The organism is Methanomassiliicoccales archaeon (assembly GCA_013415865.1).
Classification (GTDB): domain Archaea; phylum Thermoplasmatota; class Thermoplasmata; order Methanomassiliicoccales; family UBA472; genus MVRC01.
In genome coordinates, this window is the sequence record CP058896.1 from 1,544,213 (window position 1) to 1,601,883 (window position 57,671).

Genomic DNA, 57,671 nt, shown 5'->3' on the forward strand with positions numbered 1-57,671 from the left:
CTCTGGTGTCACATCTTTCTTCATCTGAGTGGAAACAAACAGCGACGACTTGCTGAGCAGCTTGGTCTCCAGTCTTCCTAGGGCGCCAAAAGAGGACACAACGAGGTCCCCTTCGACCATGGCATTACCGAAGACCTCCTTGACGATGTTCATGAGCCCGTCGCCCTCCAATGAAGAGGAAAGTCCTTTTTTTATGTCGTAGTCCATTTTTTATCACCATAAACCGCTCAAAGCTCTGGCCCATCTTCTATATGTTTTGATATGTCCACAGATGTCCTCATCGCACCCTGGAGGTGTACCTCTGCAGACCACTTAGCCTTACACGGGCATTCCAGGCCGTTCAGGTCTTCCAGGTGCTGGGAGAAGGAGAATCTCTCGATGGCATCAAGAATCTTTCTATCACAGATGCCGCAATTGTGCACGCCTCTCGGGGTCCCCCCGCCGGAAGGGGCCGACATGATCCTCACGTCCGTCATGGAACGGCATCTCTTCAGCACCTCGACAAGGGACCAGAGCCATGGCGGTCTGAGGTCCCCCCGTCTCCAGACCTCCTCCACTGGTGTCCCTGCCTGGATGTTGAGAGGGTTGATCGAGATCGAATCAGAATATGGTGCCGCGAACTCCACAGAGCATATGACGTCGTTCATAGCCTGCTTTTCTGTCAGGAACGGAGGTTTCAGGATGAGATAGGTCCTCACAGGAACACAATTGATCTTCAACAGACCGGCCGCCCTTTGGTAATCTTCCTTCGTGAACCCCTTCTTTATGCACCTTGCCCGTACCTTGTCGTCACAGGTCTCCAGGCCCAATGCCACATAACACCTGTCCTTTGGTATGCTGGCCAATGTTTTCTCTGTGACGAACTCGGGCCTGGTCTCGAACAGGATGCGCTCAGTCCCGGCGAAGGTAATGAATAGAAGATCCCTCACCTCAGGAGGGAACTCGTTGTCATCTAGGAAGCTTCCAGAGGTATATACCTTGACCATCTCCTCTCCTTCGTACCTCTTTGAAGCTTTTTCGATCTGTGATATCAGGTCCTCCTTTGTTATATCATCGAGGCTCTCAACATTATATCCGCACATGGTGCAACCGCCCTTTCGGGCCCACCAGCACCCCCGGGTCCTGAAGATGATGACCATCGCCCTGACCTTCTTATCACCTATCATGTCATATTCTTTCCATATCGTGACAGGGCTGGTCCTGTCCAGGTCTTGTCGCTCCGCTCTCATCCTAGACCTCTCAAATTGTCAATGGTCATCAACGATGGTTCTATAAAAATACCTGTAGTAATGGTTCGGAGCATCTCCTATCCAAGGAACAGTTTATATTCAGGCTATAGAATCCGCTGGCGAGGTAGCCGAATTGGCCCGCAGGATCATTGTTGTCGGTTCAGGTGCCGCTGGGATGACCGCCGCATCGACGGCCCGCTCAGTCTCGAGAGATGCCATCATCGATGTTTTCACGGAGGACCGGTACATAGCCTATTCGCCTTGCGCCATCCCTTTCGTGATCGAGGGAAAAATAAAAGATTTCGGATCGATCGTGATGCACACACCAGAATGGTATGAGAAGGAACGTGCGATCAAGGTCCACACATCGACCAAGGTGACCTCCGTCGACGTTGATGCCAGGAAATTGACGACATCTAAGGGAGAGGCTTATCAGTTCGACTCTTTGGTCCTTGCCACTGGAGGTACTGTGCTTTTTCCGCCCGTGGAGGGTACGAAGCTTCCTGGCGTTTTCCCGGTAAGATGGATCAGCGATGGCCAGGCGATCCTTGATGCGCTCCCTGGGTCGAGCGACGTCGTCGTCGTTGGTGCTGGCGTCATCGGTCTAGAGATGGCAGTGGCCTTACGGCACAGGGGCAAGAACGTCACCGTGGTGGAGATGTTCGATCAGGTCGTCCCGAGGATCATCGATCAGGACATGGCCAAAGAGGTCCAGTCTCATTGCGAGTCGTTGGGAATAAGGTTCATGTTGGGCACACCTCTTGGATCGATCTCAGGAAATGGGAAGGTCGAGAAGGTCATTGTCAGTGGGAGGGAGATCCCATGTGACATGGTCATCATGGCCACAGGGGTCAGGGCCAATCTTGAACTACCGAACATGATCGGTCTGGACATAGGAGCTTTGGGTGCGGTCCGTGTCAGCCCGACATTGCAGCCCTACAGGAAGGGGAGGTTGTTGAAGGATGTCTATCTTGCAGGCGACGTCGTCATGTGCGAGTCCTCGGTGGCACCAGGCCCGACGATGAGCCAGTTAGGTTCCTCGGCGTTAAGGCAAGGTCGCGTTGCAGGGATCAACGCCGCAGGCGGGTATGCAACACATCCAGGTGTATCGAGCCCGTTCATAAGTCTCATAGGCGAAATCCAAATAGGAGGAGCAGGGCTATCAAAGGGACTGGCCGATTATTATGGCATAAGGACGGTCGAGGGAAAGGCCTCCGGCCTGACAAGGGCCAGATATTACCCAGGAGGGAAGCCTTTGACCGTCAAGGTCCTGGCCGACGTCTCTACCCACAGGTTGGTAGGGGCCCAGGTCATCGCGGGAGAAGAAGTCAATGGAAGGATCAATTGGCTCTCCGCGGTCATCAACAAGCGTACGACCGTCGAGGAGTTCCTCAACGAGATGGAGAACGCCTACTGCCCTCCGACCTCGATGGTCCGCGATACGGTGTTCGACGCCATCGAGGACGTGGCGCGCAAGCTAGTCCCCCAATAAGGTCCGTCGGCAGGATTCAATTATCATGATGCGATTCACGATGCCGTGACCGGTACAATGGATGATAGGAAGGAGAGGGTAAACGGTAAGATCAGGGTAACGAACCCTGCGACCCTTGAGAAGTTCGCCGAGGTCGAATGCACGCCGCCTGAGAGCGTGGCCGATATCGTCAAGGAGGCGAGAGAGGCACAAAAGGCCTGGATGGAGCTTACTGTCCACGAAAGAAGGAGGGTCCTCGTCCAGGTCCAGGAATCAGTCCTCGAAAGGAAGGAGGAGATTGTCCGTACCATCAACGGCGAGACAGGGAAGCCACGATTGGAGGCCATAGCAACCGATATAATGGCCGGGCTCAGCGTCGGGGATTATTGCGTCGACGTCATGGAATCCAAATTCAAGGAAAGTAAAGTGGACTATGGCCGACTAGGTACGACCTTCAGGCTCCTCGGGAGGCGTTCATACATCTCCCCTAGGCCACTGGGGGTCATAGGAATAATCGCTCCTTGGAACTATCCGTTCGGTATTCCCTATTCCCAGGCGATCATGGCGGTCGCGGCAGGTAACGCGGTGGTAATGAAACCCTCGAGCTACACACCCATGACAGCCCTCCTCGTAAAAGAGATCTTCGAGTCTGCTGGAGCCCCCAGAGGCCTTATTAATATAATATGCGGCCCTGGGTCGACCGTGGGGGAGGCATTGGTCACCTCTGGTGTTGATCGGATCATATTCACAGGCAGCACGGAAACGGGGAGGGAGGTCATGGCCACCGCCTCGATGACATTGACCCCGGTGACCCTGGAGCTTGGAGGAAAGGACCCTATGGTGGTCCTGCCTGATGCAGACCTCGAAAGAGCGGTCCGGGGTGCCGTATGGGGCTCCTTCGTTAACGCAGGGCAGACGTGTGCCTGCGTCAAGCGCATATATGTGCACGATAGCGTGGTCCAGAGGTTCACCTCCATGATGGTCGAGAGGGTCAGGAGGCTCAAGATAGGGGATGGCCTTGATGACCCTGATGTCTCGATAGGGCCGCTCATCTCAGCACAGGCGGTCGAGGAGATGGAGAGGGTCGTCGCGAGGGCGCTCGAGGAAGGTGCCGAGCTGTTGACCGGGGGAAAAAGGCCACATGGGCTGAAGGGGCATTTTTTCGAACCTACCATCTTTGGGAGCGTCTCTCAAGAGATGGAGATCTGCAGAAAGGAGATATTCGGGCCGATAGTTGTAATATTATCCTTTAAGGACGAAGAGGAAGCGATCAACAAGGCATGGGACAATCCCATGGCGCTCACGGCGTCGGTCTGGACCTCCGACCTTTCAAAGGGAAAGGACCTGGCCAAGAGGATGCCAGGAGGAACGGTCATGGTAAATAATTCTGTCTATACGTACGGTCTCGGGGCGACGCCCTGGGGAGGAAGTAAGGACAGCGGGTTCGGGAGAACGCACGGCGATCTTGGTTTCCAAGAGCTAATGGAACATCAGCACATCCACATCGACGATGGAAGGTATCCACAGGACCTCTGGTGGTCGCCATATGATAAAGAGCGCCTGGAAGGGATCGATAAAATGCTGGACGGGCTGTTCGAAGGAAGGTCCGCTCGACCGGTCATCAGATTGGCCGGCCTTCTGAAGCTCATGAAGAGACGGGACTGATCATATCGCCCTTTTGATCTTTATCGGCCTTCCAGACGATCCGATCCTCTCACGTGCCAAGGTCAACATCTCCTCCTCGTCCGGGACAGATGAGAGGAGGACCATATCATCCTCATTTACGAGCTCGTTCATAATAAGGCCCGAGATAAGAGATCTCTGTACCTCGGTAAGCTCGGGGAGAGACCAGATCACCACCAGGGCATCCCTGAGGTCCGTACCGAGCTCCATCTCCGCCTGGACCGCCCTACGCACCTCAATGTCATAATCAGCGAGATCATAGTTGGCATCCAAAATTTTTTTGGCCGCACATCTTCCGGCGACAGAGCCACAGATGTAGGATGGGATGATCCCCTCACCGACGAATGCCAATGTCTGGCCTGCTGCATCACCTGCATAAAGCACATTGCCCTTGAAGGGGCCTCCTTTGAATCCTGGGACCGGAGCATCCCCAGCCTTGACCTCGAGGACCTTGTCAGGGTCAAAATATTGCGAGACGATCGGATGATCATTGATCCAGTCAGAGAGAAAATCCCTTCGGGAGGCGGACCTTCCCACAAGGCCCAGCCCGACGTTGGCCCTGTAAGGTCCCTTGGGGATGATCCATCCATATCCAAGACCTATCTCTGGCTCGATGAATATCTGCATACAGGGAGGCAGTTTCCTCTTTGAGACCATCTCGAACTCGATACCTTTGGCCAGACCATCACCCTCGAACCCCTCGACACCTTGGACCTTGGCAACGGTCGAATGAACGCCATCAGCAGCTATGACCACCTTCGGTCTGATTGATACATCCTTCCCCCGATGTCTCACCAAAGCGCTGATCAGATCGTCACCATCGAGCTCTGCCGATATCAACCTGCAGTCCGCCTGTACAGAGGCCCCTGCGCGTGCCGCCTCCATTGCCAGGTACTTATCGAAGACCTTCCTCTCTACCGTCATGCTTTCCCAATATGGGGAGGCATTGTCGATGGTCCAGCTCCGAGATATCACGAACCTTGTGAAACCCTGCCTTGCACAGACCAGGGAACGAGGTATCTTTAGGTCGGACATCTTCAGCAGAGAAAGCCCTACGACCTCGCCGCACTGTACTGGTGTGCCTATCTCCTTCTTCCTGTCGATGACCAGGGTCCTTGCCCCCCTCTCTGCCGATGCTTTGCCTGCGGACGACCCTGCTGGTCCGGCCCCGACAACCAGCACATCGCAGCCCAATATGTCACCAGCCATATCTCATCGACCTCTCAAACGAACGGTACAATGGCAATAATCGAGGATCCTTAACGACCGCCGAGGCGGCCCTTATCTTGGAGAACCCCTCCCTGAAGGGGCGCACGGCCTTGGCCATTTCACGATTGTCCATCTTGCATATCAAGTCATACCCCTTCTTGAAGACAGGGTCTGCGTACGGGGATGAGCACCATCTGCTGTGATACGACATGATATCATCATTCGCTATCGCCTCGGCCGCCATCCATCCAGCTGTCAGTGCCATCCTTACCCCTCCGAACGTGATGGGATTGACCTGGCCTGCCGCATCCCCCACGAGGCATACATTGTTGCCCACGATGGTCCTCACCTGTCCGACCGGTATCGCCCTTCTATGGACCTCGACATGACCATCAGGCGCAGGCTCGGTCCCTTTGGGAAATCCTATCCTTGTCCGGTCTCCATTCGGGAACGACCAGCGATAACCCCCGCCGTATTTCGCATCATAGAAGAACTCGATCTTGTCATCCTCGGTCCTTTGGTCCAGGACATACTGTTCCGTCCAGATCAGATCGATGCCTTGACCGAACACTTTCTCCCTGACGATGGAACGAGCGCCGTCCGCTGCGATCACATGGTCCGAGGTCATGAATGTGTGGTCAGAGACCCTCATCCTGACCTTGGGGCCAGTGGCATCTATCTCCTCCAACGCACCGTGGACCACCTCGCCACCGAGGTCAAGGAACTCCTTCCTCATGCTCATCAGCAGTTTAGGCCGGTCGATGATGAAGCCGTCGATGGCCGTCTCAATATCGATCCCTTCAGGCCAATGCTCGACGGCCTTTGTTATCGTGTTCATGATGAACGGCTCGTAATCGATATCAATGAGGTCAAGCCCAGCACGGGATATCCCCTCACCGCACATCCTATGGTATCGAGGGAACTTATCATCGTCCAGCCTTTCGACGAGGACGACCCTCATGTCCCTTCTCTCCCTTCTCAAGGTCAGGGCCGCCATCATCCCGCCTGGCCCTCCGCCTATGACGACCACCTCAGGCCTTGGCATCTCCACACCCCTTCCAGACCGAATATCGATGGACGAATGAATAGCCCATATCGAAACCAAGGAACGCGAAGAAATAAAGGTAAGATGAAAGGACGGAGACAGCACATAAGGCCAGGATGACAACTTTTAAGACCACTCTTTCTCTCATGATGAGGCCGAGGACGTCTTTTCTCTCAGCCACATCTGCATGATCATTGACGAGCTCGTCCGCGAATGCGGCGATGAAGACCAATAGTATCCCCAGATAGCTGATATTCCCTGGGTTGACGATCAGGGATATGACCGATGCCCCGAAAGCAATTCCGAACCCAAGTTTGAACGCAGCATTGTCATACTTGGCCGCGACCAATAGGGCCAGAAGAAGCCCGATGAAGATAGTGGCCGAGTCCGGGTCGAAATAGATCAGACCCCCCATCCACATCCCACAAGGGACTGAAAGCACATTTGACAGCTTTCTGCTGAAGCATCCGGAATCGTACGACTCATCTCCGTATTTGATGAGCATTCCAAGGGAAATGAATGAGAATGGGATAAGGATCACATGGTGCAGGTGAACCTCATCTGCTATGATCGAATATGTCCATGCCATGATGCCACAGGAAAGTGTGGCCAGACCATATGCGACCATAGGGAAAAAACCGTCACCTTTCATCCTCAGTCCTTCGGCGCATTCGTTCAGAGCGCGTCCCTACAACGACCGACCCATTCTTAAAAGATAGGAAAAGGTTTGGGGGGGGGGGAAATGGTGTTTCTTCCCAATGCATCCTCAGCAATCGAAGTACAAGTAGAACTCCCATGGATGCGGTCTTAGCCTTATGGCATCGTTCTCTTTGTGCCTCTTATAGTCCACCCATGTCTCGATGAGGTCCTTTGTGAACACCCCGCCTTGCAGGAGGAAATCATGGTCAGACTCAAGGGCCTCGAGCGACTTTTCCAAGCTCCCTGGTACCTGTTTTATCTTTGCAGCTTCTTCACGTGAGAGTTCAAAAAGGTCCATGTCGTGGGGTTCTCCTGGATGGATCTTTCTTTTAATGCCGTCCAATCCTGCCATGAGCATAGCGGCGAAGGCCAGATATGGATTGCTGGTGCAGTCTGGTGGTCTATATTCAATCCTCTTCGCCTTCGGGTTTTTGCTATAGACCGGGATGCGTATCGCCGCGGAGCGGTTCCTCTGAGAGTAGACCAGATTGACAGGCGCCTCATATCCAGGAACAAGCCTTCTGTATGAGTTCGTGGATGGGGAGGTCAGCGCCAGCAATGCTGGGGAGTGCTCAAGGAGGCCACCGATGTAGTACATGGCGGTCTCGCTGAGGAGGGCGTATCCCTTCTCATCGTAGAACACATTCTTTCCATTTTTCGACAAAGATTGGTGCACATGCATGCCTGTGCCGTTATCTCCATAGAGGGGCTTTGGCATGAACGTAACCGTCTTCCCGAACTCATGCGCCGTGTTCTTAATGATGTATTTGTAAAGCATCGCTTTATCGGCCTGCCTGGTGAGCGGTCCGAACCTCATCCCGATCTCGCACTGTCCAGCTGTGGCGACCTCGTGGTGATGGACCTCGCACTCTATCCCACAGTTCTCCATCCTCATGACGCATTCCGACCTGAAGTCCTGCAAGGTATCGACAGGAGGGGCAGGAAAGTAACCTTCTTTGTTGCGTGGCCTATGGCCCAGGTTCACCGTTCCATTTCTTCCTGAGTTCCAGATCCCCTCCTCGGAATCGATGTAATAATAGCCAGAGTTCTGGTTCTGATCGAAACTTATCGAGTCGAACACGAAGAACTCCAATTCCGGTCCGAAGTATGATGTATCTGCTATTCCCGTGGCCTTTAGATATTCTTCCGCTTTTTGCGCCACATATCTGGGGTCCCTCTCAAAACGGCCCTTGGTGACCGGATCGGCAACATCGCACATCATTGAGAGCGTCGGGACCTTGCAGACAGGGTCGATTATCGCAGTGTCCGGATCTGGCATGAGCAGCATGTCACTTTCGTTGATATGGGCGAAACCACGGATGCTCGAGCCATCGAATCCATGACCATCCCCGAATTTTTCCCGGTCCAGCTTTTTCACTGGAATGGATACATGCTGTAACGTTCCGGGAAGATCGACGAACTTGAAGTCGACCATTTTAACATCTTTGGCCATCTTCATGACGCTCTCTATCTTATCTTCGAACTTCTCCATGCTCTTCACTTCTGCCATCTCGTTCCTCACTCTCATGCGGTCTATATCATCCAACGTGTGCTCATTGCGGTAACAGGGCGATTTCTGCGCTCTCCTTTTAGATCACTGACATTCAGTACCGCTCCGAGATTGACGTAGGATCCGCAAAATGCCATAGATAAATCTACAATATAACTTTTATTTATTAGTCATTTATCTCATTAAAAATTAAAAATATATACAAATGTATAGCAAATAGAAAGAATATGTCGATTCACCCTTGTATAACCTGGAGCCATGTCAGACCTTGAAGGAGAGGGGTTCAGTGATGAGCAAAATGTAATGTATAGACATTCTATCTGTGACCTCGTATGACCTCAAGGCACATTTCGTATAGTATTCTGTCACGTGAGCCGCTCCCGGACAACCGCTAAATAACACGGCGCTCATTCAGCCTCGATCGATATGGACCTGGAGGACAGATTCCAACTAGTCGCAAGGAACGCCGAGGAAATTGTGACGCCCGAGGACCTTCGCCATCTTTTGGCGACGAAGGAAAGGCCTGTTGGTTATATCGGATTCGAACCTTCCGGTCTGGTGCACATAGGTTGGATGGTATGCTCGCAAAAGGTCAAGAACATGATCGATGCGAACTTCGATATGATCATATTCCTTGCTGATTGGCATGCATACCTGAATGACAAATTAGGAGGGGACATCAACAACATCAGGACCTGCGCGGAGTACATGAAAGACTGTTTCGAGGCGCTAGGGGTACCTAGGGACAAAGTACGGTTCAAGTTAGCTTCTGAGATAATGGACATCACATATTGGGAGAAGGTAATGAAGATAGGCAAGGTCTCCAGCCTCACCAGGGTCAAGAGGGCCCTCACCATAATGGGAAGGAACGAGGACGAAGCGGAGATGGACTCCTCGAAAACTCTCTATCCCCTTATGCAGGCAGCGGACATTTTCCAGATGGATGTGGACGTCGCATATGCTGGCATGGACCAGAGGAAGGCCCACATGTTGGCGAGGGAGGCTGCCGACCGTCTTAGATGGAAAAAAGCGGTCGCATTGCATACGCCTCTTATAGCTGGTCTTAAGGGAGGGAATAGGATGGACCCTTTGGCAGCCAAGATGTCAAAGAGCGACCCGGACAGTGGTATCCTGATCCATGACACCCCTGAGGAGATTCGAAGAAAGATCTCAAAGGCATTTTGCCCTCCAGAGGTCGAAGGAAACCCGGTGCTGCAAATAGCAAAGTTCATTTTATTTGAAAGGGTCGATAAGATCGCCATCAGGCGTCCAGAGAAATTTGGAGGGGATGTTGAGTTCACCGAATATGCCGACCTTGAGGCAGCATACCTCTCGGGCAAGGTCCATCCGATGGACCTTAAGAACAATGTCGCTGAGGCATTGGCCGACACCCTGGCCCCCGTCAGAGATTATTTTGCGAGAAAGCCCGAGAACTATGAGAAGGTCAAAGAGATTGTTGCTGGGCTCAAGGCCCTACGATGATCATTTTTCTTTTTTGACCAGAGACCTGAGGAAATCCATCGATCTGGCCATACATATGTTGGAGATGGCCTCGGCGTCACCAATGCCCGTGAGGCCCGCCGCTCCAGGATGACCTCCGCCCTCTGCTATGACCTCTTTTCCAATATCTTCTAGCATCCTTCCAAGATGGAGCCCCGCCCTGACCATCTCCTGTCTTGCCCTCGCGCTCAGGCGGAAGGACTCATCCCTTTGCGAGACCACAAATGTGATGTCCGCACCAATGGAGAGGAGCCCTTTGCATACCGAGCTCTCGAACGAAGACCCCAGAGAGACGGCCACGATATAATCTCCAACGCGTTCGAACCTGAGCCTCTGTGCCCCTTTGAGCATGGCGATCCGTTCGGAAACATCGGATTCAAGGTCGGTCAGGTCATAGACCTGGTCCATCTGGATCCCCGTCTCTTCAAGAATCATCGCGAAATACGATAGAAGTCCTGGTGTCGCAAAGCGGAAGTGACCACTGTCGGTCATCATGCCGGCCAGCAGCCCGAGACCAGCATCCTTCCCCAACTTTGAGCCTGATTCACGTATCAGGTCATATACAAGTTCGGCACAGCTCCTCCTCGTCTCATCACAGAAATAGTGGCACGAACCCCACTTGTCCGATCTCGCATGATGGTCGATGACGATCCAATCTCCATCATGCGAGTTCATCGCCCCGAGCTGCTCAGGAGAGCTGGTGTCGACGACGATTATGGTATCGTAGTGATCGACATCCGCCTTTGAGAGCGGTTCATATCCAAAGTTCTTTGAAATGACCTTAGAAACCCTGTCCAGGCCATTTGGGGCACATATATCGACGTCAGGGAACGTCCTCATTATCGCATAGGCCGATCCAAAGGCATCCGGGTCCGCATTGCCATGAATAAGGATCAGCTTCCTTCCTGTCCGGAACCTTTCAAGAACGGATTCGAACATCTGGCCTCATGAAAACAAGGAAAAGGCGTTTGAGAGGTCTCGCCTTCAGTTCTCTTCCTCTCCCGCCGCGCCAGGTCCCTGGCCGAGGGCCTTGGAGATCTGGTCCTGCATGAGCTGGTATTTCTCACGGAACATCTTTTCCTGGCGGTCCAGGGTCTTGACCCTTACCTCAGTGGTCTCCCTGTCGTCCTCTATCTCCTTGAGAAGGGCGTCTTTGTCTTTCACAGCTATCATCAGGGACCCTATGCTCTTATAGACAGGCGTCTCACTGCCTATCTTTTTGAGCTCCTCGATGGTCATCTCCAGCTCCTTCAACTGTGCCTCCATCCTGAATTTCTGCTGGAGGACGCCTTGGAGCTGCTGTTGCAATTGCTGGAACTGTGCGATCTGATTCTGTAGTTTAGGGCTCATTTCATCCATGTGTCTCACCTATGGTCTTGCTCATGTTCTCCGCGATGACCATCCACCTAAGATAGGAGTTCAACGCTGCTCTCATGGCCGATACGTCGGTGGCCTCAACACGGAGCACCACTGCTCCACCCTCCCTCTCCGCATGTACCTTGGTCCTTGGTATCTCGCGGCCTGCTTCTGGGGTCAGGGATGCAAGTATGGTGTCTGCAAAGGGGGTCTCCACCTTGAGCACGGCCCTGAGCATCGCAGCTCATCTTCCCCTTATGACCTTCTTTACGTTCGGCCTCTCCTTATAGAAGATCTTGCTGCCGCAATTCTCGCATTGCATACCGACAGCATTGACATTATTGGAGCGGATGGGCTTGTTGCAACTTCCGCACTTATAGGTCGTCCTTCACCCCTCCCTTGGTGGTCTCCTTATCATTCACCTCAAGCTCCTTGGAGGTGATGCTCTTTATGGTCGGCGCATAGGAGCCCGCAGCGAACTTGGTATCGCAATGTCTACACTCCCAGATCCCAGAGGCCTTCCGTTTCACAGAGGAGTGGTGACAGGTCGGGCACTCGAATTTCGACCTTTCTATCTTCTCGATGTCCCTTGTGAGCTTGCGGACCACCACGCCGTATCTGGCGCCCATTCTTCCGGCGCTTCCCATTTTCTCTGTACCTTTTGCCATCGTAATCACCCTAGCAATTGTCTGATGTCCTTGCTCAATCTCTGCGCATTCTCAATGACGTTCTTGACCTGGTCGATCGTGAGAGCGCCCTTAAGGCCCTTCTGCATGGCCCTGAGGTCTCCGTTCTCGTCAGTGGTCACGGTCAGGCGAGCAGCGGCCACTTTTTCTTCGTCGAGAGTCGGATCGAATAATATAGAGTTTTCTATCTGCACGGCCGTGCACGAGACCGGGAGGGATCGCAAAGGCATCATGAAGTCCTCACCTTTGCCATTCGCCTTGGCGGGGACCTTTGCCGTCTTCAAGGCCGCGACCGCTCCCAAGAAGCATGCGTCGAAGAGGTTACCATCATAGTCTAATACATAGATATCGACGAAGTTCATCCAGACCTCTTTTCCTGGTTCGATGCATAGTTTCTCAAGGTCGATCATCTGGCTTTCTCTGATCCCCCTATCCACGACACGCGCCAGCTCGATCGAGTTCTCGTCCGGCGGCCCTGCCTCGAAGGAAGGCGAGGCCATGGGTATGAGCTCAGCATTCGTGGAGAGCACGCCTTTGTTAGGGGTGTCCTCGAACGGTGTTCCGATCAACATCTTCACACCGACAAGGACATCAGTGTTGCCCAGGTGGACCCTGGCACTGCCCTCTGCAGACTCAACGTAGTTCGTCTCGATCGTGATAGGCCTGAACTCGTCCCAGGCACGACCGTCCACACGTTTACCCTTCGAAAGGAGCTTGTGGATGTGGTCTCTTTTTATCTCTGATACTACTGCACGCGCCATGTTCCTCAGGCCTCCTGGTCAGGACCGGCGACGGCCTGTTCCTGCTGGTCAGGCTCTGACGCCTCTACAATATACCTGCGGCGCAGAGCGTCTTTCTGAAGTTCGTATATCTCCTTGCATGCTTTAGTGCCCAGTTCCAAGGCATAGTTGAACTCATCATAAGTCATGTGACCGTCCATCTGCATGAGCACGATCTCCCCTGTTCTGGGGATCATTGCTATCGGAAGGTCTGCCTGGCCAAAGTTGTCCTCCTCTTTGTTGAGGTCGAGCACTATCTGGTCGTTGACCTTGCCCACGGCTATAGCTGGTACCAGGTCCTTCATCGGTATACCCGCGTCCGCAAGTGCCACCGAAGCTGCCGTCAGACCTGCGCATCTCGTTCCAGCGTTCGCCTGCAAGACCTCGATGAAGACATCGATCGAGGTGCGGGGATAGTTCTCGGTGAAGACGACATGCTCCATCGCCTCGGATATTATCTTGGATATCTCAACAGACCTCCTGTCAGGCCCTGGGCGCTTCCTATCGTCCACTGAGAAGGATATCATGTTGTATTTCACCTGTACGATCGCCTTCGCCGGGTTCTGCATGTGCCTAGGGTGACACTCCCTCGGTCCGTAGACCGCAGCAAGAACTTTGTTCTTACCTATCTCTACATATGCAGAGCCATCCGCGTTCTTCAGGACACCTGCCTCTATCTTGATAGGCCTCAGTTCGTCGGCCCTTCTGCCGTCGATCCTGATCCCGTTCTCATCGATCAATTTGACATTGCTGTTTCCACCCATATCGATCACCGTTCAATCGGACCCTTCATCGACCGTCGTCTTCTTCGTGACGGATTCCAGATATTCCTTGACCTTCTCAGTGAGGTGGGCCATCTGTGCCCCCTCCTCGATCATCTTGATGGCCCTTATCGCGACCATCATGTTCTCGATATCACCGTCGAGCCAGATCCTGCCATTTTGCCCAATGAAGATCCTACAGGCAGTATAGTTCTTGATGATCTGGATCATCGAACCGCCCTTGCCGATGACCCTGGGCACCTTGCTGTGGGATATCTCTATGACCTGACCTCCCTGCAATTTCCGAAGGCCCTGCTCCTTCATGGTCACCTGGACCCTTTTTGTCTCATCGACCATCAGGACCTTTGCCATGATCGTGTCCCCTACCCCTAGGAACCTTGATGTGTCACCGAACTCGACCTTCCAAGGGACCTCAGTGACATGCAAGGGTGCGGGATAAGGTGAATTGATATCGATAAGCCAGTTCGAAGGTCCTATATCCTCTACCTTTCCGATGACCGTGTCACCAGGGCTGGGTATGTACCTCCCGCCTAGCGGTATGACATTGACGAAATTCGATTTGACGCTCTTGATGCCCAGCTGCGCGGCGAAGACCTTCCCCTCCTCCATATATGCGCCACTTCCAGGCTTCAACCTTCCGGTGTCCAATAGATCCCCTGGTAGAACTACCTCGCGCGACACCACGACGTTCTCTTTGCTCATAAAGTTGCTCAACTCCATTCTTATTGTTTAAGCTGTTTTGTCACATTCGTTTCTTACTTGCGACCTTTATCATTTCAATTGTTTGAACTCGGCATTACCATGTGTCTTACGGTTGATGTGATCGAAGAAATCATCTCTCATTCCGGCAGGCATCTCCACAATACCGATCCAACTTCCGTTCTTTTGCCACTCGTCCTTTATGATCTTACCGAAGTGCGTGATCTCCTCGTAGCACTTACCATAATCGTCCGCTGACAGCTTTACTGCTATCCTTATCTTCTCGAACCTGATCGGGATGATCGGGCGCAGCTTGTCGAGGACATGGTTCACCTGCATATCGACCGGCTTGAAGGGATCGATATGGACCTTGGCCTCTTCCATGGCCATCTCAATGCGTTGCGGCGTATGAGGTCCGCCCGTCTGAGGGTTGATAGCGTTCCTGGCGATCTCAGATATAACACGCCTTCTTTTTGCCTCCAGCATCTCTTTCCGCTGTTGTGCGGTTAATTGCACCTCTCCTTTGAGGATTATCTGCTTGGCGATCTCCACAGTATCAGTGGTCCCAAATACCTCCTTGAGCTTGTCCTCGGACGCCCTTGTACCTTTATGTGCGTTCTTGAAGATCTCATCTATGACCATGTAATCGAACAGGTCGGCCTCTTTGCCCTCTTTGAGCAAATTGACCACCTTTGGGTCTATCAGGACCTCGAAGGACTCACCATGAGACTCGAGGCGGGCCACGATCGCATCTTCAATATCGACCATCTGGACCCCATCAGGCGCTTGCCTGCTTGATGTAGGCCTCCACCTCTTGTTCTGAAAGGCGGCGGAAGCTCTCTCCCCTCTTCACGAGTCCGATCTCTACGGCCTTTGGGTTGAGGTTCTCCTCCTCGGTAGCCTTTTTGAGCGCCCTGAGACCAAGGACTATCGCGGCATCTTGGGACATCCCTTCCTCGTATGCCTCCTCGAAAACCTCCATCACGGCGTTCCTTCCTGCGCCGATGCTGCCGGCCTTATACGAGACAAGTGCACCACTGGGGTCGGTCTCGAAGAGATGCTCTCCAAGATCATCTACCCCTGCCACAAGGAGCGCCGTCCCGAATGGCCTCACTCCACCATACTGGGTATAGTTCTGCTTATAATCGCAGATCCTCTTCACAAGGTCTTCAACACCAACATTCTCATCGTACGTGATCTTGTTTATCTGCGCGATAACCCTTGCTTGGTCCACAAGGATCCTGGCATCCGCCACAAGCCCTGAGGTTGCGCATCCGATGTGGTGGTCGATCTGAAAGATCTTCTCGATGGACTTCGGTTCCATAAGCCTGCTGGCGATCCTTTTATCAACGATCAATACCACCCCATCCTTGAACTTCAGTCCAACGGTCGTGGTGCCTCTCTTGACCGCTTCGCGGGCATATTCAACCTGGAACAACCTTCCATCTGGCGAAAAAACGGTGATGGCCCTATCGTAGGCCATTTGTCCTGGCTGCATCTAATCACTCCTTGCTCTGATCGGACCACCTAAGAAACGAGGCAATATATATTTATTGGCCAACCTTATAGATCGCCTTGCATATGCTGGCCATCTCTAGCCTCGCTTTCCTTCTGCCCGGTGCTCTTGAAATATCGGTTCCTCAGAGCGCGCAAAGTCCCCGAGGTCCTTATCGACCTGAAATGTTCGGACCCTTGATGGTCGATGATCCTTTTTAATTCAGGGAGGTCAGTGAGGGAAGATCGGACGATGCCCGCCCTTCCATCAAATTGTATCAACCTTATTGACCTGAGGCCTGCCCTTTCACAGGGCGTGATCAGGGTGCGAAGGAGGTCCTCATAAGGCACATACTTTCCAGCGACGGTAACGAAGTAAACATATCTTCGTCTCCCTCTTTTGGCCTTTACGGTCATATGGGCGCTCTCATCTTGTTCTAGGCTGTTGCCTTGACGGCTCCGTCTTTGGTGCAAGAGCTCCTGAGCGGACCCCGGTTATGACCACGAGCACTCGGACCCGTCCTGTGGCCTCTGGCTCCACGCTGCAACCCCAAATGATCCTGGCACGGGGGTTCACCTTTTCGCTGACGAGCTCTGCCGCCCTCTCGGCCTCCGCCACTGTCATGTCGGGTCCGCCGACGACCCTTACCAATGCTCCCTTGGCCTCGTGAAGGTCGACCTCTCCCAGCAGTGGCGAGGACATGGCCTCTCCGACCGCCTTATCGATCCTCTCATCGTCTGAATCGCTCTCTCCTAGCCCGATCATCGCAAGGCCAGCGTTCTTGGTTATGGTCATGATATCATTGAAATCCACATTGACGAGACCAGGCTTTGTGAGGACCTCGGTGATGCCCTTGATAGATTGCATCAACACCTCGTCAGCTACTTTGAACGCGGCCTCGATGGGCAACTTTGGGACTATCTCGAGCAATCTCTCGTTCTGGATCACAATGACAGTGTCACAATGCTCTTGAAGCCGTGATAATCCTTTCATGGCGTTCTCCATCCGGAGCTTTCCTTCCGCCTTGAAAGGTAAGGTGACCACTCCGATGACCAATGCCCCATATCGCCTTGCCATTTCCGCAACGACCGGTGCTGACCCGGTCCCTGTGCCCCCGCCCATCCCGGCGGTGACGAATACGATATTGGCCCCTTCAATGAACCTTCTGAGCTCAGGTTCTGACTCCTCGGCCGCCCTCTGACCAACCTCTGGGATCGCACCTGCACCGAGCCCCTTGGTCGTCCCTTTTCCCAATAGTATCTTATTGGGCGCCTGTATCGATAAAAGATGCCTCGCGTCGCTGTTGCAGGCAACGATCGTCGCACCGGTCACTCCAGCCTGTGTAATTCTTCTTATTGTGTTCGAGCCACCTCCCCCACACCCGATGATCGATATCCTGATCCTGAGTGATTGGACAAGCTTCAATAGCTCCTCATCATCCTCGCTCAGCATCTGTGGCCCTGTACTAGCAGACTTGGCTAATTCGCTCTCGATGTCACGGTCTTCAAATTGGTTCAAGTGCACCCATCCCGAGTTCTATATTTATATACAAATATATATCGATTGTTATCTGGGGTCGATAAAAATCAATCATCTAGGTCCTCGTTCGACAACATTTATCTCAACCCCACACTTCGGGCACATCATATCATCCTGACCCAATTCCTCCCCGCAGTTCGGACAGATGTCACCGATGAAGGTGCCACATACACATGCCCCCTCCAGAGCATCGAACCTCCTTCCACATTCCGGGCAGGTGACGATCTCGCAATCACGGAACCTTTCTCCACATCCTAGACAGACCATGTCATTCAATCCCACCCTTCCCCCACAATCAGGGCAGAGAAATGAATCGTTGTCCTTGACAAATATCGCCCCGCATCTACATTCAAGGTCTAGATAGCTTACCGCCTCTCCGCAAGACGGGCACTCAAGGTTCCTAATATCTGGTGCCATTGAAGGATCGCCATTGACCTTTGTAATGGAGGAGACATCGGTCTCGCTCCATCTCCGGTCGCATATTGGACAGAATCCCGTGCGCACGAGACATGCCACATGATAGGTCTCTCCGCACTCGCATTTTGCATATTGCAGGCCGACCTTGATAAAGCCCATGCACATGGTGCACTTCAGGTTCCTTACCTTAGGACCTATGACCTTGACCTCCGGACGCGACCTTGTTGATATCCGGCGCCTTTTTCTCTTATCATCTCCAGGAAATGAACGTATCCTATCAAAGGCGCCCTTCAAGGCCCTCTTGAGAATATTGGAGACCCCTTCTGAGCCTCTACCTCTCCTGCCCACATTTCCAATCATTACCAACACATATCCTCATATGTTGTATGCAGAGCCGGGAGGTCTTACCACCCGATCACACAATTATAAATTACTATCAAATTATCGGTTGGTATACATCTCATCGTAGGGATACAGTAAGTTTTTCTTCAGGATTGACAAAGTAAAAAACCGAAACTGATTTAAATAGAATGTAATAACGAACATTCGTATGATTGATTCATCAATCGGCCTGATGAATTTCAAAACGTTGAAATACGCTCTGCGGCATGATGGGAAAAACACCCTGCTATATGGTAGCACATATAACGGAACGATGTTTCGTAATGAAAGATACAGGGTGGAAAATCAGGGGAGAAATTGCACGGACCGTGCAGACGCATCAATAGCAACCCAGTTCTCGGGGAAAGTTGTGCGTCCATAACATAAAGGTGAACAAAATATTTGATGAAAGGTAGGAGGAGCACGAATGTCGGAAAATACTGGTTCCGTTCTGGTGGTAGGAGGAGGCATTGGAGGGGTTCAGACAGCACTAGACCTGGCTGAATCCGGGTTCAAGGTCTACCTCGCCGAGAGAAAGCCAAGCATCGGTGGCGTGATGGCACAGCTGGATAAGACGTTCCCCACGAACGATTGTTCGATGTGCATTTTGTCCCCGAAGCTTGTAGAAGCTGCAAGGCATCCGATGATCACGATGATGACCCTCACCGAGGTCGTGGGTGTCGAGGGCGAAGCCCCGAACTTCACGGTCACCTTGAAGAAGCACCCAAGGTATGTCCGTGAGGACCGCTGTGTCGGCTGCGGGCTTTGTGCAGAGAAATGCCCTTCGAAGGCGCCGAGCGAGTATGAAGTGGGAATGGTCCAAAGGAAGGCGATATTTGTCCCATATGCTCAAGCCGTACCGATGAAGTACTCCATCGACGCTTCAAAGTGCCTCTGGCTCACGAAGCAGAGGTGCGGCAACTGTAAGAAGGTCTGCCCGGCCGACGCCGTAGATTACGAGCAGAAGGAGGTCATTGAGAAGATCAATGTGGGCTCGATCGTCCTGGCACCCGGGTTCGATGCCTTCGACCCGCGCGTCAAGCGCGAGTATGGATATGGAGATTTCAAGAATGTCGTGACCTCGCTCGAGTTCGAAAGGATATTGAGCGCTACCGGTCCATATGCGGGGCACGTCGTGAGGCCGACCGACCACAAGACGCCCAAGAAGGTCGCCTTCATCCAGTGTGTCGGGTCTCGTGACGAGAAGGTCGGAAACCCATATTGTTCCTCCGTCTGCTGCATGTATGCCATGAAGCAGGCCATCATCGCCAAGGAGCACACTGCGGGCTTTGAACCTCACATTTTCTTCATGGACATCAGAGCCTTCGGCAAGGAGTTCGAGGACTACCGGGCCAGGGCCGAGAAGGAATACGGTATCAAGATGTATCGTGGTACCCGGGTGGCATCGATCGATGAGGACCCTGAGACAAAGAACCTTTTCCTCAGGTACAGCGTAGGGGACGATGTGTCTGAGCAGGAGTTCGACATGGTCGTATTGTCAGTAGGACTTGAGCCGACAAAATCCGCGAAGGAGCTCGCCGACCGCCTTGGTATCAAGTTGAACCCGTATGGATTCTGCAACACCACAATATACAACCCGTTGGAGACCAACAGGCCTGGTATATACGTGACGGGCGCCTTCAGCTCCCCCAAGGACATCCCGACCACCGTCGCTGAAGCGTCTGGTGCAGCGGCAAAGGCCGGTAGGCACGTCTTTGACAACAGGATCAGCATTGACCAGGTCGTCAAGGAAACCCCAGAGACCGATGTTAGAGGTCAGGAGCCTAGGATCGGGGTGTTCGTCTGCGACTGTGGCATCAACATCCGCGCAACGGTAGATGTTCCTTCCGTCGTGGAGTATGTCAAGACCCTGCCGAACGTTGTTTACGCTGAGGAGAACAAGTACACATGTTCCGCAGACTCGCAGGAGCTCATAAAGAAGAAGATCAAGGAGCACAACCTCAACAGGGTGGTTGTCGCTTCCTGCACCCCGCGTACACATGAGGCGCTGTTCCAGAGCACTATAAAAGAGGCCGGTCTGAACCAGTTCCTCTTCGAGATGGCCAACATCCGTGACCAGTGCTCTTGGATCCACATGCATGAGCCCGAGAAGGCCACCGCCAAGGCCAAGGACCTGGTCCGGATGGCCGTTGCCAAGTCGAGGTTCCTCGAGCCTCTCACTAAGAGCAAGCTTGGGGTTACTCACTCGGCAGTCGTTGTCGGAGGTGGACTGGCAGGTATGACCGCCGCACTTGACATAGCGGCCCAGAACTTCCATGTCGACCTAATCGAGAGGTCCGACAAGCTCGGAGGAAAGCTCGCCAACCTCTACACCGCAGAGGGCGGGATGAGCCCGCACAAGTACATGGGCGAGCTGATCGAGAAGGTAAAGGCCAACGACAACATCAAGATATACATGAACTCGCACGTCGAGGATGTCTCAGGCTTTGTGGGCAACTATAAGGTCAAGGTCAAGACACCTGAGGGACAGAAGGAGCTGGATACCGGAGCGATAATCATCGCGACGGGCGGTCAGGAGTATGTGCCAAAGGAATACATGTACGGTCAGGACAAGCGTGTGTTGACCCAGAACGAGCTTGAGGACAAACTGTACCATGGCCACTTCAAAGGCAAGAAGGTCGCAATGATCCAGTGCGTCGGTTCAAGGAACAAGGAGGTCCCGTACTGCAGCCGCGTGTGCTGTTCCAAGGCGCTAAAGAACGCCATAGAGATCAAGAAGAAACATCCCGAGACCGAGGTGTACATCTTCCACAAGGACATCCGAAGCTATGGGTTCCGCGAGCTCCTTTACAAGGAGGCTGGAGAGCTTGGTGTCAAGTTCATCAGGTTCCCTGAGGACAAGGACCCTGTCCTGTCGAAGGATGGGGACGTCCTGAAGCTCGTCGCCCATGACCAGGTGCTCGGAGGAGAGGTAATGGTCAAGCCCGACCTCGTCGTGCTCAGCACCGGGACAAGGCCGAACCCTGACAACGAGGAGCTTGCCAAGATGGTAAAAGTACCTCTGTCGAAGGACGGATACTTCCTTGAGGCGCATATGAAGCTGCGCCCCGTCGATTTCGCCACCAACGGTGTCTATCTGGCAGGGATCGCTCACTGGCCGAAATTCATAGATGAGACGATAGCTCAGGCATCGGGCGCGGCCGCCAGGGCCATCACTGTGATATCCAAGGAGTTCTTGGAGACCCAGGGTATCATAGCGGCGGTCAACGACATGATCTGTGACGGGTGCGGCGTCTGCGAACCGGTATGCGAGTACCGCGCGATCACCATCGTGGGCTCGGACCCGAGAGACCCAGCGAAGCTAAAGGCCGTCATAAACGAAGGCCTTTGCATGGGCTGCGGGACCTGCGTGGCAGCATGTCCATCTGGAGCATTGGAGCAGAAAGGCTTCAAGACCGCCCAGATCCTTGCTCAGATCGACTCGGCCCTTGAAGGGGGTGCTAAGTGATGTCCACCCAACAGACCGCACATGCTGAACCGAAGGCCACCGGTACTGAAGAATGGGAGCCGAAGCTGATCGTCTTCTGCTGCAACTGGTGCTCTTATGCTGGCGCCGACCTTGCCGGGGTCAGCAGACTGCAGATGCCCACGAACTTCCGTGTCATAAGGACCATGTGCTCTGCGCGTGTCGACCCTGAGTTCGTCCTGCGCGCCTTCGCGAATGGAGCGGATGGCGTATTGGTTCTAGGATGCCACCCGGCGGACTGCCACTATATAGGGGGAAATTACCGTACCCGCAGGAGGATAGCGCTGCTACGTGTCCTCTTGGAACAGTATGGTTTCAACCCCGACAGGCTGAAGCTGGAATGGGTCTCTGCCTCTGAGGGGGCGAAGTTCCAGAAGACCATCAAAGAGTTCGACGAGACGATCAGGGAGCTCGGACCGAACCCGATCAACGAGGAGTAAGCAAGAGGTGGATACATGACAAACAAAATCACATTGGCCCACTACTGGGGAGCCGGTTGCGGGGGATGCGACGTCGCCCTCCTGGACATCGACGAGAAGATCCTTGGTGTCGCCGAGATCGCGGACATCGTGTTCTGGCCGATCGCGGTCGATGGCAAGGTCAAGGACATTGAGGCCATGCCCGACAAGTCCATCACCTGTACGCTTTTCAACGGGGCGGTCAGGAACAGCGAGAACGAGCATATGGCCAAGCTGCTCCGGCAGAAGTCCTTATTGATGGTCTCCTTCGGGTCCTGCGCCTGTTACGGCGGAGTTCCCGGTCTTGGCAACCTGACCAACAGGAAGGAGATATTGGAATATGTGTACACACAGCTCCCGACCTCTGATAACGTAGAGAAGGTGTTCCCACAGGTCGAGACGCACACCAAGGACGGAGAGCTCGAGCTGCCAGTGCTCTATGACACGGTCATGACCCTTGACCAGGTCGTGGACGTAGACTACTACATGCCCGGATGCCCACCTACCACCAACCTTATCAACGAGTTCCTGGGCATCGTGGAGAAGCACGTCAAGGAAGGTGCACCTCTTCCCCCGAAGGGAGCGGTCATCGCGTCACAGAAGACCCTATGCGACGAGTGCAAGAGGAAAAAGAGCGTCAAGAGGATCGAGCGCATCTACATGCCGCATGAGATACCGATCGATCCAGAGAAGTGCATGCTCGAACAAGGGATCATCTGCCTCGGCTCTTCCACCAGGGCAGGTTGCGGGGCAAAGTGCCTGGAAGGCAACCAGCCGTGCCGTGGATGCATGGGGCCGACCGCCGAGGTCCTGGACCAGGGCGGAAGCATGCTTTCTGCCTTGGCCTCAGTATATAAGGTAGATGAGAAGGAGGCCCTCCTCACTGAAGAGGACATCGCGGCGCTGATGTCGCAGGTAAAGGACCCCATGGGGACCTTCTACTGCTATACGATGCCGAAGTCGATCATAAAGAAGAGGGTCGTCGAGAAGAAGAAACCGGTCAAGAAGGAGGCATAAGAAATGGCCCCGATACTCAGCGACGAGAAGACCAAGAGCACATCCAAGCGTATCACGATCGACCCGATCACCCGCTTGGAAGGACATGGTAAGATAGAGATATTCCTGGATGACACTGGTAACGTGGCGAACGCCTATTGGCAGGTGCCTGAGCTTCGAGGTTTCGAACGCTTCTGCATCGGAAGGTCGGTCGAGGACCTGAACAAGATCACCTCACGCCTTTGTGGTGTCTGTCCTGGAGCGCACCATCTGTGCTCCACCAAGGCCTTGGATGGCGTATACAACGCAGAGCCGCCAGAGACGGCGAAGAAGCTCCGTGAGCTGTTCTACGCCGCACACTATGTGCACAGCCACATCGCGCACTTCTACGCCCTGGCTGCGGCCGACTTCGTGCTAGGACCGGCCGCGCCTGCCGCGCAGAGGAACATCCTGGGCGTTGTCGGAGCGGTCGGCGTTCCAGTTGGAGCAGAGGTCATCAAGCACCGCTCGTACGCACAGAAGGTCCAAGAGATCATCGGCGGCAAGGCGACACACCCCGTCTGCGGTCTGCCCGGTGGGATGGCCAAGGCGATCTCCGAGGATGAGCGGAAGAAGATCGAGGCCATGGCAAAGTCCTGCGTCGAGTTCGCAAAGTTCACACAGCAGATATTCGCTGATGTTGTCCTGAAGAACAAAGACTACATGGACATCGTGCTCAACAAGGACATCTTCTACCAGGAGACCTACAACCTAGGGACCGTCGACAAGAACGGGAAGGTCAACTTCTACGATGGCCAGCAGGTCATGATCGACCAGGACGGGAACGAGGTCGCAAGGTACACTGGGAAGCAATACCTTGACAACATCTCCGAGCATGTGCTCCCGTGGTCGTATGAGAAGTTCTGTTACTTCAAGAAGGTCGGTTGGAAGGGGCTCAAGGACGGAAAGGACTCGGGCATCTACCGAGCGACCCCATTGTCCAGGCTGAATGTTGCGAAGGGATTCACCACCCCGCTCGCGCAGGCCGAGTACGAGAAGTACAAGGGAACGTTCCGCGACCTGGGCGTAAAAGGACCGATACACTATACAATGGCGATGCACTGGGCCCGTGTGATCGAGCTATTGTATGCGGCAGAGCATATGCTTGAGCTTGCCCAGGACAAGGAGATCACCGACACCAACATCCGAGCAAAGCTTGACACCCCCGGAGAGGGTGTGGGCATACTCGAGGCCCCCCGTGGGACCTTGACGCACCACTATAAGGCGGATGAGAACGGCATCACGACCTTCGTCAACCTGGTGGTCGGTACAACGAACAACAACGCCCCGATCAACCTGGACGTCGCGAAGGCGGCGAAGGCTCTGATCAAGAACTGGGAAGTGTCCCCCGGCCTGTTGAACATGGTCGAAATGGCATACCGTGCCTACGACCCGTGCAACTCCTGTGCGACGCATACCCTGCCCGGTCAGATGCCGATGAGGGCCGTCATCAGGCGCGAGGATGGATCAGTGTATAAGGTGCTCCAGAACTACTGAAACCCCTTCCCTTAAATTTCTTATTTTTCTTCATAGTTATTTCTGTTAATTCTTGAAATGCCTTCTGCGCTCGACCCGCATCTGGCCCACCAGACCGAGATATACGCCGTCCAAAAGGTAAACCTTGGCATTGTCCATATCGATCAGGTCGTTGGAGAACAAGGGGCCCAGCATCTTCGGTCTCTCAAAGTTCACCGGTGACCCCCTCAAGCTGAGGTTCATCGAGGGTAACATTATGACCTCCTCAGGCACCCTTGGGTATCTTTCCGTCCTCGCAACTTTGAAAGGTGCACGCACCCAGCACCTTTCGATGGTGTTGGTTTTCAGCCCATCCTCGAACATGACCGCGGGATGGTTGTGGGCCATTATCAGGACCTTGCTGTACATCACCTCTACTGATGGCCACGTATGTCCATGGACAAAACCGACACCCTCTAATACGCAACCAGAGGGAGGATGAACGATGACGCCATCTGGTAGCATATCCTCGATGTCGGTGTCATGATTTCCCTTTACTATCTCAACGCTGTTGTAGCTCCGGAGCAATGAACGGAAGAATCTAGGGATCTCCCTGTGCTCCTGCCTGGAGGAACCTGGTACCATGTGCTTCACATCGCCGATGAGCATCAATGTGTCATGTCCCGGGGCATTAAGGAGCAGCTCTTTTTCCATCTTTGCGGTCTGGCTGGGGACATGTACCCCGTTGGTGCTCATCTCATGTTCCAGACCGATGTGAAGGTCTCCCGCACACAATACCTTCCTTTCTCCAAGCACCTCTAAGAGAGGCCTCTCAGCTATCGGGACTATATCCATCAGAGGCCCCTCCACAGTCTTCTTGCCAACTCTATTGGGAGCCCTTCTGAGGTAACAGCCCTTTCCACCTCGGAGATATCATAATCAACACGACGGATGTCGAACGACTGTGTGATGGTGTCATATACCATGAAACTGGCCCTCGGGTCTCCATCCCGGGGCTGACCGACCGAACCTGGGTTCACGACAAATCCTCTTCCAACCTTCACGATATAAGGCACATGGGTATGCCCTAGGACGAGCAAGCTTGAACCGGGGCAAGCTTCTAAAAGTTCGTCAGAGACGTCATTCTCGTAGACGTATTCATCTTCATCAAATGGGGAACCATGATGAATGCTGGCCCTTACCGTGCCCAGAGGAACATCGAGACCGTTCTTCAGGCAATGAAGATAACGTACAGAGCCTATGTCCAGATGCTCTGAGGTCCATCTGACCCCGATCGATGCCATGAAGTTCATCCTGCCAACGCTTGCGTTCAGGACCGAGCGGTCGTGGTTTCCTTTGATGCTGATGACCTTCCTCTCACTGAGGAGCTCTATCGTTTCGTTCGGAAAGGGATAGTAACCGACCACATCACCCGCGTTCACTATCGTTCCTATTCCTAATCGGTCGATCTCCTCGATAACAGCCCTCAATGCCACGACATTGGCGTGTACATCCGATATGAACGCAATGCGCACGTCAACAAATCTGGGGCGCCCCTAGATGAAATTATCTAAGGAGCGCCTTAGGACCTTTGGTACGGCGTCGAAAAGGTCGGTGGCGACCAGCCCATAGCTCCTCTCCTCAAAGACCATGTCACCCGCGGCCCCGCATATGAAAGCCGCCATCCTTGCAGCATGGTAGGGCGACGTCCCTTTTGCGAGAAGCCCTGCGCATATACCTGCCAGCACATCCCCAGTCCCACCAACGCTCATGCCTGGATTCCCCGTCCTGTTAAACTTTATATCAACGCCATCTGAGACGATGTCCACAGGCCCCTTCAGCAGAACGGTCATGCCGGTCCTCTTTGCCAAGTCCTTTGCCTGTCCGCTTCTTCCATCCAGATCCTGCTTGACCACCTCTCCGGTGAGCTTCTGCAGTTCCCCCCCATGAGGGGTTAGGATACCTTTCTTACCATTCAATGCCTCTAAATGACCTGACAGGGCGGCGAAGGCGTCAGCATCAATGACCATGGGCACGTCACACGTCCTGATATATTCTCTAATGGCCTCGAACGTTTGAGGCTCTCTGCCCAGTCCTGAACCGATAAGCACAGCATCGACATCCCTGCTGTACGACCTCAACCTCGACAGGTCGCCGGTGTCCACTATAGATCCAAGGAGCGGCCTTACAATTATGTTCGGAGAATACGAGGATATGATATGGCTCACGCTCGAGGGAGCCGCAACGTAAACAAGGTCCACCCCTATTCTCAGCGCGCCCATCGCAGCTAAAAATGGAGCACCAGTATAGGGCCCACCTCCTATGACCAATACCCTTCCATTCTCCCCCTTGTGCGAACCTGGGGATGGTATGGGATAATATGCGAAATCACCTGGCCCGCAATGAGTGAGAGCCTCCTCTGGGATACCGATATCGCTTATTATCACTTTACCGGAATTCTTCTCGGTCATACCCTCCTTTATATCATGGAAGGTGACCGTGATCTTCGGTCTGACCGCAGTGGGGGTGCCCAATCCAGAAGGGACATCCACTGAGACAACAGGCACCTTTGAGACATTGACCGCTTTGATGATCTCCAAAAAAGGCTCCTTCAGGTCACCTTTTTTCCCCGTGCCGAGCAGGGCATCGACGATCAGATTGTACGAACGTAGGTCTTGACGTTTCCAGATCTTCGAGATCTCTTGCACCTTCTCATAGTTGGCCCATGCCGCCGGTCCCTTGATCGAATCAGGGGACTTCGCCAATATCACATCAACGTCATTCTTTTCACGAAGGTATCTTGCCGCAACGAAACCATCTCCACCGTTGTTCCCACATCCACATAGGACGGCGATCCTTTTTCCATTGCCAAACTCTTTCTCGATCACATTAGCGACCGAATATCCAGCATTCTCCATGAGGTTCTCGACAGGTACCCCCAGGTGTTCAGAATTTGCATCCAGGACAGCAACCTCTCTCCAGGTCAGCATATATGACCTAACTGCTCTCCAGGGAATAATATTTACCTGTGCCAACATTTTTAATAATTGGACCAGCATTTAAAGCCGGGTCGAAATGACTGAAATCAAGAGATTGGTCTTGGACGTTTTGAAACCTCACCATCCTTCCATAATCGAACTGGCGAAGAACCTCAGCGTTGTCGAAGGGGTCTCTGGCGTCAATTGCAGCCTCCAGGAGGTCGACCAGGAGACCGAGAGCATCAAGATCACCATCGAGGGCAATAATGTCAATTGTGATATTGTTGAAGAGGTGATCACAGAATCAGGTGCGGTGATCCACTCGGTCGACAGCGTCTCTGCTGGAAAGAAGCTGGTAGAAGAGGTAGAGACCCCTCAGGACCGCTGAGACCTTTTCATCAGCTCGGCGACCTTGACCAACAGTAGGGCCTTCTTCATCTTTTTCTCCACCAGGACACGTCCTCCATGAGCATACCAATTCCCGGGATATGCCTTGTCCGATTCGACCTTATGCTCCAGCCCTAGCTTTTTTACGGCGAGCGCAACCATATCGAGCGTGGGCTGATCGATGGCGAGCGACCTAGAGACCTTACGGCCTTCCGCCCTGGTCCTTGCAGAATCAAAATACTCGGGCCAAAGCACCCAGGCCTTCTCCTCGTCCAGGGGCATGGCTCATACAACCTGATGACAGGTTAAAATGGTTTCACTCCTTGACGAGGACGGCGCTGATGGAACCATCCTGTCCAGGCCTTGACGTCACCTTCGCGAGCCCGACCTCGGTCTGGATGATGGCGCCCTTGTTTATGATATTGCGCTGAACGTAGTTGGGGTTCGCGGAGTTCTTCTTGACGGTCACGATCTTGACGCGCGTGGTCTTGTTGGTGGCGGGGTCTACAACGTTTGCGTACATCGCCCTGAGCATCCTGACCTTGGTGTTGCCTCCGCGGGTCCTCAGGACCTGCTTTCGTTCCTCTCCGATAAGAGTGAATGACGGCTCGCTGCCGATCTCGAACCTTCTCTTCTTCCTTCCCAGGCGCAGCCTTCCGCCAGATGGCTTCCTGTGGGACTTACCCTGCCATAGTGCCATGTCTATCCTTCGCCTCCTAATTAAAATGGTGTATAAATATTATTGTCTCAGTCCACCGCCCTATCAAGCAGTCTGACCATCACCTTATCGGTAATTTCCAAGATCCCAGCATGACCGTCCTTTGCGGCCCCAGGGTTCATGAACGTCGTCCCATCCTTCATTACTATCCCTCTGGCCTCATGTATATGCCCTGACAGCACAAGCTCAGGTTTGAACCTTTCCACGATCTTTCTGATGGCCTCGCTCCCGCCCTTGTGACCAGATATCGTCTGGTCGTTGATCCCCAGCGGGGGACAATGAGTGAAGAGAAGACATCCAGGTATCATCACGGAGGACAGTACCTCAAAGATATGTTCTTCGGTCATCTCGTTCGGCGTGTTGAACATTGTGAGGTTGGAACCACCGAACCCCACCACATCCTTTTCTCCTATCTTGACACGTCGGGCATGTATGCATTCCGCACCTCTTGCTATGTTCTCGAACGTCAGTGGCGGGTCGCAATTACCAGGGACCGCATAGACCTTTCCTGGTAATGACCTTAGGAAATCCTCCGCCCATCCCCCTGGCCCAAAATGTGTGATGTCACCGAGGACGATGACGCCATCAGCATTATGCTCTTTAAATAATCTATTCACCCATATCGACACATTGTCGCGTCTGTGAACGTCCGAGATCACGATGAATTTCATCTGAATCGTGATACGCGATGACATCGCAAAAGATTAATTTTTCATCTTGTCAAAAAGGGAGATCTCCTAAGATGAACAGGTGGGAGATGAGGAAACCTATGAGCGCGCCACCATTAAGGAAGGGGAGCCCGGCCTGAGGTCGCCCTTTGGACACCAGCACCATCAACAGAACGAACCCGATCACGCTGCCGAGCATCGTTCCAAAGGCAACACTGAGAGATGATGTTGTGTAATCATTGCCGTCGGCCAAAAAGACCGCAGCGGACACGACCAAGATCCCAGGGATGACAGCGTCCCCCACCCCCATCATGATCGTCGTGCGTCCTTCTTGTTCATCTTTCCGCAGGTCCAGGTCATCAAATTCGCTCATATCATATTTAAGATCTCGAGGCACGATGAAAAGAATGGGCAACCTGAGTTTCGTGACCCCCTCCGCAAGGGTCAACATATGCTTTGTGCGATAGACCGCGACAGCATCATATACGGCCAATGCCACGAGCAGGACCATCGCCGGCACCACCCCGAGGGAGACCCCTAGTATCGCCGCCGAACCGAAACCAACTATGAACCCGATAGCATTGATGACCATCCATGTCGGTCTGTTCCAGAGCAGGAAAGTAAACGCTAGCGCGATGGCCGTCGACACCGTCTCAGCGACCGCCCAGCTCCCTGAAAGTGTAATTGTCATCGGCAGGAACACGATGAAAAGCGTCCCGAAGATGGCCAACATGAACAGTGCCCGCACCATCGATGCTCTCGCATATTTCATGAGCACTAAAAGGCCGGCAGTAGCAATGATCAGATAGGCCACATAGATCAGCGGATTCACTGGGTCCCCGGGGTCTTCAAATGCCTGTATCCCCATCTCATTGAGCAATGGAACATAGGCGAGCGCTGCAAGTTGTACAGTTATGAACAGCATGAAGACGCCCAGGTATTGGGACCGCGACCTCATTGCAGCGCCCAGAACAGTTGGGAATCATAATGCTTTCGAGAATATTACGCCAAAGCTGATTACATGACCGTCAAAAGAGCGGCTCAGTATTATGTTTTAAACTCTTCTTTACTGGGACGAAGAGCAGGATGAAGAATAATAAACTTGTCGAGAGGCTTGAAAGAGCGAAGGACGTTATAGAAATATTCGAGGTCGTAAAAGAGGCGGCCAGGGACAGCAGGTTCGGTTCAAGGGCAGGTCTCATGTTAGGCCTTGCTGACCTTGGCGGTGGTGATGGCCACTGGATCGGGGGCCTATACCCGATTGCTTCAAATGTGATCGTGCTGAACAGAAAGCCGTTGAGCATTATCAAGGTGAGCAGACCAGAGATCTACAGGTCATATGTCTTTCATGTCCTATTGCATGAGTACATCCACGCCCTTGGCGTGACCGATGAGGATGAAACAAGGAGCATCGCATACAGGATCACCAAGGAACAATTCGGCGACGGTCACTTGGCGACGGCGATGGCCAAGGATATAACCAGCATCCTTCCTTACATCACTTATCCTGGGCAGAGGGATATGATAGATGATCCCTCTTTCGAGCTGGTCAAGGGATTCGACCGGTCCAGCACGGACCGATACATATATTGAAAGGTCAGTCCCTGGACACCGTGGCGAATGCCACATTGCCTGAGACCTTTGATATCTTGACCTTGACCTTGGCGCCTTTCACGGTCCCAGGGACATAGATGATGTAGTCCCCGACCCTCGCCACCCCATCTCCCTTCTTCCCAACATCGTCGATCAAGACCTCGACCACGACACCCTCTTTCAGCACATTCTTCTCGACGGTCTTGGCTGTCTTTTTGACCTTGACCGGCCTGTGGGCGCCGCATGCCTCGCATTCGAGTATGAGCACGCGCCCTTCTTTGTTGATGTGAGTATCTGGCCTGCCGCACTCCGAACAAAGGACGAAGGTCTCTGTGTAATTCTGGATCTTCTCTGATATCTGCTGTCCTGTGAGCCTTGCCTTGAATATGACCCTCTGGCCCTCGAGGGTGCCAGGTGTCCCGAGCTCTTTCAGCAGATACTGCAGAAGGTGGTCAGGCTCTCTTCTGAGCGCGTCCACTATGTTCCCGAAGTTCCTGACAACGGTGGTCTTCCCTTCCTGGAAGACGTCCGGTTCCGGAACGGTAAAACGCTCATGCTTTTCGATGGTCTCTGGAAGCTGGGCCTTTGCCCTGTCAAGCAATGAAAGGTAATCATCCTCTGTCATTCTGATCGAGGCTCCCAAGACCCACATCAAATATAAATGTTCCTAAAAGGGCCATGATTGCTGGCCCATCATTCAGCCATATCTCCTTTTCACCGCGGCCTTTACAAGGCCCAGGTGCAATGGCGATGGCCTGTTAGGTCTTGACTTGAACTCTGGATGGAACTGCGAGGCCACGTAGAATGGATGGGATTCCAGCTCCCCGATCTCCATCTTCACACCATCGGCCGATCGGCCTGTGAAATGCCACCCCTCCCTCTCGAAATCTTCGATGTATTTCGGATTCACCTCATACCTGTGCCGATGTCTCTCCATGATCAATGCCGAACCATACAGCTTGAATGCCCTCGAGCCCTCCCTTACCACAACGGGCTGTGCACCGAGCCTCATCGTCGCCCCCATCTTCGTAACGTTCTTCTGCTCAGGTAGGAGGTCTACGACTGGATGAGAGGTCCTAGGGTCGAATTCGGTGCTGTTCGCGTCAGCCATCCCCAGAACGTTCCTCGCAAACTCGATCGTGGCTATTTGGAACCCAAGGCAGACCCCTAGGAATGGAACCTTCTCGGTCCTCGCATAATTGGCGGTCATTATCTTGCCCTCTATGCCTCTAGAGCCGAACCCTCCGGGGATCAAGACCGCATCTGCTTTCTTAAGGTCGTCCGTCGGACCAAATTGTTGGACGACCTCTGAGTCCACGAAGACGACCTCGACCTTGGTCCCCGCTTCCGCACCAGCATGGTGGAAGGCCTCCATGTGGCTGATGTAGGAATCGCCCAGGTGGGTGTATTTGCCGACCAATGCGATCCTGACGGTCTTGTTCGGGTTAACTATCCTGTGAGCGAAATCACGCCATTCCGTCAGGTCGGGCCCTTTTGCCGTCAGCTTTAATCTGTTTATTATATAGTCAGTGATCCCCTGATCGTTGAGTATCATTGGGACCTCATAGATGGACCTTGCATCAGGGCAGGACACCACCGCCTCGACCGGTACATCGCAGAACAGCGATATCTTCTTCTTGATGGATTCCTCAAGGGGTTCCTTTGCCCTTGCGACGATGATGTCTGGCTGAATACCGATGGCCCTAAGTTCCTTAACCGAGTGCTGGGTCGGCTTGGTCTTCTGTTCGCCCACAACGCCCATGATGGGCACCAGGGTCGTATGGACGAAAAGGCAGTTCTCGCCTTTGCCCATCTCTGTGTTCATCTGCCTCACGGCCTCTAGGAATGGCATCGACTCGATGTCTCCAACTGTCCCTCCCAGTTCTACGATGCACACCTCGGCCCCCGTGGCCTCGGCAACATTGATGATTTGATTTTTGATCTCGTTGGTGATATGGGGTATGATCTGGACGGTCTTCCCAAGATAATCTCCCATCCTCTCTTTCTCGATGACTGCCTTATAGACCTTGCCAGTGGTGATGTTATGATTGCTCGTCAGGTTGACATCCAGGAACCTTTCATAGTTTCCTAGGTCCAGGTCTACCTCGCCCCCATCATCCAGGACGAACACCTCACCATGCTCGAACGGGTTCATCGTCCCTGCATCAATGTTGAGATAGGGGTCGATCTTGATGGCAGTGACCTTGATCCCCCTCGACTTCAACAGGCGCCCGATAGAAGAGCTCGTTATCCCTTTTCCGAGGCCTGATATGACACCGCCCGTGACAAAAATATATTTCATGCACTCACGGGAATGGTCCATATTCCAGCACGATATTTAGAACTTCTCATTGCCAGTCGTTAGAAGTCTAAACACCGCTCATACTATGCCAGAAATGAATAAAAATTGTGAACGAAGGACGATCGATGTTTCTTTGGTGCTTGGTAACCCTACCGGAATTGGTGGGGGAAACACACGAAATGCCATCGGTGTTTCCCCTTGCGTAGGAGGTGATCCATCTGCAGGTTCCCCTACAGATACCTTGTTACGACTTAACCCTCCTTGCTGAATCTCAGTTCGAATACCCCAAATTGAGATACCCTTACTGAAACCCAACTCGGGTGGTTTGACGGGCGGTGTGTGCAAGGAGCAGGGGCATATTCACCGCGGATTGTTGATCCGCGATTACTACGGAATCCAGCTTCATGAGGGCGAGTTACAGCCCTCAATCCGAACTACGATTGGGTTTCGGGATTGCCGTCACCTTTCGATGTAGGAACCCATTGTCCCAACCTTTGTAGCGCGCGTGTAGCCCAGGAGATTCGGGGCATACGGACCTACCGTTGACCTCTCCTTCCTCTTTCTTAGCGAAAGCGGTCCCATTAATGTGCACTCCCTCCGGAGAGAAAGTTAGCAATTAACGGTGAGGGTCTCGTTCGTTATCTCACTTAAGAGAACGCCTTACGGTACGAACTGACGACGGCCATGCACCACCTCTCTAAAAATCAGGCAAGGTCATCAGCCTGGCCTTCATGTAATAGTCGCTCCTGGTGAGTTGTCCGGCGTTGAATCCAATTGAACCGCACGCTCCTCCCGTTGCGGTGCTCCCCCGCCAATTCCTTTAAGTTTCATCCTTGCGGACATACTCCCCAAGCAGCAGGCTTAACAACTTCTCTCCGGCACTGGGCGCCCACTAAGGACCCCCAACACCAAGCCCGCAGCGTTTACACCCTGGACTACCGGGGTATCTAATCCCGTTTGCGCCCCAGGGCTTCGTTCCTCACCGTCGAATTCGTTCTAGTCAGACGCCTTCGCCACCGGTGGTCCTTCTAGGATTACAGGATTTTACCCCTACCCCAGAAGTACCTCTGACCTCTCCCGATCCCAAGTCTTGCAGTCTCCCCGGACTTCGGACAGTTAAGCTGGCCGATTTACCCAAGGATTTACAAGACCGGCTACGAACGTTTTAGGCTCAATAATATCGACCACCACTCGGGCCGCGGGTATTACCGCGGCGGCTGGCACCCGTCTTACCCGGCCCTTACTTCTCCTGTTTTTTAGACAGGGGAACAGCCAACACAATGTGCTGGCACTTGGAATTCCCTCATCGGGGTTTCCCCCATTGTGAAGTTTTCGCGACTGCTGCGCCCCGTAGGGCCTGGACTCATGTCTCAGAGTCCATCTCAGGGCTCCCTCTCTCAAGGCCCTTACGCGTCATTGGCTAGTGGGTCCGTTACACCCACTACGACCTGATACGCCGCAGACCAATCCTTAGGCACCGGAGTTTTGGACCTACAAGCATTCCAGCATAGTAGATCTATGGAGTATTATCCTCAGTTTCCCGAGATTATCCTCCACCTAAGGGCATGTTATCCGCGTGTTACTGAGCGGTCCGCCGAGTCCTTGCGACTCTCGACTCGCATGTCTTAATCGAATTCCAATAGCGGTGGCCGCCGGCAGGATCAACCGGAATCGATCCTTTGTCGATAATTCCTGATTATCTTTTAGGATTACACACTTTTTAGGATTTGGCAGGATTACCAAGTTTCACCGGCGATACCACTTCTCGATATCGCCATCGATCGTCAGAGCAAAGAGGTCACGTCCGAAAGACGGGGATCTTAGCTCTCCACTTTTCGTTCAATCGCGCAGACCAATTTTACGCGCCTGTTTCTTTCGACCAGTTGTCGCGTTTTGCATTATGTTCCGCGCAGGATGCCCTTAACCTCGGACTAGTATATAACCGTTTCGAGTCATACACTTTTTACGGGTTTTCGACATCATTCTGAATTAATTTAATACATCCGAGTATAAATCCCTTTCTTTTAGCAATCCAGCAGCGTATATTTTTGTACTTCGATCCTCATAGATATTTATGAATTGATCATAGAAAATAAATCACATTTTTTTGCAAATAAGACGTTTATGCATCTTGATCATTTTATAAAGGCCATACATAGTATAAAAGATGATCACACCGTCTAAATAATGGCAAACATTTAAGAATGACATGGCATTACTCAGAGCCCTAGGCGGAGATGGCCCAGCTCGGTAAGGCGCTGGATTGCTAATCCAGTGTCCGAAAGGACTCGGGGGTTCAAATCCCCCTCTTCGCGCCATTTTTAATCTAGCATCCAAATAATATGTCTTGATCAAAAGGTTATTTGTACTTGGGAGGATGGTGCAGAAACGTAGAAAAATTCTTTTTTATAATCGGCAACGATTACTTCGAAGAGGGAATGATGTAAGATAGCAGCTCTCCGACGAGGTCAAACAATGGGGCTAATGCTGGGTATAGCACGCTCCAGACAACGTCGATTAATATAGCATACGGTAGGATTGATGCCATATCGGTCACCGATCCGAACTCGAAGACCCCACCAAAGAATATCATATAGAATCCAATGAGTGGGTTGCATTCATTACTAACTTGAGCGTAGATAGTAATCAATCCAATTATCAACATAGCTATTTGAATGATAGATGCCACTCGTTCGCCACTTGGGTCGCCATCTGAATTGAACTGTGACAGTATAGCGAGCACTGCTCCTGTTATTACTGTTAAGATAATGGCGTTGACGCCCCACTCAGTAAGTTCGAATTCATCCTTCAATGACATGGGATATCATAGATAATTAATAAGAAATTTTAATTAATAATATTTATAAAAATCTCAGCTCAGATTTTATAATAAATATCGTTCAAGTTAGTTGATAGAGAATCGTGAGAAAATCGTTAAAATGCACATATCCGATGCCTAGCTGAGTGCTATGGCCAGGGGAAAATCGAAGAAAAAAGGCAACGGCGTCGAGCTTGATTTCAGACAAAAGCTCTGGGAGGCGGCCGATAAATTGCGGAACAACATGGACGCCGCCGAGTACAAGCATGTCGTTCTGGGATTGCTCTTCCTCAAGTACATAAGCGATTCCTTTGAGGAAAGGCATAACCAATTGCTACTGGAGTTAGAGCAAGGTGCTGACCCTGAAGACCCGGATGAATATAGGTCCGTGAACGTCTTCTGGGTCCCGAAGGAGGCAAGATGGAGCTATCTTCAGGCTAACGCCAAACAGCCGACGATCGGCACGTTGATCGATGAAGCTATGATTGCCATTGAAAAGGACAACCCCTCGTTGAAGGGCGTCCTGAACAAGGACTATGGAAGGGCAACGCTCGACAAGCAGAAGTTGGGCGAGCTTGTCGACCTCATCGGGACAATCGGACTAGGCGACGCCGAGAACAGATCCAAAGACGTGCTTGGCCGAGTCTATGAATACTTCCTCTCGCAGTTTGCATCGGCTGAGGGCAAGAAGGGAGGTCAGTTCTACACGCCTCGTTGTGTTGTCCAATTGCTTGTCGAGATGCTCGCGCCGTACCATGGCCGCATCTATGACCCCTGCTGCGGCTCAGGCGGTATGTTCGTCCAGAGCGAGAAGTTCGTTGAAGTGCATGGTGGCAGGATCGGGGATGTGTCCATATATGGACAAGAATCGAACCCTACCACCTGGAAGCTGGCGAAGATGAACCTCGCTATACGTGGCATTGATAACAACCTAGGACCAGAACCTGCTGACACCTTCCGTCGGGACCTTCATCCGGACCTCAAGGCCGATTTCATCCTTGCAAACCCGCCGTTCAACATGAGAGACTGGGGACAGGAGGCGCTCAAGGACGACGTGAGATGGAAGTTCGGCGTCCCGCCAAAGGGCAATGCCAACTTCGCCTGGGTGCAGCATTTCATTCATCATCTCTCTCCTACAGGTATGGCGGGTTTCGTGCTGGCCAACGGCAGCATGTCGTCAAATCAATCCGGTGAGGGCGAGATCAGGAAGGCGATATTGGAGGCGGACCTGGTAGATTGTATAGTCGCGCTGCCTGGACAGTTGTTCTATTCGACCCAGATACCGGCGTGCCTTTGGTTCTTGGCCAGGGACCGACATAATAACAAGTTCCGCGACCGCCGGGGGCAGGTGCTGTTCATTGACGCTAGGAAGATGGGGACGATGACAGATCGGGTGCATCGTGAGTTGATGGATGCGGATATCCAAAAGATCGCCTCGACCTATCATGCCTGGCGGGGTGATAAGGAAACAACAGATGAATACAAAGATGTTCCTGGGTTCTGTAAATCGGCAACCCTCGAAGAAATTGCGAAGAGCGGTCATATATTGACGCCTGGTAGATATGTAGGGGCCGAAGATTTGGAGGACGACAGCGAGGACTTCGAGGAGAAGATGCGCTCATTGACAGCGCAGCTCAAGGAGCAGATAGAGAAAGCTAGTGAGCTTGACCGTATCATATTGGGGAACCTTAAGGAGCTGGGGTTTGATGAGTGACTGGGTAAGTCTACCTTTATCGGATGTGGCGGATTTAATAAGGAATCAAATCAAGCCAAGCGAAATGAGCGATGAACTTTACATCGGACTTGAGCATATAGGTCAAGGAACATTGAATCTTATCAACGTGGGTTCATCATTGGAAGTTGCTAGTAATAAGTTTCGATTTAGAGAAGGTGATGTACTTTATGGAAAGCTAAGACCATATTTTAGAAAAATCATTTATGCAAAATTTGGTGGGTTGTGTTCAACCGACATCTGGGTATTACGAGCAAAAGAGGGCATCGATTCCAGATTTCTTTTTTACATGACAGCCGACCCCTCATTTACAGAGATGGCCAATAGGTCATCTGAAGGAACTAAAATGCCAAGAGCAAATTGGGATTATGTCTCATCTCAATCATTTTTAATACCTCCCATAAATGAGCAACGCGCCATCGCTCACGTCCTCGGCACCCTTGACGACAAGATCGAACTCAACCGGCGCATGAACGAGACCCTCGAAGCCATCGCCCGCGCTATCTTCAAGTCCTGGTTCATCGACTTTGACCCCGTCCGAGCGAAGATGGAGGGGCGGAAGCCCTTTGGCATGGACGATGAGACGGCTGCATTATTCCCTGATTCGTTCGAGGAGTCGGAGATGGGGGAGATACCGAAGGGGTGGCTCACACTTCCGCTTGACCATATAGCCGATTTTAAAAATGGTCTGGCTCTTCAAAACTATCCTCCAGACGAAAGAGGATTTCTTCCAGTTATTAAAATCGCAGAATTATCAAGAGGGATTACTGATTCTTCTGATAAAGCCAGTATCGATTTACCTGGTGATTGTGTCATAAACGATGGAGATATCATTTTCTCGTGGTCTGGAACCCTTGATGTTATCATATGGGCTGGTGGAAAGGGAGCGCTTAACCAACATCTATTTAAAGTAACATCAAAGGACTACCCAAAATGGTTCTATTACCAATGGATACGACAATACCTCTCCACATTTCGAGAAATTGCTTCTGAAAAGGCTACAACAATGGGACATATCCAACGTCATCATATATCCGAGGCACTTGTCCTAGTGCCACCAAACAATCTTCTGAAAAGAATGGATGCAATCATCGAACCGATGATGTCTAGTATTCTAAACAATGCTCTTGAAGCACGGACCCTATCCTCCATTCGTGATATGTTAGTCCCGAAACTAATATCTGGGGAGATTCGCCTCAGAGAATTCAGAGATGATGGTGGGGAGTGAGCAATGGCATTGACCGAGGCGCAGCTGGAAGAAATGATACTTGAGCACTTCAAGGAGATCGGTTACCAATTAGCCTTTGGTCCAGATATAGCCCCGAACGGGGAACAGCAAGAACGGGAGGATTATGGGCAGGTCGTCCTTCTCGGTCGATTGCGCAACTCGTTAAGGAGACTCAATCCGGGCCTCGACGCAAATGCTCTGGCCGAAGCTGAGCGCCGTATCATTCATACCACTTCTCCATCACTTCTCAGCAACAATCGCTCCGCGCACAAAATGCTGATCGAGGGCGTACCGATAGAGAGCAGACGCAAAGATGGCAGTACGCAGCACGTCAATGCGAAGATCATCGATTTCGATAATCCATCCAACAATGAGTTCCTAGCGGTCAATCAATTCACCGTGGTCGAGAACAAGATCGAACGAAGGGCCGACATCGTTCTTTTCATCAATGGTCTGCCGGTCGTCGTCATAGAGCTTAAGAACCCGGCAGACGAGAAGGCAACGATATGGACGGCCTTCAATCAGTTGCAGACATACAAAGCTCAGATACCTTCGCTTTTTCAGTTCAACGCGTTCCTCGTTATCTCTGACGGCATAGATGCCCGCATGGGCACGATCAGCGCCGACAAAGAACGTTTCCTTCATTGGTTGACAATGGATGGCAAAGACCTTGCTTCTGCGACAGCATTGCAGAGCGAGGTCCTGCTGAAGGGGATGTGCGACAAGGGACGCCTCCTTGACATAATCAGACATTTCATCGTGTTCGAGGAGACGGACAAGGGCCTCCCCATCAAGAAGATCGCCGGGTACCATCAATATCACGCTGTCAACCATTCTGTCGCGGCGACGCTCAAAGCCTCTTCGGCTCAAGGGGACCGGCGTATCGGGGTTGTCTGGCATACCCAGGGCTCAGGCAAGAGCCTGACCATGGTCTTCTATGCTGGAAAGCTGGTTCTTGAGCCGTCTCTGCACAATCCCACCATCGTCATCATCACGGACAGGAACGACCTCGATGACCAGCTTTTTAGCACGTTCAACAACTGCCATGAGCTGCTACGGCAACATCCCGTGCAGGCCGCGTCCTCAGAGCATCTCAGGGAGCTCCTGAGGGTCGCATCTGGAGGCATCATATTCACAACGATCCAGAAGTTCCTTCCTGAGGGAGATAGGAACGCTGTTCTATCCGATAGGCGCAACATAGTTGTAATCGCGGATGAGGCGCATCGGAGCCAGTACGATTTTATAGATGGCTATGCCAGGCACATGAGGGACGCGCTCCCTAACGCTTCATTCATCGGTTTCACGGGGACCCCGCTGGAGCTCGATGATAAGAACACCCGCTACGTCTTTGGCGATTACATCAGCATCTATGATATACAGAGGGCGGTAGAGGACGGCGCGACCGTCCCTATCTACTACGAGTCGCGCCTGGCCAAGATAGAGCTGCCCGTCACAGAGCGGCCCCATCTGGATGCGCAAATCGAGGAGTTAACCGAAAGTGAAGAGCTGACAAGGAAAGAGCAACTCAAAGCCAAGTGGGCCGCGCTGGAAGCACTTGTCGGCTCAAACAAGCGCATCAAGCTAATTGCCAAGGACATCGTAGATCACTTCGAGAAAAGGCAGCAGGCAATCGAAGGGAAGGCGATGATTGTCTGTATGAGCAGGCGCATCGCCATCGAACTCTACTACGAGATAATCAAGCTCAGGCCAAATTGGCACAGTGAAGATGACGACAAAGGGGTCATCAAGATCATCATGACTGGCTCTGCGTCGGACCCGGTCGAATGGCAGAAGCACATCAGGAACAAGGCGAGGCGCGAGAAGCTCGCAATCCGTTTCAAGGACCCTAAGGACGATTTCAAGCTGGTCATCCTGCGCGACATGTGGCTCACCGGGTTCGACGTTCCATGCCTGCATACTATGTACATTGACAAACCTATGCAAGGTCACGGCCTGATGCAGACCATCGCCCGCGTAAACCGCGTCTTCCGTGACAAGCCAGGCGGCCTCATCGTCGATTACATCGGTCTCGGTGACCAGTTGCGCAGCGCCATGGCCTTCTATACTCAAAGCGGTGGAAGGGGATCTACGGCTATCGATCAGGAAGAGGCTATAATGGTCATGTTGGAGAAGTACGAGATATGTCGCGACTTCTTCCACGGTTTCGACTACAAACCATATCTGGTCGGTGACGCGAAAACGCGCATCAAGATGCTCCCAGCGGCGCAGGAGCACATCCTGTCCAAGCAAAGTGGGAAGGACAGGTTCGTCAAAGCGGCGGTCGAGCTATCCAGGGCATTTGCCTTGGCCGTCCCAAGCGATCAGGCTCTGAAGATCCGGGATGAGGTCGCATTCTTCCAGGAGGTCAAGAGCGTTCTTATTAAGTCTGGAAGCTATTCTGTTATTGAAAAGGACATCGAATTAGCGGTCAGACAGATAATCTCTGGGGCTCTCCTCTCGGATAGGGTCATAGACATCTTTGAGGCCGCGGGCCTGAAGAAACCGAACATTTCCATACTGTCCGATGAGTTCCTGGCGGAGGTTCAGTCCTTGCCTCAGAAGAACCTCGCTCTCGCGCTGTTGCAGCGCTTATTGATGGATGGGATCAGAACCATTACGAAGAAGAACCTCGTTCAGGCCAGAGCGTTCTCCGACCGGCTGATGGAGGCAATAACCAGGTATGAGAAGCGTGCTACAGATACAATGGAGATCATCCAGGCGCTAATTGAGTTGGCCAAGGACATGCGTGAAGCAAGCAAGCGAGGGGAGGAGTTAGGCCTAAGTGAAAGAGAGCTTGCATTCTACGATTCGCTTGGGACAAACGATTCTGCGGTTGCGCAGATGGGAAATGCCACCCTTTGCACCATTGCTAAGGAGCTCGCCAAGATTGTCAAGCAGGATGCGACCATCGACTGGCAATACCGTGAATCGGCACGTGCGAAGATGCGAACCCATGTCAAACGCCTCTTGCGCAAGTACAACTATCCACCGGACAAGCAGGATGCCGCCGTCAAGACGGTGATCGAACAGGCGGAATTGTTGTCCCAGGAGATTGTTTCCGAGGTCTCCCAGGAGGCCATTATATGAGCGATATCAAATTGTTTAAACTGGAAGGAGAAAAGGTATCATTGCTCGAAGAGCAATCGATGGAGGTCGAGAAGGGCCTTCAAAGATTAATCGAGAGACATATGCCAAGGCTCATTGGGGTGACATTCTTGGCCTCCGAATATGGAACGGGGAAGACACATGGTGGCCGCATTGACTCACTGGGTATCGATGAAAATGGATGCCCGGTCATAATTGAGTATAAGAGATCGATCAACGAAAATGTGATCAACCAAGGTCTATTCTATCTTGATTGGTTGCTCGACCACAAAGCAGAATTCGAATTGCTGGTCCAAAAGAAGATAGGACCAAAAAAGGCCGAGGAGATAGAGTGGTCACAGCCTCGGCTCCTTTGCATTGCGGGGGACTTCACGAAATATGACGAATATGCGGTCCAACAAATCAACCGAAACATCGAACTGATCCGTTATATCAAGTATGGGGACGACATCCTGTTATTGCAACTGGTCAATTCTTCCATAGCATTCGTTCCAGAACAAAAAGTTAAGAAGGGAAAGGGACAGGACAAGACTGTCTCGGAGGACCTGGATGAGGCCGATGAGTCGCTTAGAGACCTCTTCGAATCCCTCAAGGATTTCATCTTCTCATTGGGTGATGACATCCAGTTGAATGTCCTGAAACATTATTTTGCTTTCAGGCGCATCAGCAACTTTGCCTGTGTCGAGTTCCGACCCAGGAACCATGCGATCTTGATCTACCTAAAGGTCGACCCAACCACTATCGAACTTGAGCCGGGATTCACTCGGGATATGAGGGAGATTGGTCACTATGGGACGGGAGACCTAGAGATCATACTTCATAATAAAAAGGACCTAGAAAAAGTCAAACCGTTCATCGTAAAAAGTTACGAGTCGAATTAAATCACTCAGATACAAAGATGCTGAATAGTCAATGAATCTTCGGATGGCCACCCACCGAGTGGAACTATGGCGGCTCCGATAGGAGTATTGGGATGGTTCGGGATCTTTACCAGCTATTTTTATATGGCGTTCATTGGTCAATATCGTTGGATCGATTTCGATACAATGGTAAGACCTCTGTTGCAGAGGCTTTCAACTTTATTGAGATAAGCCTGAAATAATACCAGACCCCGACAAATGACAAAAATGGGCATGGAACCCACCTCTATTTCAACATATGGGGGCGTGGTGGAGGATAAGGACAGGTCAGGAGATACTTGCCTATGTTAAAGGATATACACATGGCGGTCGACCAATGAACGGATCGCTAATGATCATTTTCTAACAATTTGAATAATTATTGATATGCTCAAATCAATTAACGCGAGCATCGGAGGAATGCCCCCATGTACCATGATCGGAAACATCTTTGATGCCAGTTGGGGGCATCATTTCCTAGTTTTCCATGAGGATGTTCGATCACTGCCTCTCGTCGATGGGGACGAACGGTCGCTCGAACTCTCCTACGTAATCAGATGAAGGTCTTAACAGCACCGCATCCTCGTATTGTTCTATCACATGGGCCACCCATCCCGAGATCCTGCTGGATGCGAAGAAGGGCGTGTAAAATTCCTTTGGTATCCCAATGGCATCCATCGCGACAGCGGCATAGAAGTCAAGGTTGGGGTAGATCTTCTTCCTGTCATAGACGATCTGCTCGATCTTCATACATTTGTTGTAAAGGTCCATCGTCCTTTCCCTGTGGCAAAGGTTCTCCACCATACACCGCAGGTGCTTGGTCCTTGGGTCCTCGGTCTTATATACCCTATGGCCGAACCCCATGATCTTCCTGTTGTCGTCCAATAGCCCCTGTATGTATTCCTCTACATCTTTTTGATATTCTATCTTCTCCAGCATCTCCATGACCTTTTCGCTGGCGCCGCCATGCAAAGGCCCTCTCAACGTGCCGATCGCGGAGGTGACGGCCGAATACATATCAGCGTTGGTGCTCGCGGTGACCCTGGCAGCGAACGTCGACGCATTGAATCCATGGTCGGCGTGTAACACCATCAGGCGATGCATGACATCCGCCTCGGCGGCCTCGGGGCAGCGTCCAGTGAACATGTAGAGGAAATTCTCAGCGAATGTGAGACCTTCCTTGGGGGTCGGAACGGTGCCGTCCTTTCGAATTCTATACAGTGTAGCTACTATCGTAGGCACCTGAGCAATGAGCCTTGTGGCCCGCTTAAGGTTCGCTTCGTCCGAAAGATCACATGGGTCAGGATCGAACTCTCCGAGCCGGGAGACCTCGGTTCGTAGTACATCCATGGGATGACCGTTCACCGGTGCCGACCTGATACCTTCGACCACTTCCTTGGGCAATCTCATCTCTCTGATGAGGTCCGAGCTGAACTTGTCAAGTTCCCTCCTGTTCGGAAGCTTTTTATGGATCAGAAGGTAGGCCACCTCGGAATAGACGACCTTTCCCACCAGGTCATCTATGTTGTATCCGAGATAGTAAAGGAAGCCGGAAGGATGGACGAAACTTATCCTTGTTTCAGCCGCGGCAACATCTTTCAATCCCCTCACGACAACCCTTTCTTTATTCTCGTTCATATCAATAGACCATCCTTCTCGACCAGCTGTTTGACCGAGGTCGATAAAACATGAGGGACCGCATAATAAGATTTTCCCCAAAACCTATGACCGACTAAAGCTCCAACTTCTTTTGGGACGGAAGAACACATGCACAAATTAAATAATTGGAACAGATAGGACACCGCGTGCGGTTCTATGAAGAGACCTTTGGATGCACCATGAACCAAGGGGAAAGCAGACAATTAGTAAGGGCCCTCATCGAACTCGGGCATATGAGGGTCTTTACCCCTGAAGAGTCAGATCTTGTCCTGATCAATACGTGCGTTGTCATCAGGCCCACTGAGCTGAAGATCATGAAACGTCTCCGGGAGGTCAATCAGCTCGGTAAAAAAATGATCATCGCTGGATGTCTTCCAGCTGTCAGCAGAGCGTCCCTTCGAAAGGAATTCCCTGAGGCAATGATAATCGACCCGGGTCATTATGGTAATTTTAAAAATGAGGTGATGGAGCGGTTTGGTAAGGGAGACACCTCATATAATAAGCTCATCCCCCAGATATCTGGGATACTTCCAATATCCCAAGGTTGTCTGGGCAATTGCACATATTGTCTTACAAAGGCGGCGCGTGGCGATCTTTCAAGCAGACCAATCGAGATATTGGTGGCGACCGCGTCAGAGCTATTGAAGGAAGGTTCAAAAGAGATACTTGTCACAGCTCAGGACACCGGGTGTTATGGTTTCGATAAGGATGCAGACCTCCCAGAGCTATTGGGGAGATTGTCCTCGATCGATGGCGAGTTCTTCATAAGGGTCGGAATGATGAACCCTGATTCATTAGAACCCATACTTGAGAGAATGATAGAGGCGTACGCCTCGCAAAAGGTGTACAAGTTCCTACATCTCCCAGTGCAGAGCGGGAGCCCAAGCGTCCTTAAAAAGATGGGCCGTGGCTATTCCCCATCGGATTTCATGAGACAGGTCGAGAGGTTCAGGGACAGGTTCCCAACGATGACCATTGCCACGGACATCATCACAGGATTCCCCGGGGAGACGGATGAGGACCATGAGATGTCCATGGACATCATCAAAAGGACAAGGCCAAACATAGTCAACGTGACCAGGTATTCAGCCAGGCCTGGGACTCCTGCAGCAAGGGCCAAGGAGCAGGTACCTCAAAGGATATCCAAGGACCGTTCAAGAGACATGACCGAACTAAGGTTCGAAATTGCAAAAGAGCACTATTCACAGTTCATAGGAAGGACGATGCGCGTGCTGGTGACCGAGGTCGGGAAAAAGGACACGGTCATTGCTAGAAGTATCGAGTACATCCCAGTGGTGGTCCCAAAGAAGGACATAGGGATAGGACAAACGATTGAGGTGGAGATAACCTCTGCCGCGTCCACGCATTTATCCGGGAGACTCTTGAGGCCCTCCTTGCAGGGCGTTCGATAAATTCTTTTTTTATATTCGAAGGTTCATCAGCGGCAATATAGCCCCGTAGTGTAGTGGTCAATCATGCTGGCCTTTGGAGCCGGCGACGCCAGTTCGAATCTGGCCGGGGCTACTTCAGTTCATGAAGGTATAGGGATGACGGTCACCTGCACGATAGAGATCGACCTACGGGACGAGGCAGAGGCAAGAGCGGTCCTAAGGTCGATAGAGCTTGACAACGGTCCTTATGCCAGGGCCGAGGTCGACGGCCAGATCCTTAGGCTCGAGGCCGAGGCAAGATCGATGATGTCGATGTTGCATACCCTCGAAGACCTTCTTACATGTCTCAAGGTCGCGGAAGGCATGATCAAGCTGAAGTGACCTCTTTCTTGACCCCTTCTCGGACCCTTATCGCCAATCCTTTTTTGAATCTCATCGCTTCATCAGAGGTCAGGATCAGCTTCCCTATCGCGACAAGGTCGTCCTCATCGTCAACAATGATGACCTCATCACCAGGTCTAAGCATGTCATCGCAACAGACGATGAAACCGCACATCACGTTCTTGCCATCCCTGTTGAACGGGACAGAATCCTTCACAACGACCGCCCTCAACCGGGGGGAAGGAAAAGCTTTCAGCAACCTCCTTGCGCCTGGAGGTCTCAATGTGAAGAACCCATCCTCTGCCCTCATGGATGCCACATGGTCTCCATCGACGATCACGTTCCTTATCTTGTCGGTGTTCTTGGATTTCACCAGCTCGACCTTTCCAGAGAACAGTGCATCCGCCGCCCCTTTTCCGAACTGGTAATCAGCGACGGCCCTTATCCTCAACATGTCTAGGTCGAATCCGACCTTTGGCCTTGAAAGGGCGCCAAGCATTTCGCATGTGCTCTCACCATCGTACATACAGGAGAGGCCATAATGATGGGTATGCGCCAATCCTTCCATCTCCTCCCTGATCTTCTCGAACGTATCCCTGTCCCGTATCGCCGGGAAGAGCGATTGCGCTATGGGATAGATCTCGTCCAGTTCTATCGGCACTGGTCCGAACTCGCTCATGACATAGAAGTGGGAGTCAGCTACCGCCAGGATGCCCTTCATGTTCTGAGCGTGATATCTGGAATAGGGTTTCTCCCCACCCTCGAATACGACCATGACGTCCGTCTTCGGGGCCGTGTAACGCTGCTTTATGCGTTCTGATACCCTGCTCATCGCGGGCCGGTTCAAGGTTTCTGGACCGGTATAAAAAATAGCACCATCTCTGCTCAGCGGCTCGAACTTTTCAAGGAACTCGGTGTGGGCCTTCAATCGTCTGAGCCCATCCAAGAGCGCGGGATGGGAGCGGCATCTCTGTTCGGCAAGTTCCCATATGTTGCCCTCAAGGACCGCTCGTCTGACACGGTCCATCTCCATCTTTGAAATGTAGAGGTTATGCCTGGCGATGAGCTCCCAACGGTCTGCGGGTTTCATCGCCTTGATCTGGTCTACGGTCCTCCCCACGCAGGCAGGGCAATCGCAATCCAGGACCTTCAGGTCGGACAGATGCATCGTCCTCTCCACCGTCATGTATCTATCGTCCCTGGCGAACTTTGCATACGACGCCGAATCGAACATGTCACACCCTAAGAGGACGGCCAAAGAGAACAGCATCGGATGTCCGGCCCCGAAAAGATGCACAGGTCGGTTGGGAGGGAGCCCTTTTTTTGATGCAATGATCACATCGACAAGATCAGAATATCTATAGGACTCCATGAGCGGAACGACGCCACCGATCGGATGTACGTCCACATCAATATCCCTAAGGGAGGTGGCGCACCTCTCTCTCAGGTCGGGGAAAATAGATCCCTGGACGACGCCGGCGAGCATCATATCTCCCTTCATGTCCGCCGCTTCTTTTGTCCTTTCCAAGGTGACATCCACCGCCTTTGATGTCCTTTCCCAGTTCCATTCAGGCTCGGTGAAGATGTCAAGCACGGTCCCTATGTCGGTCCCTATGCTCTTCTGGAACTCGACCATCTCATCATTCCTTACCTTGACCTCCCCATACATGTGGCTTTGGAAGGTCCCCGAGTCGGTCATAATGACACCAGGGAAGTCCAACATCTCGTGCAGACCTTTTTCCAACGCTTCTTTTCGCATGGCCTCATCATTTTTTATGATGTAGGAATTGGTGATGATTGCATCGAAGCCGAAAGTATCATGGAGCTCCCTCGGCCTGATGGTCTGAAATCTCGGGTTGACCACCGGCAGGAGCGCAGGGGTCTCGAGGACCCCGTGTGCCGTATCTAGCCTGCATATCCTGGCCAACCCGTCTCTTTTAATGAGCTCGAACATCGTTCGGGTATCGACTTTGGATATAAAACCTATCGATGGAAAATGGCACGATGATGATTCAGGAACTATCTCGATAAGAATGAAATACCACTTTATCGACTCCTTCCTTGATGCCTGAGCTGGAGACCCTTCTGCTAGAATGTCCAAGCTGTTCTATCTTGATAGATGTCAAGATTCAAGACTGTAAGGATGGAAGAGAATTCCAATGCCCCATCTGTGGGGAGATGGTCTGCTTTGAGATCCCGGAGGAGCAGTTGGAAAGGACCATAAACGAGGTCATAAGAAGGCAGCAGGCGGAGCTGAAAAGGGCATTCCGTCTGAGCTTCGGTGATGTGTGAGGGAATCATTTTTTACTTGTCAGGACATCTTCCACGCTGGCAGATCTGATGGAGCACAAGATGGTCATCGTGGTCAGGAAGGATATCAAGCTCTCGCCAGGCAAGATGGCGGCGCAGGTCGCGCACGCAGCGGTGAACTGTGCCCTGAGCGCTAAGAAGAGACAGCCGGACCGGTTCGATGCCTGGTATGAGGAAGGACAGAAAAAGGTGGTGGTGAAGGCAAGGGACCTTCAAGAGCTCTACGAGATCAAAGAGATGGCAGAGTCATCCGGCCTCATCAGTTCGTTGATCACTGATGCAGGGCACACAGAGCTCCCTCCAGGCACCATAACGTGCCTCGGGGTCGGACCTGCACCAGAGAAGGATATAGATAAGGTCACTGGACACCTGGGGCTGATGTAAGTGAAGGACCAGGTGCGAGTCCTAGGGATAGATGATGCGCCCTTCAATTTCTATGACGACATCGTCCCGATAGTAGGGGCGGTCATACGATGCCCTTCGTATGTCGAAGGCATCATGACCGATGAGGTGGAGATCGATGGAACTGATGCGACCCGGACAGTGATAGAAATGGTCAACGGCTCCCGATACAAGGAACAGGTCCGTCTCATAATGATCGATGGGATATCTTTAGGTGGGTTCAACGTCGTCGACATACAGGACATCTTCTCATCGACGGGCATCCCTGTTGCAACGATAACGAGGGATAAACCAGACCTGGCAGAGATGAAGGCGGCGCTTAGGAAGCACTTCGATGACTGGGAGCAAAGGCTGGAGATCTTATCCAGGGCGAAATTGGTCGAGGTGTCGACCGAGCACAGACCGATACATGTGGATTATGAGGGGATAGAGTTCGATGAACTGGTCCGGGTTATCAGGGGCTGTACGGTCCTGGGAGCCCTGCCTGAGCCTTTGCGGATCTCCCATCTGATCGCGACCGCGATGGTCAGGGGCGAATCAAAAGGGGATGCTTAATCGAAAGAGAGCTGATCTCTGAGGTTTGCGGTCAAGGCGAGGTCTCCATCTTTGTCGACCTTGACGAACAATTCTGCATCCGAGACCCCCATTTGCCTGACATGTATCGATATCCTTTGCTCAGGGAGATAGAGGAGCTTCTTGCCATTGACGTCCTTTTCTATGACAGGATGCCCTTTGCCGCTCAATATCTCCACGACCTTACTTCTGGCAGAATCTGCATTCATCCTCACCGATCTCCTATGCGTCCGGTCGAAGGACTCCTTCATCCTATCATTATACGCAAGGACAACGATGAGCAATATGACCAACGTCGCGAATACCGCAAAGGTCAATGGTTTTTCGGGGTCCAGACCTTCATAGATCGACAGCATGGAGACCGCAAAGACGCTCACCTCGGTGATGTAAATTATCCCTAGCATGCTGGTTATTATCGCTCTCGAAACGACGTCCCTGCTCCAACATTTATAGCCGAGCTCATGGATCTTTTTTGCAGGAAAGAGCATAGATGCTGCGGCCAAGATACCAACGAACAGGAATACCGGGAACAGAGGTTCAAAGAGCACATATGAGAACATCATCAAAGAAAGCATGGATGGAACTATCACGCCCAGTCCATACTCGATCTGCATCCCTGCCCGCTCAATTAATAACTCCTCTTCGGAGCCATGGCTCGAACTCATCCCATCCCGATTCAATAACGCAACACTTACTGATAAACATTTCAATAATGATATCGCTCAAGATCCGAAATCCGAAGTGCGCGCCGGACCTTCAACGTCCGCATACGATACAATCAGGGGCCCTCTCCACATCTACGACCTCGAAGTGCATGCTAAGAAGGTCCCCTATAAGCAATCTCCCGACCAAAGCACCATCGGCATCGACGATCAGCTTGATCGCCTCTGCGGCCTGTATACACCCGAAGACCCCTGCAGTCGCTCCGATTATGGGGGTCGGTCGGTCTACCTCAGGAACCCTCTTAACTAGGCATGAGATGCAAGGCGTTGCGCCGGCAAGGACCACCGTCGCCTGCCCCCTCCAGCCTTCCACGGCTGCATGCACGAGCGGTATGCGATGATACAAACAGGCTCGATTGACAATGAACCTTGTGCTGTAATTGTCAAGACAATCAACGACAACGTCTGAACCTATGAGAAGCTCATGGACATTTTCGTCTGTTATCTCCGCATTATGCACGATCACATTGGTAGAGCTCGACATTTTCCTGAGCTTTCTTGCAGCACTTTCGACCTTTGGGGAAGAAGCGTCACAATCCTCCTCCCAATGCAAGACCTGCCTGTTAAGGTTTGATATCTCCACAGGGTCCTTATCGATCAGCCTTATCTCACCCACTCCCGCGGCCACAAGGTATTGGGCTGCAGGAGAACCCAGTCCACCTATTCCACATATGCTTACGACCGACGCCCCTAGCTTTCTTTGACCTTTCTCCCCGATCTGTGGGAGGATCAACTGTCTGGCAAACCTCATTTGGGCGTTCTCTTCGAGTTTTTCTTTCATCCGATCGGGACGATATCGTGCATGCATTGAATAAAATATATGTACGATATCACAGACCACGCGATAACCCTCTAATCGACAATATCTTGAGGGCATCGATCTGCCCCTAAGGCGAGGGGCATGACCGAGGCACTGTGTTCACATATCTGGCCACGACCTACGGAGCATGTGTCCGTAAAGGGGCCATATCATGTCTGAACACGCTTCGGAAACCCTATAGCATTAAATAGGAAATGCGTAATAGGGCATTCGCTTCCGATAAATAGAGGTGAAAGTGTGGCAAGAGGACTTTACACTGCCAGAAAGTTGAAAAACGACAGGCAGAAATTCAGATGGAGTGACAGCTCATACAAGCGCAGGCTATTGAAGCTCAAAGAGAAGTCGGACCCTTTGGAGGGCGCTTCTCAAGCTCGTGGTATTGTTCTTGAAAAGGTAGGTATCGAGGCAAAGCAGCCGAACTCGGCCATCAGAAAATGCGTCAAGATACAGCTGATAAAGAACGGTCGCCAGATAACCGCTTTTGCTGTTGGGGATGGCGCCATCAACTTCATCGATGAGCATGACGAGGTCCTTGTTGAGGGCATCGGCGGAAGGATGGGACGTTCTTATGGTGACATCCCTGGTGTACGTTACAAGGTCATCCAGGTCAACAATGTTTCCCTGAACGAGCTTGTCAGGGGAAGGAAAGAGAAGCCGGTAAGGTGAGCAATTGACAGAAGGACCAATCATTCAGACCAACAACATACTTGTGTTCGGCAAGTACGGTCTCACTGACATAGTCATAAAGGACGGCGGGCTCGCGAAATACATCAACCTCAACCCAGTTATCGTACCACACTCCACCGCGAAGCATGCGAACCGCTGGTTCGGCAAGTCCAAGGTGAACATCGTTGAGCGCCTCATGAACAACATGATGCGGACAGAGGTCTTCACGGGCAAGAAGATGAAGACCTACAGGGCCGTCAAGGACGCCTTCGCCATCATCGAGGCCAAGACGAAAACCAACCCCGTGCAGGTGCTTGTCGAGGCACTTGAGAACGCAGCCCCACGTGAGGAGATCACAAGGCTGCAGTTCGGCGGGATATCGGTCCCCAAGGCTGTCGACATCGCGCCGTCAAGACGTTTGGATATTGCATTGAGGAACATTTGCAAGGGAGCCATCCAGGCCTCCTTCAAGAACACGAAGCCCATCGAGCAGTGCCTCGCCGACGAGATCATCTTTGCGGCGAAGAACGACATGAACAGCTTCGCCGTCTCCAAGAAGGAAGAGGTCGAGAGGGTCGCCCAGTCGGCCAGGTAAAATTGACATTGACAAGGTGGGCTTATGGGACGTAAAGAGGACAATATTGCAAAGGCTCAGCATCTGATGACCCAGCCTAAATATATCAGGAACATCGGGACCGCGGCGCACATCGACCACGGGAAGACGACCCTGTCTGACAACCTGATCGCTGGCGCAGGGATGATGTCCGAGAATCTTGCAGGGAAACAGCTCATGCTCGATTTCGATGAGCAGGAGCAGGCGCGAGGCATCACCATAAACGCGGCGAACGCATCGATGGTACACACATATGGCGGTCATGAATATCTCATCAACTTGATCGATACTCCTGGTCATGTCGACTTCGGAGGGGACGTCACAAGGGCCATGCGCGCACTTGATGGATGCATAATCCTCGTATGTGCGGTCGAAGGCATCATGCCACAGACCGAGACCGTCATCAGGCAGGCGCTCAAGGAGCGCGTCAGGCCGGTCCTCTTCATCAACAAGGTGGACCGCCTCATCAATGAGCTCAAGGTTACCCAGGAGCAGATGCAGCAGCGTTTCATCCAGATCATTACAGAGGTCAACAAGCGCATCGCCATGCAGCTGCCGGATGACCTGAAGAAGAAATGGCAGGTCAGCGTTCAGGACGGTTCCGTGGCGTTCGGTTCCGCGTATAACAATTGGGCCATAAGTGCGCCCTACATGAAGAAGAGCAACATCTCCTTCAAGGACGTATATGAATATTGCAAGAACGGCGACCAGAAGACCCTCGCAAAGAAATCTCCGGTCCACGAGGTCTTGCTGGACATGGTCATCACCCATGTGCCTGACCCGGTCACCGCACAGAAGATCCGTATCCCTGTCATCTGGAAAGGGGACCAGGGGTCCGAGGTCGGCAAGGCCATGATGAACTGCGATGCCAATGGGCCAACCACCTTCATGTGCACCAAGATCATCATGGACCCCCATGCTGGTGAGGTCGCCGTTGGGCGTCTGTTCAGCGGCAAGGTCGTGCGTGGACAGGAACTATATGTGCTGGGGATGCCGAACCCCAACAGGGTGCAGACCGTCGCCCTCAGCGTCGGCGCGGACCGCATACCGGTCGATGAGGTGGACGCAGGTAACATAGTCGCATTGTCGGGACTAAAGGATGCCATAGCTGGTTCGACCGTGAGCTCTGACCCGAACATGGAACCGTTCGAGAAGATCACCCACTATACAGAGCCTGTCGTCACTGTGGCAGTAGAGGCCAAGCACATGAAGGACCTGCCTAAGCTCGTCGATGTTCTCAGGACCATAGGAAAGGCCGACCCATCGATACAGGTCACGATCAACCAGGAGACCGGTGAGAACCTCTTGGCAGGCATGGGCGAGCTCCATCTTGAGGTCACCCAGTACCGCATCGTCAATGATTACAAATGCGAGATCAAGGCATCCCCGCCGATCGTCGTATACAGGGAGAACGTAAAGCATAGCGGAGGGCCGTTCGAAGGCAAATCGCCGAACAAGCACAACCGCTTCTTTATAGTCGCTGAGCCGTTGGAAGACGCGGTCGTCAAAGCTATCAAAGCTGGTGAGATAAAGACCGAAGGCAAGATAAAAGACCCGAAGGCCTTACAAAAGCAGCTCATCGACCTTGGCATGGACCGCGAGGAGGCAAAAGGCGTCGTGGCGTTCAAGGATGACAACGTGTTCATCGATGCCACCAAAGGCATACAGAACCTCAACGAGACGATAGAGCTCTGCAAACAGGCGTTCGAAGAGGCCATGACGGTCGGCCCCCTCGCCCAGGAGAAGGTATCTGGGATGAAGATAAAATTGGTAGATGCCAAGCTTCATGAGGACAGCATCCACCGTGGACCTGGTCAGGTCATCCCTGCAACAAGGTCTGCCATCTATGGGGCCATGTGCCTCGGGGAGCGCGTTCTGTTGGAGCCGATCACCAAGGTCTTCATCAACGTCCCTCAGGACATGATGGGCGATGTGACCCGTGAGCTACAGTCGCGCCGTGCGACCATCGAGGACATAAACTCCGAGGGCGACAACGCGATAATCGTCGCAAAGGCGCCCGTGGCCGAGATGTTCGGTTTCGCTTCTGCGATACGCGGTGCGACGCAGGGCCGGGCATTATGGTCCACTGAGAACGCGGGATTCGTCAGGTTGCCGACCGAACTACAGTCGAAGGTGGTCGCTGACATACGCAAGCGCAAAGGCCTCAATCCAGAGCCATATGATGCGAACTATTACGCTCAGTGAGGCCAAAAACCGTTAAATACAGAGAACAATATCGAGCAAAAAGTCAAAATCCATTGGATATAAAAAGTCAAGGAGGATAAAACATGGCAGAGAAGCCCCACATGAACATCGTGTTCATCGGTCACGTCGATCACGGAAAGTCCACTACAGTCGGCCGCGTCCTTTTGGAGACCGGCGCCATCGACAAGTACGTCATCGAGAAGTTCAAGAAAGAGGCGACTGAGAAGGGAAAGGCCACCTTCGAGTTCGCATGGGTCATGGACAACCTGAAGGAAGAGAGGGAGCGCGGTGTCACCATCGACGTCTCTCACAAGAAGTTCAACACCGACAAATACTACTTCACGGTCATTGACGCCCCAGGTCACCGTGACTTCGTCAAGAACATGATCACTGGTACATCCCAGGCGGACGCCGCTATCGTGGTCGTCTCGGCCATCGAGGGACCTCAGGCCCAGACCAAGGAGCACATATTCCTGGCAAAGACCCTTGGTGTGAAGCAGATGATCATCGCCGTCAACAAGATGGACGCGATAAAGCCGGCATATGACCAGGCCCAGTTCAACAAGGTCGTCGGTGAGGTCCAGACCCTGCTCAAGGCAGTGGGCTACAAGATCGAAGAGGTACCGTTCATCCCGATCTCCGCCTATGAGGGCGCCAACATCATCAAGCCCGCAGAGCAGATGAGCTGGTTCAAGGGAGACACGCTCATCGGTGCGCTCAACAAGCTCAAGGTCCCAGAGCCCCAGACGGGAAAGCCCCTCAGGCTCCCGGTCCAGGACGTCTACACCATCACCGGTATTGGGACCGTCCCTGTTGGACGTGTTGAGACCGGCATCCTTAAGCCGGACATGAAGGTCATCTTCATGCCGTCCAACAAGGTCGGTGAGGTCAAATCGATCGAGATGCACCATGAACAGCTGCCCCAGGCATTGCCAGGCGACAACGTCGGTTTCAACGTCCGTGGTATCGCGAAGAACGATATCAAGCGCGGTGATGTAGCAGGTCCGCTGGACAACCCACCGACCGTTGCCAAGTCCTTCATTGCGCAGATAGTCGTCCTGAACCACCCCACGGCCATTCCGGTGGGTTACACCCCGGTGTTCCACTGCCACACCGCTCAGGTCGCATGCACCTTCGTCGAGCTCCAGAAGAAGTTGGACCCCAAGACCGGTCAGGTCAAGGAGGAGAACCCGACCTTCCTGAAGACCGGCGATATCGCGATCGTCAAGGTCGAGCCGACCAAGCCGATGGTCGTCGAGAAGGCCAAGGACTTCCCGCAGCTTGGGAGGTTCGCCATCCGCGACATGGGCCAGACCGTCGCTGCCGGTATGTGCATCGATGTTGAAAAGAAGGAGATGTAAACTCTTTCCCACTCCCTTTCCTTTATTTTGAGGGATAAAAATGGCACAGCGTGCAAGGATATCATTGAGCGGGACCGACCCAAAGAAGGTCGACAGCGTCTGCGGGCAGATCAGGCAGATCTCCCAAAGGACGGGGGTCGCCATCCGGGGACCGATACCGCTACCGACCAAGAGGCTCGTGGTACCATGCCGCAAGTCCCCTGATGGCGAAGGGTCCGAGACCTGGGACCGATGGGAGATGCGGATCCACAAGCGCTTGATCGATCTCGACGCCGATGAGAGGGCCTTAAGGCAGCTGATGCGCATCCAGGTGCCCGATGGCGTGAACATCGAGATCGTGCTCAGGTCGTAAACGGTTTTTTATCTCACACTCAGTGAATATCTCGATATTCACTCAGTCTTTCCCCATTTTATGGACAGCAAAGAAGATAACGGATGTTCTGAATACCCCACTTTGCCATCGCGGATATGATACAACGTCCCGTTATGGCATAGGATGATGGTCCAGATGAGGAGCGATCTTGTCAAAAAGGGCGTTGAGAAGGCCCCGAGCCGAAGTCTGCTTCGGGCCGACGGACTGAAGGACGAGGATTTCGGGAAGCCGTTCATTGCGATAGCGAACTCCTGGAACGAGGTCATACCAGGACACATCCATCTCAACAGGCTCGTCGAAGAGGTAAAGAAGGGGATCATAGAGGCAGGCGGGGTGCCCTTCACATTCGGGGTCCCGGGCATATGTGACGGCATAGCGATGGGGCATGTAGGGATGAGGTTCTCCCTCGTGTCCAGGGAGACCATCGCCGATTGCTGTGAGCTGATGGTCCAAGCTCACAGGTTTGATGGTTGGGTAGGTATCACAAACTGTGACAAGATCACTCCTGGCATGTTGATGGCCGCGGGACGCATGGACGTTCCAGCGATCATGCTGACGGGCGGGCCGATGGAGACCGGGACCAGGGAAGGCAAGGCCTTGGACCTCCAGAGCGTCTTTGAGGCCCTGGGCGCTTATAAGGCCGGTAAGATCGACGAGATCGACGTTATTAATGTAGAACGCTCTGCTTGCCCTGGAGAAGGGGCCTGTGCAGGGCTCTTCACCGCGAACACCATGGCATGCCTGACCGAGGCCCTGGGTCTCAGCCTCCAGGGATGCGGCTCGATGTTGGCGACAGATAAAAGGAAGCTAGATCTGGCCAGACAGACAGGGAGGAAGGCGGTCGAGCTTGCC

Annotated in this window: 57 protein-coding genes, 2 tRNA genes and 1 rRNA gene (2 of these 60 running past the window's edge); 26 read left to right on the forward strand and 34 right to left on the reverse strand. The window is 52.6% G+C overall.

Annotated features, from left to right (window positions below; all coding sequences use genetic code 11):
- Nucleotides 1-207, reverse strand: partial view of a DUF5611 family protein gene (locus HPY73_07870; protein ID QLH75357.1) — the 5' portion only. Its footprint begins 114 nt before the window's first position; 207 of the gene's 321 nt are visible here — the first part of the coding sequence; its start codon is at nucleotides 205-207; its stop codon lies off the left edge, out of view.
- Nucleotides 208-227: 20 nt separating this feature from the next.
- Entirely contained in the window at nucleotides 228-1,229 is a 1,002-nt protein-coding gene (locus HPY73_07875) for an archaeosine biosynthesis radical SAM protein RaSEA (protein QLH75358.1), read from the reverse strand.
- 133 nt (nucleotides 1,230-1,362) lie between these two features.
- Here HPY73_07875 and HPY73_07880 point away from each other — a divergent pair, with 133 nt between their 5' ends.
- Complete coding sequence (locus HPY73_07880) at nucleotides 1,363-2,721, forward strand: FAD-dependent oxidoreductase (GenBank protein ID QLH75359.1); 1,359 nt, start codon at nucleotides 1,363-1,365, stop codon at nucleotides 2,719-2,721.
- 57 nt (nucleotides 2,722-2,778) lie between these two features.
- Nucleotides 2,779-4,365, forward strand: coding sequence for an aldehyde dehydrogenase (locus HPY73_07885; GenBank protein QLH75360.1), 1,587 nt, complete (start codon nucleotides 2,779-2,781; stop codon nucleotides 4,363-4,365).
- On the opposite strand, the gene HPY73_07890 is transcribed toward HPY73_07885, so the two are convergent.
- The 4 genes from HPY73_07890 to glnA all read right to left on the reverse strand — a co-directional run bounded on the left by HPY73_07890 (nucleotide 4,366) and on the right by glnA (nucleotide 8,828).
- Entirely contained in the window at nucleotides 4,366-5,592 is a 1,227-nt protein-coding gene (locus tag HPY73_07890) for an NAD(P)/FAD-dependent oxidoreductase (protein ID QLH75361.1), read from the reverse strand.
- Complete coding sequence (locus HPY73_07895; protein ID QLH75362.1) at nucleotides 5,582-6,637, reverse strand: NAD(P)/FAD-dependent oxidoreductase; 1,056 nt, start codon at nucleotides 6,635-6,637, stop codon at nucleotides 5,582-5,584. The genes HPY73_07890 and HPY73_07895 overlap by 11 nt, the downstream gene beginning before the upstream one ends.
- On the reverse strand, nucleotides 6,624-7,289 hold the full coding sequence (locus tag HPY73_07900) for a hypothetical protein (protein ID QLH75363.1): 666 nt from the start codon (nucleotides 7,287-7,289) through the stop codon (nucleotides 6,624-6,626). The genes HPY73_07895 and HPY73_07900 overlap by 14 nt, the downstream gene beginning before the upstream one ends.
- A gap of 114 nt (nucleotides 7,290-7,403) precedes the next feature.
- On the reverse strand, nucleotides 7,404-8,828 hold the full coding sequence (glnA, locus tag HPY73_07905; protein QLH75733.1) for a type I glutamate--ammonia ligase: 1,425 nt from the start codon (nucleotides 8,826-8,828) through the stop codon (nucleotides 7,404-7,406).
- 444 nt (nucleotides 8,829-9,272) lie between these two features.
- Here glnA and HPY73_07910 point away from each other — a divergent pair, with 444 nt between their 5' ends.
- The gene (locus tag HPY73_07910) at nucleotides 9,273-10,328 is read left to right on the forward strand and encodes a tyrosine--tRNA ligase (GenBank protein QLH75364.1); all 1,056 of its coding nucleotides are present in this window, start codon (nucleotides 9,273-9,275) and stop codon (nucleotides 10,326-10,328) included.
- On the opposite strand, the gene HPY73_07915 is transcribed toward HPY73_07910, so the two are convergent.
- The 13 genes from HPY73_07915 to HPY73_07975 form a co-directional block, all read right to left on the reverse strand.
- A complete protein-coding gene (locus tag HPY73_07915; GenBank protein ID QLH75365.1) occupies nucleotides 10,329-11,285 on the reverse strand; it encodes a DHH family phosphoesterase in 957 nt (318 codons plus the stop codon).
- A gap of 45 nt (nucleotides 11,286-11,330) precedes the next feature.
- Nucleotides 11,331-11,705 (reverse strand): prefoldin subunit beta, encoded by a 375-nt coding sequence (locus HPY73_07920; protein QLH75366.1) that lies wholly within the window; start codon nucleotides 11,703-11,705, stop codon nucleotides 11,331-11,333.
- Complete coding sequence (locus HPY73_07925; GenBank protein QLH75367.1) at nucleotides 11,698-11,940, reverse strand: hypothetical protein; 243 nt, start codon at nucleotides 11,938-11,940, stop codon at nucleotides 11,698-11,700. The genes HPY73_07920 and HPY73_07925 overlap by 8 nt, the downstream gene beginning before the upstream one ends.
- Nucleotides 11,941-11,946: 6 nt before the next feature.
- A complete protein-coding gene (locus HPY73_07930) occupies nucleotides 11,947-12,054 on the reverse strand; it encodes a DNA-directed RNA polymerase subunit P (GenBank protein ID QLH75734.1) in 108 nt (35 codons plus the stop codon).
- 22 nt (nucleotides 12,055-12,076) lie between these two features.
- Entirely contained in the window at nucleotides 12,077-12,370 is a 294-nt protein-coding gene (locus HPY73_07935) for a 50S ribosomal protein L37ae (protein QLH75368.1), read from the reverse strand.
- Nucleotides 12,371-12,375: 5 nt separating this feature from the next.
- Nucleotides 12,376-13,149, reverse strand: a complete 774-nt coding sequence (locus tag HPY73_07940) for an exosome complex protein Rrp42 (protein ID QLH75369.1) — start codon at nucleotides 13,147-13,149, stop codon at nucleotides 12,376-12,378.
- Between the two features lie 5 nt (nucleotides 13,150-13,154).
- On the reverse strand, nucleotides 13,155-13,931 hold the full coding sequence (locus tag HPY73_07945) for an exosome complex exonuclease Rrp41 (protein ID QLH75370.1): 777 nt from the start codon (nucleotides 13,929-13,931) through the stop codon (nucleotides 13,155-13,157).
- A 12-nt stretch (nucleotides 13,932-13,943) separates the two neighbouring features.
- The gene (locus tag HPY73_07950; protein QLH75371.1) at nucleotides 13,944-14,651 is read right to left on the reverse strand and encodes an RNA-binding protein; all 708 of its coding nucleotides are present in this window, start codon (nucleotides 14,649-14,651) and stop codon (nucleotides 13,944-13,946) included.
- A 69-nt stretch (nucleotides 14,652-14,720) separates the two neighbouring features.
- Nucleotides 14,721-15,416 (reverse strand): ribosome assembly factor SBDS, encoded by a 696-nt coding sequence (locus HPY73_07955; GenBank protein QLH75372.1) that lies wholly within the window; start codon nucleotides 15,414-15,416, stop codon nucleotides 14,721-14,723.
- Nucleotides 15,417-15,426: 10 nt separating this feature from the next.
- Nucleotides 15,427-16,146, reverse strand: a complete 720-nt coding sequence (gene psmA, locus HPY73_07960) for an archaeal proteasome endopeptidase complex subunit alpha (protein ID QLH75373.1) — start codon at nucleotides 16,144-16,146, stop codon at nucleotides 15,427-15,429.
- A 65-nt stretch (nucleotides 16,147-16,211) separates the two neighbouring features.
- The gene (locus HPY73_07965) at nucleotides 16,212-16,559 is read right to left on the reverse strand and encodes a hypothetical protein (GenBank protein ID QLH75374.1); all 348 of its coding nucleotides are present in this window, start codon (nucleotides 16,557-16,559) and stop codon (nucleotides 16,212-16,214) included.
- Nucleotides 16,560-16,569: 10 nt separating this feature from the next.
- A complete protein-coding gene (ftsZ, locus tag HPY73_07970; protein ID QLH75375.1) occupies nucleotides 16,570-17,595 on the reverse strand; it encodes a cell division protein FtsZ in 1,026 nt (341 codons plus the stop codon).
- 138 nt (nucleotides 17,596-17,733) lie between these two features.
- On the reverse strand, nucleotides 17,734-18,465 hold the full coding sequence (locus HPY73_07975; GenBank protein ID QLH75376.1) for a hypothetical protein: 732 nt from the start codon (nucleotides 18,463-18,465) through the stop codon (nucleotides 17,734-17,736).
- 442 nt (nucleotides 18,466-18,907) lie between these two features.
- Between HPY73_07975 and HPY73_07980 the strand changes: the two genes are divergently transcribed.
- From HPY73_07980 to HPY73_07995, 4 genes are read left to right on the forward strand one after another with little or no spacing between them, the layout of a single operon-like run.
- A complete protein-coding gene (locus HPY73_07980) occupies nucleotides 18,908-21,949 on the forward strand; it encodes a CoB--CoM heterodisulfide reductase iron-sulfur subunit A family protein (protein ID QLH75377.1) in 3,042 nt (1,013 codons plus the stop codon).
- Complete coding sequence (locus tag HPY73_07985; protein QLH75378.1) at nucleotides 21,949-22,407, forward strand: hydrogenase iron-sulfur subunit; 459 nt, start codon at nucleotides 21,949-21,951, stop codon at nucleotides 22,405-22,407. Before HPY73_07980 ends, HPY73_07985 begins: the two co-directional genes overlap by 1 nt.
- A 15-nt stretch (nucleotides 22,408-22,422) precedes the next feature.
- Nucleotides 22,423-23,442 carry an oxidoreductase gene (locus tag HPY73_07990; GenBank protein ID QLH75379.1) on the forward strand — a complete coding sequence of 340 codons (1,020 nt, stop codon included), beginning with the start codon at nucleotides 22,423-22,425 and terminating at the stop codon, nucleotides 23,440-23,442.
- Between the two features lie 3 nt (nucleotides 23,443-23,445).
- Nucleotides 23,446-24,957, forward strand: a complete 1,512-nt coding sequence (locus tag HPY73_07995; GenBank protein QLH75380.1) for a Ni/Fe hydrogenase subunit alpha — start codon at nucleotides 23,446-23,448, stop codon at nucleotides 24,955-24,957.
- 45 nt (nucleotides 24,958-25,002) lie between these two features.
- Here the strand turns inward: HPY73_07995 and HPY73_08000 are convergent, their stop codons facing one another.
- Genes HPY73_08000 through HPY73_08010 form a run of 3 tightly spaced genes read right to left on the reverse strand, consistent with a single transcriptional unit; the run spans nucleotide 25,003 to nucleotide 27,905 of the window.
- Nucleotides 25,003-25,770 carry a metallophosphoesterase gene (locus HPY73_08000; protein ID QLH75381.1) on the reverse strand — a complete coding sequence of 256 codons (768 nt, stop codon included), beginning with the start codon at nucleotides 25,768-25,770 and terminating at the stop codon, nucleotides 25,003-25,005.
- Nucleotides 25,770-26,450 (reverse strand): metallophosphoesterase family protein, encoded by a 681-nt coding sequence (locus HPY73_08005; protein QLH75382.1) that lies wholly within the window; start codon nucleotides 26,448-26,450, stop codon nucleotides 25,770-25,772. Before HPY73_08005 ends, HPY73_08000 begins: the two co-directional genes overlap by 1 nt.
- Nucleotides 26,451-26,471: 21 nt before the next feature.
- On the reverse strand, nucleotides 26,472-27,905 hold the full coding sequence (locus HPY73_08010) for an NAD(P)H-hydrate dehydratase (protein QLH75383.1): 1,434 nt from the start codon (nucleotides 27,903-27,905) through the stop codon (nucleotides 26,472-26,474).
- A gap of 85 nt (nucleotides 27,906-27,990) precedes the next feature.
- Between HPY73_08010 and HPY73_08015 the strand changes: the two genes are divergently transcribed.
- Nucleotides 27,991-28,281 carry a DUF211 domain-containing protein gene (locus HPY73_08015; protein QLH75384.1) on the forward strand — a complete coding sequence of 97 codons (291 nt, stop codon included), beginning with the start codon at nucleotides 27,991-27,993 and terminating at the stop codon, nucleotides 28,279-28,281.
- Here the strand turns inward: HPY73_08015 and HPY73_08020 are convergent.
- The 4 genes from HPY73_08020 to HPY73_08035 are packed head-to-tail and all read right to left on the reverse strand — an operon-like array spanning nucleotide 28,269 to nucleotide 30,624.
- Entirely contained in the window at nucleotides 28,269-28,562 is a 294-nt protein-coding gene (locus HPY73_08020) for a signal recognition particle subunit SRP19/SEC65 family protein (protein QLH75385.1), read from the reverse strand. The genes HPY73_08015 and HPY73_08020 overlap by 13 nt on opposite strands.
- Nucleotides 28,563-28,596: 34 nt before the next feature.
- Nucleotides 28,597-28,980: a 30S ribosomal protein S8e gene (locus HPY73_08025; GenBank protein ID QLH75386.1), complete on the reverse strand. Its 384-nt coding sequence runs from the start codon at nucleotides 28,978-28,980 to the stop codon at nucleotides 28,597-28,599.
- A gap of 47 nt (nucleotides 28,981-29,027) precedes the next feature.
- Nucleotides 29,028-29,669 (reverse strand): metallophosphoesterase family protein, encoded by a 642-nt coding sequence (locus tag HPY73_08030; GenBank protein QLH75387.1) that lies wholly within the window; start codon nucleotides 29,667-29,669, stop codon nucleotides 29,028-29,030.
- A gap of 49 nt (nucleotides 29,670-29,718) precedes the next feature.
- The gene (locus HPY73_08035; GenBank protein ID QLH75388.1) at nucleotides 29,719-30,624 is read right to left on the reverse strand and encodes a hypothetical protein; all 906 of its coding nucleotides are present in this window, start codon (nucleotides 30,622-30,624) and stop codon (nucleotides 29,719-29,721) included.
- A gap of 128 nt (nucleotides 30,625-30,752) precedes the next feature.
- Between HPY73_08035 and HPY73_08040 the strand changes: the two genes are divergently transcribed.
- Nucleotides 30,753-31,259, forward strand: a complete 507-nt coding sequence (locus HPY73_08040) for a hypothetical protein (protein ID QLH75389.1) — start codon at nucleotides 30,753-30,755, stop codon at nucleotides 31,257-31,259.
- 4 nt (nucleotides 31,260-31,263) lie between these two features.
- On the opposite strand, the gene HPY73_08045 is transcribed toward HPY73_08040, so the two are convergent.
- The 3 genes from HPY73_08045 to HPY73_08055 form a co-directional block, all read right to left on the reverse strand.
- Nucleotides 31,264-31,884: a translation initiation factor IF-2 subunit beta gene (locus HPY73_08045; GenBank protein QLH75390.1), complete on the reverse strand. Its 621-nt coding sequence runs from the start codon at nucleotides 31,882-31,884 to the stop codon at nucleotides 31,264-31,266.
- Between the two features lie 72 nt (nucleotides 31,885-31,956).
- Complete coding sequence (gene pyrG / locus HPY73_08050; GenBank protein QLH75391.1) at nucleotides 31,957-33,561, reverse strand: CTP synthase (glutamine hydrolyzing); 1,605 nt, start codon at nucleotides 33,559-33,561, stop codon at nucleotides 31,957-31,959.
- Nucleotides 33,562-33,759: 198 nt separating this feature from the next.
- A 16S ribosomal RNA gene (locus tag HPY73_08055) occupies nucleotides 33,760-35,239 on the reverse strand.
- 553 nt (nucleotides 35,240-35,792) lie between these two features.
- Here HPY73_08055 and HPY73_08060 point away from each other — a divergent pair.
- Nucleotides 35,793-35,879 (forward strand) — tRNA-Ser (locus tag HPY73_08060).
- 104 nt (nucleotides 35,880-35,983) lie between these two features.
- Here HPY73_08060 and HPY73_08065 read toward each other — a convergent pair.
- Entirely contained in the window at nucleotides 35,984-36,373 is a 390-nt protein-coding gene (locus HPY73_08065; protein ID QLH75392.1) for a hypothetical protein, read from the reverse strand.
- Nucleotides 36,374-36,530: 157 nt separating this feature from the next.
- Between HPY73_08065 and HPY73_08070 the strand changes: the two genes are divergently transcribed.
- Genes HPY73_08070 through HPY73_08085 form a run of 4 tightly spaced genes read left to right on the forward strand, consistent with a single transcriptional unit; the run spans nucleotide 36,531 to nucleotide 43,325 of the window.
- Nucleotides 36,531-38,093, forward strand: a complete 1,563-nt coding sequence (locus HPY73_08070; protein ID QLH75393.1) for an SAM-dependent DNA methyltransferase — start codon at nucleotides 36,531-36,533, stop codon at nucleotides 38,091-38,093.
- Entirely contained in the window at nucleotides 38,086-39,339 is a 1,254-nt protein-coding gene (locus tag HPY73_08075; GenBank protein QLH75394.1) for a restriction endonuclease subunit S, read from the forward strand. Before HPY73_08070 ends, HPY73_08075 begins: the two co-directional genes overlap by 8 nt.
- Nucleotides 39,340-39,342: 3 nt before the next feature.
- Nucleotides 39,343-42,426 (forward strand): type I restriction endonuclease subunit R, encoded by a 3,084-nt coding sequence (locus HPY73_08080; protein ID QLH75395.1) that lies wholly within the window; start codon nucleotides 39,343-39,345, stop codon nucleotides 42,424-42,426.
- Nucleotides 42,423-43,325 (forward strand): DUF91 domain-containing protein, encoded by a 903-nt coding sequence (locus HPY73_08085; protein ID QLH75396.1) that lies wholly within the window; start codon nucleotides 42,423-42,425, stop codon nucleotides 43,323-43,325. Before HPY73_08080 ends, HPY73_08085 begins: the two co-directional genes overlap by 4 nt.
- A gap of 519 nt (nucleotides 43,326-43,844) precedes the next feature.
- Here the strand turns inward: HPY73_08085 and HPY73_08090 are convergent.
- Nucleotides 43,845-44,981, reverse strand: coding sequence for a citrate synthase (locus HPY73_08090; protein QLH75397.1), 1,137 nt, complete (start codon nucleotides 44,979-44,981; stop codon nucleotides 43,845-43,847).
- Between the two features lie 167 nt (nucleotides 44,982-45,148).
- On the opposite strand from HPY73_08090, the gene HPY73_08095 reads away from it, so the two are divergent.
- The 3 genes from HPY73_08095 (at nucleotide 45,149) to HPY73_08105 (ending at nucleotide 46,774) form a co-directional block, all read left to right on the forward strand.
- Nucleotides 45,149-46,414 carry a tRNA (N(6)-L-threonylcarbamoyladenosine(37)-C(2))-methylthiotransferase gene (locus HPY73_08095; GenBank protein QLH75398.1) on the forward strand — a complete coding sequence of 422 codons (1,266 nt, stop codon included), beginning with the start codon at nucleotides 45,149-45,151 and terminating at the stop codon, nucleotides 46,412-46,414.
- A 39-nt stretch (nucleotides 46,415-46,453) separates the two neighbouring features.
- Nucleotides 46,454-46,526 (forward strand) — tRNA-Gln (locus HPY73_08100).
- Nucleotides 46,527-46,549: 23 nt separating this feature from the next.
- Nucleotides 46,550-46,774, forward strand: coding sequence for a hypothetical protein (locus tag HPY73_08105; protein ID QLH75399.1), 225 nt, complete (start codon nucleotides 46,550-46,552; stop codon nucleotides 46,772-46,774).
- On the opposite strand, the gene tgtA is transcribed toward HPY73_08105, so the two are convergent.
- Nucleotides 46,761-48,728, reverse strand: a complete 1,968-nt coding sequence (gene tgtA, locus HPY73_08110) for a tRNA guanosine(15) transglycosylase TgtA (protein QLH75400.1) — start codon at nucleotides 48,726-48,728, stop codon at nucleotides 46,761-46,763. The two genes, HPY73_08105 and tgtA, sit on opposite strands and share 14 nt — an antisense overlap.
- A 110-nt stretch (nucleotides 48,729-48,838) precedes the next feature.
- Here tgtA and HPY73_08115 point away from each other — a divergent pair, with 110 nt between their 5' ends.
- From HPY73_08115 to HPY73_08125, 3 genes are read left to right on the forward strand one after another with little or no spacing between them, the layout of a single operon-like run.
- The gene (locus HPY73_08115) at nucleotides 48,839-49,066 is read left to right on the forward strand and encodes a hypothetical protein (GenBank protein ID QLH75401.1); all 228 of its coding nucleotides are present in this window, start codon (nucleotides 48,839-48,841) and stop codon (nucleotides 49,064-49,066) included.
- A gap of 45 nt (nucleotides 49,067-49,111) precedes the next feature.
- Entirely contained in the window at nucleotides 49,112-49,468 is a 357-nt protein-coding gene (locus HPY73_08120) for a peptidyl-tRNA hydrolase (protein QLH75735.1), read from the forward strand.
- Nucleotides 49,469-50,041, forward strand: a complete 573-nt coding sequence (locus HPY73_08125; GenBank protein ID QLH75402.1) for a DUF99 family protein — start codon at nucleotides 49,469-49,471, stop codon at nucleotides 50,039-50,041.
- Here the strand turns inward: HPY73_08125 and HPY73_08130 are convergent.
- Entirely contained in the window at nucleotides 50,038-50,673 is a 636-nt protein-coding gene (locus tag HPY73_08130; protein QLH75403.1) for a hypothetical protein, read from the reverse strand. The two genes, HPY73_08125 and HPY73_08130, sit on opposite strands and share 4 nt — an antisense overlap.
- A gap of 142 nt (nucleotides 50,674-50,815) precedes the next feature.
- Nucleotides 50,816-51,562, reverse strand: coding sequence for a HesA/MoeB/ThiF family protein (locus tag HPY73_08135; protein ID QLH75404.1), 747 nt, complete (start codon nucleotides 51,560-51,562; stop codon nucleotides 50,816-50,818).
- Nucleotides 51,563-51,838: 276 nt separating this feature from the next.
- Between HPY73_08135 and HPY73_08140 the strand changes: the two genes are divergently transcribed.
- The 6 genes from HPY73_08140 to ilvD form a co-directional block, all read left to right on the forward strand.
- A complete protein-coding gene (locus HPY73_08140) occupies nucleotides 51,839-52,267 on the forward strand; it encodes a 30S ribosomal protein S12 (GenBank protein ID QLH75405.1) in 429 nt (142 codons plus the stop codon).
- A gap of 37 nt (nucleotides 52,268-52,304) precedes the next feature.
- A complete protein-coding gene (locus HPY73_08145; GenBank protein ID QLH75736.1) occupies nucleotides 52,305-52,862 on the forward strand; it encodes a 30S ribosomal protein S7 in 558 nt (185 codons plus the stop codon).
- Between the two features lie 24 nt (nucleotides 52,863-52,886).
- Entirely contained in the window at nucleotides 52,887-55,085 is a 2,199-nt protein-coding gene (locus HPY73_08150; GenBank protein ID QLH75406.1) for an elongation factor EF-2, read from the forward strand.
- A gap of 83 nt (nucleotides 55,086-55,168) precedes the next feature.
- Nucleotides 55,169-56,446, forward strand: a complete 1,278-nt coding sequence (tuf, locus tag HPY73_08155; protein ID QLH75407.1) for a translation elongation factor EF-1 subunit alpha — start codon at nucleotides 55,169-55,171, stop codon at nucleotides 56,444-56,446.
- A gap of 40 nt (nucleotides 56,447-56,486) precedes the next feature.
- Entirely contained in the window at nucleotides 56,487-56,798 is a 312-nt protein-coding gene (locus HPY73_08160; protein QLH75408.1) for a 30S ribosomal protein S10, read from the forward strand.
- 156 nt (nucleotides 56,799-56,954) lie between these two features.
- Nucleotides 56,955-57,671, forward strand: the beginning of a protein-coding gene (gene ilvD / locus HPY73_08165; protein QLH75737.1) for a dihydroxy-acid dehydratase. The gene runs 930 nt beyond the window's last position; the window shows 717 of its 1,647 coding nt (coding positions 1-717); the start codon lies at nucleotides 56,955-56,957; its stop codon lies beyond the right edge, outside the window.

Excerpts from the sequence above, each read along its gene's own strand:
- HPY73_07900 (QLH75363.1), bottom strand. The coding sequence starts at position 7,289 with ATGAAAGGTGACGGTTTTTTCCCTATGGTCGCATATGGTCTGGCCACA.
- glnA (QLH75733.1), bottom strand. The coding sequence starts at position 8,828 with ATGGAGAAGTTCGAAGATAAGATAGAGAGCGTCATGAAGATGGCCAAA.
- psmA (QLH75373.1), bottom strand. The coding sequence starts at position 16,146 with ATGCAGCCAGGACAAATGGCCTACGATAGGGCCATCACCGTTTTTTCG.
- HPY73_07895 (QLH75362.1), bottom strand. The coding sequence starts at position 6,637 with ATGCCAAGGCCTGAGGTGGTCGTCATAGGCGGAGGGCCAGGCGGGATG.
- ftsZ (QLH75375.1), bottom strand. The coding sequence starts at position 17,595 with ATGCTGAGCGAGGATGATGAGGAGCTATTGAAGCTTGTCCAATCACTC.
- HPY73_08085 (QLH75396.1), top strand. The coding sequence starts at position 42,423 with ATGAGCGATATCAAATTGTTTAAACTGGAAGGAGAAAAGGTATCATTG.
- HPY73_08030 (QLH75387.1), bottom strand. The coding sequence starts at position 29,669 with ATGAAATTCATCGTGATCTCGGACGTTCACAGACGCGACAATGTGTCG.
- HPY73_07995 (QLH75380.1), top strand. The coding sequence starts at position 23,446 with ATGGCCCCGATACTCAGCGACGAGAAGACCAAGAGCACATCCAAGCGT.
- HPY73_07875 (QLH75358.1), bottom strand. The coding sequence starts at position 1,229 with ATGAGAGCGGAGCGACAAGACCTGGACAGGACCAGCCCTGTCACGATA.
- HPY73_07935 (QLH75368.1), bottom strand. The coding sequence starts at position 12,370 with ATGGCAAAAGGTACAGAGAAAATGGGAAGCGCCGGAAGAATGGGCGCC.
- HPY73_07885 (QLH75360.1), top strand. The coding sequence starts at position 2,779 with ATGGATGATAGGAAGGAGAGGGTAAACGGTAAGATCAGGGTAACGAAC.
- HPY73_07890 (QLH75361.1), bottom strand. The coding sequence starts at position 5,592 with ATGGCTGGTGACATATTGGGCTGCGATGTGCTGGTTGTCGGGGCCGGA.
- HPY73_07945 (QLH75370.1), bottom strand. The coding sequence starts at position 13,931 with ATGGGTGGAAACAGCAATGTCAAATTGATCGATGAGAACGGGATCAGG.
- HPY73_08130 (QLH75403.1), bottom strand. The coding sequence starts at position 50,673 with ATGCAGATCGAGTATGGACTGGGCGTGATAGTTCCATCCATGCTTTCT.
- HPY73_08040 (QLH75389.1), top strand. The coding sequence starts at position 30,753 with ATGAAGAATAATAAACTTGTCGAGAGGCTTGAAAGAGCGAAGGACGTT.
- HPY73_08150 (QLH75406.1), top strand. The coding sequence starts at position 52,887 with ATGGGACGTAAAGAGGACAATATTGCAAAGGCTCAGCATCTGATGACC.
- HPY73_08010 (QLH75383.1), bottom strand. The coding sequence starts at position 27,905 with ATGCTGACCTGGAGAGAGGTTGCTGTCCTGGATGCAAATTCTGAACAC.
- HPY73_07955 (QLH75372.1), bottom strand. The coding sequence starts at position 15,416 with ATGGTCGATATTGAAGATGCGATCGTGGCCCGCCTCGAGTCTCATGGT.
- HPY73_08075 (QLH75394.1), top strand. The coding sequence starts at position 38,086 with ATGAGTGACTGGGTAAGTCTACCTTTATCGGATGTGGCGGATTTAATA.
- HPY73_07915 (QLH75365.1), bottom strand. The coding sequence starts at position 11,285 with ATGTTCGAATCCGTTCTTGAAAGGTTCCGGACAGGAAGGAAGCTGATC.
- HPY73_08135 (QLH75404.1), bottom strand. The coding sequence starts at position 51,562 with ATGAAAGAAAAACTCGAAGAGAACGCCCAAATGAGGTTTGCCAGACAG.
- tgtA (QLH75400.1), bottom strand. The coding sequence starts at position 48,728 with ATGTTCGAGCTCATTAAAAGAGACGGGTTGGCCAGGATATGCAGGCTA.
- HPY73_08105 (QLH75399.1), top strand. The coding sequence starts at position 46,550 with ATGACGGTCACCTGCACGATAGAGATCGACCTACGGGACGAGGCAGAG.
- HPY73_08080 (QLH75395.1), top strand. The coding sequence starts at position 39,343 with ATGGCATTGACCGAGGCGCAGCTGGAAGAAATGATACTTGAGCACTTC.
- HPY73_07910 (QLH75364.1), top strand. The coding sequence starts at position 9,273 with ATGGACCTGGAGGACAGATTCCAACTAGTCGCAAGGAACGCCGAGGAA.
- tuf (QLH75407.1), top strand. The coding sequence starts at position 55,169 with ATGGCAGAGAAGCCCCACATGAACATCGTGTTCATCGGTCACGTCGAT.
- HPY73_07920 (QLH75366.1), bottom strand. The coding sequence starts at position 11,705 with ATGGATGAAATGAGCCCTAAACTACAGAATCAGATCGCACAGTTCCAG.
- HPY73_08115 (QLH75401.1), top strand. The coding sequence starts at position 48,839 with ATGCCTGAGCTGGAGACCCTTCTGCTAGAATGTCCAAGCTGTTCTATC.
- HPY73_07940 (QLH75369.1), bottom strand. The coding sequence starts at position 13,149 with ATGGCGCGTGCAGTAGTATCAGAGATAAAAAGAGACCACATCCACAAG.
- HPY73_07925 (QLH75367.1), bottom strand. The coding sequence starts at position 11,940 with ATGCTCAGGGCCGTGCTCAAGGTGGAGACCCCCTTTGCAGACACCATA.
- HPY73_07980 (QLH75377.1), top strand. The coding sequence starts at position 18,908 with ATGTCGGAAAATACTGGTTCCGTTCTGGTGGTAGGAGGAGGCATTGGA.
- HPY73_07965 (QLH75374.1), bottom strand. The coding sequence starts at position 16,559 with ATGACCGTAAAGGCCAAAAGAGGGAGACGAAGATATGTTTACTTCGTT.
- HPY73_08070 (QLH75393.1), top strand. The coding sequence starts at position 36,531 with ATGGCCAGGGGAAAATCGAAGAAAAAAGGCAACGGCGTCGAGCTTGAT.
- HPY73_08160 (QLH75408.1), top strand. The coding sequence starts at position 56,487 with ATGGCACAGCGTGCAAGGATATCATTGAGCGGGACCGACCCAAAGAAG.
- HPY73_08045 (QLH75390.1), bottom strand. The coding sequence starts at position 31,884 with ATGACAGAGGATGATTACCTTTCATTGCTTGACAGGGCAAAGGCCCAG.
- HPY73_08020 (QLH75385.1), bottom strand. The coding sequence starts at position 28,562 with ATGCCCCTGGACGAGGAGAAGGCCTGGGTGCTTTGGCCCGAGTATTTT.
- HPY73_08090 (QLH75397.1), bottom strand. The coding sequence starts at position 44,981 with ATGAACGAGAATAAAGAAAGGGTTGTCGTGAGGGGATTGAAAGATGTT.
- HPY73_08035 (QLH75388.1), bottom strand. The coding sequence starts at position 30,624 with ATGAGGTCGCGGTCCCAATACCTGGGCGTCTTCATGCTGTTCATAACT.
- HPY73_08015 (QLH75384.1), top strand. The coding sequence starts at position 27,991 with ATGACTGAAATCAAGAGATTGGTCTTGGACGTTTTGAAACCTCACCAT.
- HPY73_08025 (QLH75386.1), bottom strand. The coding sequence starts at position 28,980 with ATGGCACTATGGCAGGGTAAGTCCCACAGGAAGCCATCTGGCGGAAGG.
- HPY73_07950 (QLH75371.1), bottom strand. The coding sequence starts at position 14,651 with ATGAGCAAAGAGAACGTCGTGGTGTCGCGCGAGGTAGTTCTACCAGGG.
- HPY73_07990 (QLH75379.1), top strand. The coding sequence starts at position 22,423 with ATGACAAACAAAATCACATTGGCCCACTACTGGGGAGCCGGTTGCGGG.
- pyrG (QLH75391.1), bottom strand. The coding sequence starts at position 33,561 with ATGAAATATATTTTTGTCACGGGCGGTGTCATATCAGGCCTCGGAAAA.
- HPY73_08000 (QLH75381.1), bottom strand. The coding sequence starts at position 25,770 with ATGGATATAGTCCCGATAGCTGAGAGGCCTCTCTTAGAGGTGCTTGGA.
- HPY73_07985 (QLH75378.1), top strand. The coding sequence starts at position 21,949 with ATGTCCACCCAACAGACCGCACATGCTGAACCGAAGGCCACCGGTACT.